Source organism: Candidatus Mycoplasma haematohominis (assembly GCF_902712995.1).
Taxonomy (GTDB): domain Bacteria; phylum Bacillota_I; class Bacilli_A; order Mycoplasmatales; family Mycoplasmoidaceae; genus Eperythrozoon_B; species Eperythrozoon_B haematohominis.
The window spans coordinates 57,672-106,535 of record NZ_CACTIB010000021.1; the positions used below are offsets into that span (position 1 = coordinate 57,672).

At 33.3% G+C, this 48,864-nt stretch carries 73 protein-coding genes and 3 pseudogenes; 54 read left to right on the forward strand and 22 right to left on the reverse strand.

What is annotated here, in order from left to right; genetic code table 4:
* Window positions 1-66 precede the first annotated feature (66 nt).
* From H6411_RS04065 to H6411_RS04075, 3 genes are read right to left on the reverse strand one after another with little or no spacing between them, the layout of a single operon-like run.
* On the reverse strand, window positions 67-765 hold the full coding sequence (locus H6411_RS04065; protein WP_216083367.1) for a hypothetical protein: 699 nt from the start codon (window positions 763-765) through the stop codon (window positions 67-69).
* Window positions 766-797: 32 nt separating this feature from the next.
* A complete protein-coding gene (locus H6411_RS04070; protein ID WP_216083368.1) occupies window positions 798-1,445 on the reverse strand; it encodes a hypothetical protein in 648 nt (215 codons plus the stop codon).
* Window positions 1,446-1,463: 18 nt separating this feature from the next.
* A complete protein-coding gene (locus H6411_RS04075) occupies window positions 1,464-2,180 on the reverse strand; it encodes a hypothetical protein (RefSeq protein WP_216083369.1) in 717 nt (238 codons plus the stop codon).
* 217 nt (window positions 2,181-2,397) lie between these two features.
* Here H6411_RS04075 and H6411_RS04080 point away from each other — a divergent pair, with 217 nt between their 5' ends.
* The 4 genes from H6411_RS04080 (at window position 2,398) to H6411_RS04095 (ending at window position 4,422) form a co-directional block, all read left to right on the forward strand.
* Window positions 2,398-2,811 (forward strand): hypothetical protein, encoded by a 414-nt coding sequence (locus tag H6411_RS04080; protein WP_216083370.1) that lies wholly within the window; start codon window positions 2,398-2,400, stop codon window positions 2,809-2,811.
* A gap of 333 nt (window positions 2,812-3,144) precedes the next feature.
* Entirely contained in the window at window positions 3,145-3,669 is a 525-nt protein-coding gene (locus H6411_RS04085) for a hypothetical protein (RefSeq protein ID WP_216083371.1), read from the forward strand.
* 54 nt (window positions 3,670-3,723) lie between these two features.
* A complete protein-coding gene (locus tag H6411_RS04090) occupies window positions 3,724-4,077 on the forward strand; it encodes a hypothetical protein (RefSeq protein WP_216083372.1) in 354 nt (117 codons plus the stop codon).
* A 48-nt stretch (window positions 4,078-4,125) separates the two neighbouring features.
* Window positions 4,126-4,422 carry a hypothetical protein gene (locus H6411_RS04095; RefSeq protein ID WP_216083373.1) on the forward strand — a complete coding sequence of 99 codons (297 nt, stop codon included), beginning with the start codon at window positions 4,126-4,128 and terminating at the stop codon, window positions 4,420-4,422.
* On the opposite strand, the gene H6411_RS04100 is transcribed toward H6411_RS04095, so the two are convergent.
* The 3 genes from H6411_RS04100 to H6411_RS04110 form a co-directional block, all read right to left on the reverse strand.
* A complete protein-coding gene (locus H6411_RS04100) occupies window positions 4,415-5,152 on the reverse strand; it encodes a ribonuclease H family protein (protein WP_216083374.1) in 738 nt (245 codons plus the stop codon). The two genes, H6411_RS04095 and H6411_RS04100, sit on opposite strands and share 8 nt — an antisense overlap.
* Window positions 5,153-5,157: 5 nt before the next feature.
* Complete coding sequence (locus tag H6411_RS04105) at window positions 5,158-5,481, reverse strand: hypothetical protein (RefSeq protein WP_216083375.1); 324 nt, start codon at window positions 5,479-5,481, stop codon at window positions 5,158-5,160.
* A 142-nt stretch (window positions 5,482-5,623) separates the two neighbouring features.
* The gene (locus H6411_RS04110) at window positions 5,624-7,564 is read right to left on the reverse strand and encodes a DUF2779 domain-containing protein (RefSeq protein ID WP_246307752.1); all 1,941 of its coding nucleotides are present in this window, start codon (window positions 7,562-7,564) and stop codon (window positions 5,624-5,626) included.
* A gap of 189 nt (window positions 7,565-7,753) precedes the next feature.
* On the opposite strand from H6411_RS04110, the gene H6411_RS04115 reads away from it, so the two are divergent.
* The 47 genes from H6411_RS04115 (at window position 7,754) to H6411_RS04345 (ending at window position 32,565) form a co-directional block, all read left to right on the forward strand.
* On the forward strand, window positions 7,754-8,164 hold the full coding sequence (locus tag H6411_RS04115) for a hypothetical protein (RefSeq protein ID WP_216083376.1): 411 nt from the start codon (window positions 7,754-7,756) through the stop codon (window positions 8,162-8,164).
* 9 nt (window positions 8,165-8,173) lie between these two features.
* Window positions 8,174-8,659, forward strand: a complete 486-nt coding sequence (locus H6411_RS04120; protein ID WP_216083377.1) for a hypothetical protein — start codon at window positions 8,174-8,176, stop codon at window positions 8,657-8,659.
* Window positions 8,660-8,706: 47 nt separating this feature from the next.
* Window positions 8,707-9,156 carry a hypothetical protein gene (locus H6411_RS04125; protein WP_216083378.1) on the forward strand — a complete coding sequence of 150 codons (450 nt, stop codon included), beginning with the start codon at window positions 8,707-8,709 and terminating at the stop codon, window positions 9,154-9,156.
* Window positions 9,157-9,310: 154 nt separating this feature from the next.
* Window positions 9,311-9,784, forward strand: a complete 474-nt coding sequence (locus H6411_RS04130) for a hypothetical protein (RefSeq protein ID WP_216083379.1) — start codon at window positions 9,311-9,313, stop codon at window positions 9,782-9,784.
* An 18-nt stretch (window positions 9,785-9,802) separates the two neighbouring features.
* Entirely contained in the window at window positions 9,803-10,312 is a 510-nt protein-coding gene (locus H6411_RS04135; protein ID WP_216083380.1) for a hypothetical protein, read from the forward strand.
* 7 nt (window positions 10,313-10,319) lie between these two features.
* Window positions 10,320-10,856 carry a hypothetical protein gene (locus tag H6411_RS04140; protein WP_216083381.1) on the forward strand — a complete coding sequence of 179 codons (537 nt, stop codon included), beginning with the start codon at window positions 10,320-10,322 and terminating at the stop codon, window positions 10,854-10,856.
* 3 nt (window positions 10,857-10,859) lie between these two features.
* Window positions 10,860-11,351, forward strand: a complete 492-nt coding sequence (locus H6411_RS04145) for a hypothetical protein (protein WP_216083382.1) — start codon at window positions 10,860-10,862, stop codon at window positions 11,349-11,351.
* Window positions 11,352-11,354: 3 nt separating this feature from the next.
* Window positions 11,355-11,879, forward strand: coding sequence for a hypothetical protein (locus tag H6411_RS04150; protein ID WP_216083383.1), 525 nt, complete (start codon window positions 11,355-11,357; stop codon window positions 11,877-11,879).
* A gap of 4 nt (window positions 11,880-11,883) precedes the next feature.
* On the forward strand, window positions 11,884-12,411 hold the full coding sequence (locus tag H6411_RS04155) for a hypothetical protein (protein WP_216083384.1): 528 nt from the start codon (window positions 11,884-11,886) through the stop codon (window positions 12,409-12,411).
* Window positions 12,393-12,890 (forward strand): hypothetical protein, encoded by a 498-nt coding sequence (locus H6411_RS04160; protein WP_216083385.1) that lies wholly within the window; start codon window positions 12,393-12,395, stop codon window positions 12,888-12,890. Before H6411_RS04155 ends, H6411_RS04160 begins: the two co-directional genes overlap by 19 nt.
* Before the next feature lie 3 nt (window positions 12,891-12,893).
* Window positions 12,894-13,430 (forward strand): hypothetical protein, encoded by a 537-nt coding sequence (locus H6411_RS04165; RefSeq protein ID WP_216083386.1) that lies wholly within the window; start codon window positions 12,894-12,896, stop codon window positions 13,428-13,430.
* Window positions 13,431-13,671: 241 nt separating this feature from the next.
* A complete protein-coding gene (locus H6411_RS04170) occupies window positions 13,672-14,142 on the forward strand; it encodes a hypothetical protein (protein WP_216083387.1) in 471 nt (156 codons plus the stop codon).
* A gap of 3 nt (window positions 14,143-14,145) precedes the next feature.
* The gene (locus H6411_RS04175; protein ID WP_216083388.1) at window positions 14,146-14,685 is read left to right on the forward strand and encodes a hypothetical protein; all 540 of its coding nucleotides are present in this window, start codon (window positions 14,146-14,148) and stop codon (window positions 14,683-14,685) included.
* Complete coding sequence (locus H6411_RS04180) at window positions 14,678-15,211, forward strand: hypothetical protein (RefSeq protein ID WP_216083389.1); 534 nt, start codon at window positions 14,678-14,680, stop codon at window positions 15,209-15,211. Before H6411_RS04175 ends, H6411_RS04180 begins: the two co-directional genes overlap by 8 nt.
* Complete coding sequence (locus H6411_RS04185) at window positions 15,211-15,684, forward strand: hypothetical protein (RefSeq protein WP_216083390.1); 474 nt, start codon at window positions 15,211-15,213, stop codon at window positions 15,682-15,684. The genes H6411_RS04180 and H6411_RS04185 overlap by 1 nt, the downstream gene beginning before the upstream one ends.
* Before the next feature lie 3 nt (window positions 15,685-15,687).
* The gene (locus H6411_RS04190) at window positions 15,688-16,161 is read left to right on the forward strand and encodes a hypothetical protein (protein WP_216083391.1); all 474 of its coding nucleotides are present in this window, start codon (window positions 15,688-15,690) and stop codon (window positions 16,159-16,161) included.
* Between the two features lie 2 nt (window positions 16,162-16,163).
* Window positions 16,164-16,700 carry a hypothetical protein gene (locus H6411_RS04195; protein ID WP_216083392.1) on the forward strand — a complete coding sequence of 179 codons (537 nt, stop codon included), beginning with the start codon at window positions 16,164-16,166 and terminating at the stop codon, window positions 16,698-16,700.
* On the forward strand, window positions 16,700-17,236 hold the full coding sequence (locus H6411_RS04200; RefSeq protein ID WP_216083393.1) for a hypothetical protein: 537 nt from the start codon (window positions 16,700-16,702) through the stop codon (window positions 17,234-17,236). Before H6411_RS04195 ends, H6411_RS04200 begins: the two co-directional genes overlap by 1 nt.
* Window positions 17,236-17,721, forward strand: coding sequence for a hypothetical protein (locus tag H6411_RS04205; protein ID WP_216083394.1), 486 nt, complete (start codon window positions 17,236-17,238; stop codon window positions 17,719-17,721). The genes H6411_RS04200 and H6411_RS04205 overlap by 1 nt, the downstream gene beginning before the upstream one ends.
* Before the next feature lie 3 nt (window positions 17,722-17,724).
* The gene (locus H6411_RS04210; protein WP_216083395.1) at window positions 17,725-18,222 is read left to right on the forward strand and encodes a hypothetical protein; all 498 of its coding nucleotides are present in this window, start codon (window positions 17,725-17,727) and stop codon (window positions 18,220-18,222) included.
* 4 nt (window positions 18,223-18,226) lie between these two features.
* Complete coding sequence (locus H6411_RS04215) at window positions 18,227-18,775, forward strand: hypothetical protein (protein ID WP_216083396.1); 549 nt, start codon at window positions 18,227-18,229, stop codon at window positions 18,773-18,775.
* 3 nt (window positions 18,776-18,778) lie between these two features.
* Window positions 18,779-19,270 carry a hypothetical protein gene (locus tag H6411_RS04220; protein WP_216083397.1) on the forward strand — a complete coding sequence of 164 codons (492 nt, stop codon included), beginning with the start codon at window positions 18,779-18,781 and terminating at the stop codon, window positions 19,268-19,270.
* 3 nt (window positions 19,271-19,273) lie between these two features.
* Entirely contained in the window at window positions 19,274-19,762 is a 489-nt protein-coding gene (locus H6411_RS04225; RefSeq protein ID WP_216083398.1) for a hypothetical protein, read from the forward strand.
* 7 nt (window positions 19,763-19,769) lie between these two features.
* Window positions 19,770-20,240 carry a hypothetical protein gene (locus tag H6411_RS04230; RefSeq protein WP_216083399.1) on the forward strand — a complete coding sequence of 157 codons (471 nt, stop codon included), beginning with the start codon at window positions 19,770-19,772 and terminating at the stop codon, window positions 20,238-20,240.
* Between the two features lie 251 nt (window positions 20,241-20,491).
* Entirely contained in the window at window positions 20,492-20,965 is a 474-nt protein-coding gene (locus H6411_RS04235; RefSeq protein ID WP_216083400.1) for a hypothetical protein, read from the forward strand.
* A gap of 10 nt (window positions 20,966-20,975) precedes the next feature.
* The gene (locus H6411_RS04240) at window positions 20,976-21,500 is read left to right on the forward strand and encodes a hypothetical protein (RefSeq protein ID WP_216083401.1); all 525 of its coding nucleotides are present in this window, start codon (window positions 20,976-20,978) and stop codon (window positions 21,498-21,500) included.
* Between the two features lie 8 nt (window positions 21,501-21,508).
* Window positions 21,509-21,952: a hypothetical protein gene (locus H6411_RS04245; protein ID WP_216083402.1), complete on the forward strand. Its 444-nt coding sequence runs from the start codon at window positions 21,509-21,511 to the stop codon at window positions 21,950-21,952.
* An 11-nt stretch (window positions 21,953-21,963) separates the two neighbouring features.
* A complete protein-coding gene (locus tag H6411_RS04250) occupies window positions 21,964-22,479 on the forward strand; it encodes a hypothetical protein (protein WP_216083403.1) in 516 nt (171 codons plus the stop codon).
* 6 nt (window positions 22,480-22,485) lie between these two features.
* A complete protein-coding gene (locus H6411_RS04255) occupies window positions 22,486-23,031 on the forward strand; it encodes a hypothetical protein (protein WP_216083404.1) in 546 nt (181 codons plus the stop codon).
* Window positions 23,031-23,495, forward strand: a complete 465-nt coding sequence (locus tag H6411_RS04260) for a hypothetical protein (RefSeq protein WP_216083405.1) — start codon at window positions 23,031-23,033, stop codon at window positions 23,493-23,495. The genes H6411_RS04255 and H6411_RS04260 overlap by 1 nt, the downstream gene beginning before the upstream one ends.
* A gap of 166 nt (window positions 23,496-23,661) precedes the next feature.
* Window positions 23,662-24,171, forward strand: a complete 510-nt coding sequence (locus tag H6411_RS04265; RefSeq protein WP_216083406.1) for a hypothetical protein — start codon at window positions 23,662-23,664, stop codon at window positions 24,169-24,171.
* 276 nt (window positions 24,172-24,447) lie between these two features.
* Complete coding sequence (locus H6411_RS04270; protein ID WP_216083407.1) at window positions 24,448-24,918, forward strand: hypothetical protein; 471 nt, start codon at window positions 24,448-24,450, stop codon at window positions 24,916-24,918.
* A gap of 15 nt (window positions 24,919-24,933) precedes the next feature.
* Window positions 24,934-25,470 carry a hypothetical protein gene (locus H6411_RS04275; protein WP_216083408.1) on the forward strand — a complete coding sequence of 179 codons (537 nt, stop codon included), beginning with the start codon at window positions 24,934-24,936 and terminating at the stop codon, window positions 25,468-25,470.
* The gene (locus H6411_RS04280) at window positions 25,470-25,955 is read left to right on the forward strand and encodes a hypothetical protein (protein WP_216083409.1); all 486 of its coding nucleotides are present in this window, start codon (window positions 25,470-25,472) and stop codon (window positions 25,953-25,955) included. Before H6411_RS04275 ends, H6411_RS04280 begins: the two co-directional genes overlap by 1 nt.
* A 3-nt stretch (window positions 25,956-25,958) precedes the next feature.
* Window positions 25,959-26,492 carry a hypothetical protein gene (locus H6411_RS04285; RefSeq protein ID WP_216083410.1) on the forward strand — a complete coding sequence of 178 codons (534 nt, stop codon included), beginning with the start codon at window positions 25,959-25,961 and terminating at the stop codon, window positions 26,490-26,492.
* Window positions 26,485-26,955: a hypothetical protein gene (locus H6411_RS04290; RefSeq protein ID WP_216083411.1), complete on the forward strand. Its 471-nt coding sequence runs from the start codon at window positions 26,485-26,487 to the stop codon at window positions 26,953-26,955. The genes H6411_RS04285 and H6411_RS04290 overlap by 8 nt, the downstream gene beginning before the upstream one ends.
* The gene (locus H6411_RS04295; protein ID WP_216083412.1) at window positions 26,955-27,482 is read left to right on the forward strand and encodes a hypothetical protein; all 528 of its coding nucleotides are present in this window, start codon (window positions 26,955-26,957) and stop codon (window positions 27,480-27,482) included. Before H6411_RS04290 ends, H6411_RS04295 begins: the two co-directional genes overlap by 1 nt.
* Window positions 27,483-27,495: 13 nt before the next feature.
* Window positions 27,496-27,999, forward strand: coding sequence for a hypothetical protein (locus H6411_RS04300; protein WP_216083413.1), 504 nt, complete (start codon window positions 27,496-27,498; stop codon window positions 27,997-27,999).
* A 3-nt stretch (window positions 28,000-28,002) separates the two neighbouring features.
* Window positions 28,003-28,554, forward strand: a complete 552-nt coding sequence (locus H6411_RS04305; protein ID WP_216083414.1) for a hypothetical protein — start codon at window positions 28,003-28,005, stop codon at window positions 28,552-28,554.
* A gap of 371 nt (window positions 28,555-28,925) precedes the next feature.
* Complete coding sequence (locus H6411_RS04310) at window positions 28,926-29,285, forward strand: hypothetical protein (RefSeq protein WP_216083415.1); 360 nt, start codon at window positions 28,926-28,928, stop codon at window positions 29,283-29,285.
* 2 nt (window positions 29,286-29,287) lie between these two features.
* The gene (locus H6411_RS04315) at window positions 29,288-29,761 is read left to right on the forward strand and encodes a hypothetical protein (protein WP_216083416.1); all 474 of its coding nucleotides are present in this window, start codon (window positions 29,288-29,290) and stop codon (window positions 29,759-29,761) included.
* A 7-nt stretch (window positions 29,762-29,768) separates the two neighbouring features.
* Window positions 29,769-30,155 (forward strand): hypothetical protein, encoded by a 387-nt coding sequence (locus H6411_RS04320; protein WP_216083417.1) that lies wholly within the window; start codon window positions 29,769-29,771, stop codon window positions 30,153-30,155.
* Between the two features lie 12 nt (window positions 30,156-30,167).
* The gene (locus tag H6411_RS04325; RefSeq protein WP_216083418.1) at window positions 30,168-30,677 is read left to right on the forward strand and encodes a hypothetical protein; all 510 of its coding nucleotides are present in this window, start codon (window positions 30,168-30,170) and stop codon (window positions 30,675-30,677) included.
* A gap of 2 nt (window positions 30,678-30,679) precedes the next feature.
* Complete coding sequence (locus H6411_RS04330; protein WP_216083419.1) at window positions 30,680-31,030, forward strand: hypothetical protein; 351 nt, start codon at window positions 30,680-30,682, stop codon at window positions 31,028-31,030.
* Between the two features lie 298 nt (window positions 31,031-31,328).
* Window positions 31,329-31,589 carry a hypothetical protein gene (locus H6411_RS04335; protein ID WP_216083420.1) on the forward strand — a complete coding sequence of 87 codons (261 nt, stop codon included), beginning with the start codon at window positions 31,329-31,331 and terminating at the stop codon, window positions 31,587-31,589.
* Window positions 31,589-32,071: a hypothetical protein gene (locus H6411_RS04340; RefSeq protein WP_216083421.1), complete on the forward strand. Its 483-nt coding sequence runs from the start codon at window positions 31,589-31,591 to the stop codon at window positions 32,069-32,071. Before H6411_RS04335 ends, H6411_RS04340 begins: the two co-directional genes overlap by 1 nt.
* Window positions 32,072-32,094: 23 nt before the next feature.
* Entirely contained in the window at window positions 32,095-32,565 is a 471-nt protein-coding gene (locus H6411_RS04345; protein ID WP_216083422.1) for a hypothetical protein, read from the forward strand.
* 17 nt (window positions 32,566-32,582) lie between these two features.
* Here H6411_RS04345 and H6411_RS04350 read toward each other — a convergent pair whose 3' ends face one another.
* From H6411_RS04350 to H6411_RS04360, 3 genes are all read right to left on the reverse strand, one after another.
* Entirely contained in the window at window positions 32,583-33,260 is a 678-nt protein-coding gene (locus tag H6411_RS04350; RefSeq protein ID WP_216083423.1) for a hypothetical protein, read from the reverse strand.
* A 174-nt stretch (window positions 33,261-33,434) separates the two neighbouring features.
* A complete protein-coding gene (locus H6411_RS04355) occupies window positions 33,435-34,103 on the reverse strand; it encodes a hypothetical protein (protein ID WP_216083424.1) in 669 nt (222 codons plus the stop codon).
* Between the two features lie 182 nt (window positions 34,104-34,285).
* Window positions 34,286-34,939, reverse strand: a complete 654-nt coding sequence (locus tag H6411_RS04360; protein ID WP_216083425.1) for a hypothetical protein — start codon at window positions 34,937-34,939, stop codon at window positions 34,286-34,288.
* Window positions 34,940-35,159: 220 nt separating this feature from the next.
* Here H6411_RS04360 and H6411_RS04365 point away from each other — a divergent pair, with 220 nt between their 5' ends.
* On the forward strand, window positions 35,160-37,301 hold the full coding sequence (locus H6411_RS04365) for an ATP-dependent helicase (protein WP_216083426.1): 2,142 nt from the start codon (window positions 35,160-35,162) through the stop codon (window positions 37,299-37,301).
* A gap of 12 nt (window positions 37,302-37,313) precedes the next feature.
* Here H6411_RS04365 and H6411_RS05940 read toward each other — a convergent pair whose 3' ends face one another.
* The 3 genes and pseudogenes from H6411_RS05940 to H6411_RS04375 form a co-directional block, all read right to left on the reverse strand.
* On the reverse strand, window positions 37,314-37,838 hold the full coding sequence (locus H6411_RS05940; protein WP_369408501.1) for a restriction endonuclease subunit S: 525 nt from the start codon (window positions 37,836-37,838) through the stop codon (window positions 37,314-37,316).
* Window positions 37,839-37,979: 141 nt separating this feature from the next.
* Window positions 37,980-38,480: pseudogene (locus tag H6411_RS05945) on the reverse strand (restriction endonuclease subunit S); the annotation flags it as partial.
* Between the two features lie 277 nt (window positions 38,481-38,757).
* Entirely contained in the window at window positions 38,758-39,990 is a 1,233-nt protein-coding gene (locus H6411_RS04375; RefSeq protein WP_216083428.1) for a restriction endonuclease subunit S, read from the reverse strand.
* A 185-nt stretch (window positions 39,991-40,175) separates the two neighbouring features.
* Here H6411_RS04375 and H6411_RS04380 point away from each other — a divergent pair, with 185 nt between their 5' ends.
* Window positions 40,176-40,574: a hypothetical protein gene (locus H6411_RS04380; protein ID WP_216083429.1), complete on the forward strand. Its 399-nt coding sequence runs from the start codon at window positions 40,176-40,178 to the stop codon at window positions 40,572-40,574.
* A 3-nt stretch (window positions 40,575-40,577) separates the two neighbouring features.
* Here the strand turns inward: H6411_RS04380 and H6411_RS04385 are convergent, their stop codons facing one another.
* The 10 genes and pseudogenes from H6411_RS04385 to H6411_RS04425 all read right to left on the reverse strand — a co-directional run bounded on the left by H6411_RS04385 (window position 40,578) and on the right by H6411_RS04425 (window position 47,774).
* On the reverse strand, window positions 40,578-40,949 hold the full coding sequence (locus H6411_RS04385; protein WP_216083430.1) for a hypothetical protein: 372 nt from the start codon (window positions 40,947-40,949) through the stop codon (window positions 40,578-40,580).
* Between the two features lie 145 nt (window positions 40,950-41,094).
* The gene (locus tag H6411_RS04390; protein WP_369408502.1) at window positions 41,095-42,270 is read right to left on the reverse strand and encodes a restriction endonuclease subunit S; all 1,176 of its coding nucleotides are present in this window, start codon (window positions 42,268-42,270) and stop codon (window positions 41,095-41,097) included.
* 112 nt (window positions 42,271-42,382) lie between these two features.
* Window positions 42,383-43,084 (reverse strand): hypothetical protein, encoded by a 702-nt coding sequence (locus H6411_RS04395; RefSeq protein ID WP_216083432.1) that lies wholly within the window; start codon window positions 43,082-43,084, stop codon window positions 42,383-42,385.
* A 51-nt stretch (window positions 43,085-43,135) separates the two neighbouring features.
* Window positions 43,136-43,522: a restriction endonuclease subunit S gene (locus H6411_RS04400; RefSeq protein ID WP_216083433.1), complete on the reverse strand. Its 387-nt coding sequence runs from the start codon at window positions 43,520-43,522 to the stop codon at window positions 43,136-43,138.
* Window positions 43,523-43,775: 253 nt separating this feature from the next.
* On the reverse strand, window positions 43,776-44,297 hold the full coding sequence (locus H6411_RS04405; protein ID WP_216083439.1) for a restriction endonuclease subunit S: 522 nt from the start codon (window positions 44,295-44,297) through the stop codon (window positions 43,776-43,778).
* A gap of 341 nt (window positions 44,298-44,638) precedes the next feature.
* Window positions 44,639-45,940 carry a restriction endonuclease subunit S gene (locus H6411_RS04410; protein WP_369408503.1) on the reverse strand — a complete coding sequence of 434 codons (1,302 nt, stop codon included), beginning with the start codon at window positions 45,938-45,940 and terminating at the stop codon, window positions 44,639-44,641.
* A pseudogene (locus H6411_RS05950) lies at window positions 45,914-46,405 on the reverse strand (restriction endonuclease subunit S); the annotation flags it as partial. The pseudogene H6411_RS05950 and the gene H6411_RS04410, both read right to left, overlap by 27 nt.
* 120 nt (window positions 46,406-46,525) lie before the next feature.
* Entirely contained in the window at window positions 46,526-46,921 is a 396-nt protein-coding gene (locus tag H6411_RS04415; RefSeq protein WP_216083435.1) for a hypothetical protein, read from the reverse strand.
* The gene (locus tag H6411_RS04420; protein WP_216083436.1) at window positions 46,867-47,223 is read right to left on the reverse strand and encodes a hypothetical protein; all 357 of its coding nucleotides are present in this window, start codon (window positions 47,221-47,223) and stop codon (window positions 46,867-46,869) included. Before H6411_RS04420 ends, H6411_RS04415 begins: the two co-directional genes overlap by 55 nt.
* Window positions 47,224-47,252: 29 nt before the next feature.
* Window positions 47,253-47,774 (reverse strand): restriction endonuclease subunit S, encoded by a 522-nt coding sequence (locus tag H6411_RS04425; protein ID WP_216083437.1) that lies wholly within the window; start codon window positions 47,772-47,774, stop codon window positions 47,253-47,255.
* 93 nt (window positions 47,775-47,867) lie between these two features.
* Between H6411_RS04425 and H6411_RS04430 the strand changes: the two are divergent.
* Window positions 47,868-48,864: pseudogene (locus H6411_RS04430) on the forward strand (hypothetical protein); the annotation flags it as partial.

A 48,864-nucleotide genomic window follows, 5' to 3' on the forward strand; every position in this document is an offset into this window, starting at 1 on the left:
AAAATATCTTGAAAGTTTAGTAAGAATACTTATTTATTTTTTGTTTTTTTAATCGTTGATATTTATTTAACCCTTTGCTTCTGAAGCTGTGCTTTTTTCAATACATTGTTGAAGGATGCCTGTATCTTTAATTAGTTTCATTATGTCGCCAAATTCACCTCCTTGAATAATTATTGCTCCTATCAATAGTGTTATGTTTAAACAAGGATCTGGATCGCATCCAGGTGTTGGGTCAGTTGTAGATTTACCAGGCTCTCCTTCTGTTATTTGTTGATTTTGTTGAGCGTCTTCTGGTTGACTTGATGAATCTGCTGGATCAAGTTTTTTTGCTTGTTCTTCACTATCAAAAGTTGATTCTTTTGATTTTTCATCAGATGTACTAGTAGAATCTTGATTTTCTTTTCTATCGCCTTCTGTGCTTGTTGCAGTACCTGAATTATCTTCTGTTTGAGGTCCTGCGTTTTTTTCTTCAGAAGCTTTTTGCCCTGTTGATGGAGAAGATGAACCTGATTGGTTAGATGTTCCAGGATCACCAAGGACTTCGCCTGTTCCATGCCCCCCCCCTAAACCTTCAGAAGGCTTTGTAATAATTTTTTCCTCTTCAAAAATCTTGTCTTCTTCTTCAATTTCCACCATTTCTAGTATTTTTAGGGTTTCATCAAAAGGATTAGGCGTTTTAGGCGCGTTTGTAAGGTACATAGTAGTCACAAAAGGACTACCTATACCTAAAACGCCTAATAGTAGTTTTCCTAAGTATTTTCACATGGTAGTTAATTTCTTTTAGTAACTTTTTTTGATTATTTCTCCTCAATACATTTTTTGATAGTTCCTATATTGTTGTGAAGGGTTGGAATATTAGAAAAAATAGTTCCCTCATTAGATAAGTTACCAACGGTCACGAATAATTCATTTAATTTTTCGCAGGGATCTATGCTCTCTCCTTTATTTGGAGAAGAGTCAGTTGATGGAGAATTATTATCTTCTGGTTTTTCTTTTTTTGTTTCAGATTCTGTTTCTTTAGTTTCAGGAGGTGATTTTTCTTCTTCAGGAGGAGAGCTTTCTGGATTTTTTTCTGTTTCTTGTGAAGGTTCTGAACCTTGACTTTTGCCACCGTCTCCTTCATTTTCCTTTTGTTCAGGACTTTCTGGTTTTTTAGATGTATCAGTATTTTCAGTAGGTGAATCAGTAACACCAGATGATTTATCTGATTGACTTCCGCCATTTGGCATAGGACTACCTTTGCCAGCTGCAAGACCAGTTCCTCCTGTTCCTTCACTATGAGGCACAAGTTCTTTTTCGTTTGCTTTAGGTCTTGGCAGAAAAGAAATATCTATTTCTGATTGCCTATTTAGAACTTTGTTTTTATTGGTTAATAAAACAGTGGTTGTTGCTGATGCAGGTACGGTAGCGCCACTTAGAAGCTTTAATAACTGGGATGCCTTCATGGGAAACCCAGTTATTTTTTAACTTGATGTGTCTTCTGAGTTTTCCATTTTTTCCATACAGTGTTTTAGTGTTTCTACTTGTTTATTTATTTGATGTACATTTTTAAAACTGTCTGTATCTACCTCTAAGTTACTGCTTAGCGCCTTTATCACATAATCTATATCATCGCAAACATTTTCATTTTCTTCGGAGCTGCTAGTCATTGAATTATTTTCTTGTGGAGCGTTTGATGATTCATTGCTGCTTTGAGGAGTTAGTATTTCGTCGACTGTATTTTCTACAGAGCTATTTTCATTATCATCTTCTTCTTCAGTAAATTCTTCTGTTTCTGATTCATTTTCCTCCGATGAGGCAAAAGAGTCTTCATCATTACTTGCGCTTGTCTGATCGTCACTTGATGATTCTTCTAATTGGGTTGTTTCTGTTTCAGAAGAATCGTTTTCTGATTCAAGCGCGTCGTCTTCAGCAATATCTATTTGAGTACTTGAAGTATCATCTTCAGATTTATTACTTGATTTATCTGCTTGTCCTTCCGATCCAGATCTTTTTCCTTTTCCATTGACATTAAATGGAATAATTTCAAGTTCTTCTATATCTGGTCTGTTAATAAATTCAACACTTATGTCTAATAATTTGGAAGCGCTTTTATTGGCATTAGTCAGTAATACAGTTGTAGCAAGAACAGAAGAAGCTGTGATAGATGCTGCTAACTTTAAAAATCAAGATATTTTCATTTAACTGCTGTGTAGTTAATTATTTTTTAATATAAATTTAGTTTATTGTTCCTTTATTTTTTGCAAACATACGTTCGCTACATTTAAGTTTTTATCTAGATGTTGGAGATCAACAAAGCCAGTTGAACTGTTTGTTAATTCAGTTATTAAGTTTTTTAAGTCTTCACATTTATCTTCTTCTGTTTTTGAGGCAGATCCTGAAGTCGATGATGCTTGATTGTTTGCATTTTCTGTTTGATCAGTAGTTTCTTGTGGACTTTCTGGTTCTGGAGATTGCGCTTCATTTTCTTTAGGAGGTTCAACAATTTCTGGCTCTTTTGTTTTTTCTTCAGCAGAACCGCCTTCTTCTCCTGTTGATTGTTTTTGAGTATCTTGTTTTTCTGTTTTGTCGTCAGATTGTCCTCCAGTAGAAGGAGGAGTTTCTGCAGTTCCATTTCCTCCGCCAGGTGTTCCTTCTTTACTCTTTTGTCCTCCATTACCGCCTATTTCAACATCATTCCCTGCAGCAGCACCCTTACCTCCTTTTCCATTACTTTTAGGAATCGGTTCAGGTTCTTTTACTATTGGTCTAATGTTGAAATTGATAGTTATGTCTTGTTATTTTTTGAGAAGTCTTATTTGTTCCTGTTAATAGTATTGTTGCTGATAAGGAAGAGAAGCTGGCTATTAGTATTAATAAATTAATTAATCCAGATAATTTCATTGATTATTGGATCTTTTAAGTGAGTTATTTCTTATTGGTTAGTTACAAATATCTGAATCTTTAGTTTTTTTGTTAAAAGTTTTGATTGTTTTTCAAAAGTTAGTAATGTGTTTTTGTGGTATTTGAATATTGTGGTTAATTTATTAAGCAAGTTGAGTTAATAATTTTGTTATATAAAGTTTCTAGTCTGTTTTATAAGTTAATATGGCGCTAGTTAGATTGGTATTTAAAAGAATAGGTGGTTAGTTTACTATTTAATTTATGTGGTATTCTTTATTTGGAGTAGTAATCATGGTTGTAGATAAGTTGATATTTAAGAGCAGTGCTCTTATTAGGTTGTGAGTGATACTTGTGATCATTCAAACTGCATTCTTTGCATTCACAGCAATAATTGCTGCAGCTATGAAACCTATATCTGCTACTTGGTTGTGAGAGTATTTAACACTTACTAAGTATTTCCGAAATGGGACTAGTGATAGAGTTCTATCTTTTGCTGTAGTTTGACTATGTGTTAATTTGATTATTACTTGTTTTGATTTCTGACTTAGCTATACAGTTCATGGAGAAGCTATTAGATCTTTAAATAGAACATGTAGTTTTAAGGAATCTAATATTCTGAATAAGATGAGAAAATATCTTACTTTTATACTTGTGGGATTATTGGTAGCTTTATTTATGCAAATACTACATGGAGTTCTTTGGTGAGTAACAGGAGGAGCAGTTCTTGTTTTCAAATACTTTTACTTTAGAGAATTAGAGCATCTTAAAAAATTGGTTAATTCTTAAATAGATAGTCTATTTATTCAGTTCTTTATTTAAAAGCAGGCAAAACTCTTTCGCGTGCATTTAAATAACATTTCAGGACTTGTGTATGGTCTACTTTTTGTTGCTACTGTTGGTGGAATAGCAACAGGAGTTCAACTTAGGACTAAGCACTCTACTATAAAGGAGAAGTTAATAAATACTGGGTATTTTGTTCCTAGTGATGATGACAAGATATGGGATGTTTTGTGAAAACAGTATGATCATGATCTGAATACTGCTCCTAAGATAAAGAGGTTGGAATTGTCTAGATATAGGAATAAAGATACATTTTTTAGATTTTGCAAGGAGATGTTGAATACCTATACTAGCTCTGTTAATGCAGGCGTTTATGAAAGAGATGTTAAGAATTGATGTGTGTTGTCTTATTAGTTGTTCGAATTTATAATTAGGGGAAGAATAAGTATTGGGGGAGTACTTATGAAAATTACTAGAGTTTCAGAGGAAGAGTTAGCAAAAATAATTTTTGACGAACTTTGTCCAAAAAAGTTTTTTAAAGGTGATGAACAGATTAAGGAGCGTTTTGTTGAGCACTTTGATAAGTTAAATAAAGTTCCAATTTTTGAGAAAGAAGTAGCAAAAATAGTTGTTTTAGAAATACTGGAGGATAGATTTTTAATTAAGAATGAGAAGAAAGTTAGATTGGATTTTTTTGAACCTTTATTCAGAGATTTATGTCCCTATGAAATAGAGATGAAGAGAATTAGATCTAAATAGCTTTTTGTTTTTTATGGTTTTTAAGATTTGACTCATGTTTTTTCCATTCGTTTGCCTTGCAGAAAGTAGTTGAAATATATTCTCTAGATTTACCCATTAGACTCAATTTTTCTAGTATCTCTTCTCTAGCTTTTATTTTCTTTTTATGACTGACTTCATTTGAAATCTCTATATTTAAAGCTTTGCTTATTTCTCTTAACTGATTTAGATAACTATCACTAGCTAATATTGAAGCTAGCGCAATTGATCAGAATTGATTTTCTCCTGCTACTTGACAGAAGTAATCTATTTTGAATTGTCCTGGAGCTTCATTCTGATTGAAGTATTTGTTTTGTCTATTCTTTTTAAAGAAGTTAGGAAGTATGTGAAATGTAAAACTGTTCTCTAACTTATAGTGAAGTAAGCTATGGATTTCTGCTAATGCTTTGCGTATATCTCCTCCATGTTTCTCTGTTAATTCATTACAACTCTTAACATCTACATTTGCAATAACGAAATCTTTTCCTTCTTCAAAGTGTTCTTTAATTTGTGAAGAAATATTCCTTATTTTTTCAGGATCTAGTTCTTTTGAATCTTTGATTTCCTTGCATCATTCATGTTTTTGTAGGGCTTTTATATTTTGTTTATTTAGGCAAAATGCAGCAACTGCAAATCCTCCAAATAAACCACCATGGCCTGATTCATCAGAACCAACAGAGGAGCATTGATTTCTAATATTTGGGCATCCCACATTTATTAAAGACCTCTTCTTGATTTTTCAAAAAAATTCATTCTCCTAAATAGACAATCGAAGGCTGAAAAGTTGAACTTTGTGCCTTCCTTTTTAAACAAATTATCCAATGAGTCGCTTTCTAATATTTCTAATATTTTTATTCTTGAAATTTGATAATCATATGCAGGCACTCTTAAGTTTGAGTCAAAGTGAGCGATAAATCTATCTTTCACAGTTAATTTATTGTTAAAAACGATTGTGTCAAAGCGAGATAAATCTTCGCTTGATAGACAGTCATCGAATATTAAATCTGCTAAGTCTAGAAGACTTAATCATGTGTCAAGCATTGTTTATTTAGGCGCGCAAAGAAAATAACCCTGAACGTTAATTTTATTTTTTTAAAGCTTTTTATTTATGGTTCTTTTTAGGGTATTTATTATTTTTTTATTGTTATTTTGATCTCTACTAACTTGTATATTTTTAAATAATTTAAGGTAATAACTTTAGCCTTTTGTATTGTAGTTTTTTGTCTACAAATTGTTTGGGATCAAATAGAGGATATTTATTTTCCTCTATTAATCTTTCTATGTATAGTTCTACGGCTAACATGCTTCTTACATCATTCTCACAATAGGTGTACATAAATTCTTTATTTTTATTTCAGTTGTATTCATCTGTTTTAGGATCAGTTACTAGTGCTCTGGAGAGTAGAAGAGATTGAGCCATTACACCATTTTGACACTTTGTGATATCTGAGTAGTTCTTAATCTCTGTTTTTATTGCTATATCCTGAGGAATTAAGGCATTTACTTTTTTGATACTGTGAAAACCTTTTAGTTTTTTATGGATTATGTGAGGATTGTTACCAAAGGTAAATCAGTTGGCTAAGTCAACAGTTCCGTCTATTATTGAGATAACTTTTTGTTTATATTCATCTTCTTGTATTAGTTCAGCCATTTCCTTTAGTCTTGTATTTTCAAAGGATTGGTTGTATACTATGTAGGCTACATTGGGTTCATCTACATATATGGCATCTATTATTTGTTTGAATGAATTTATTGATAGTTCTAGGGGATCAATTATTAAGTTTGTTGTTGGTTTTACTTCTACGTTATCTATTGTTTTTATGAGGGATAGTTGAAGCACTATTTGCATATAGGGTTTAGTGTTTTCTAGGTAGGGGAAAGGAAGAGAGACGCTTTCAAAATCGTAGTAGACCTTTATGCGTTTCTTTTTTAGGAATTCATATTTTTCTATTGCTGCTTCAAATACTATGTAGTCTTGGTCTTTAGGGAAGCCAGGTATGAACTTTAAGTTGGATGTGTACTCTAGAAAGAATTTTTGTTTTTCTGGATCTTCACTGTATCTATCTAAACATATAAGTGTTTTGTCGAAGGGTAGGATGTTGTGAGCTTGAACGAATTCTGGGAATATTTGTTTGACTATTGACTTGTAGTGGGCTGAGGATGGGGAAACTATTTTCTTTTGATTTCTTAAGAAGTTGTCTGATAGGGTGTTGAAGCATATATCTCTGTTTTCATGCTCTTTGAATTTAATTAGTCTTTCTATTGCTTTTTCTGGTTTAGTTATTGGATCATCTTCTATTTCTTCATCTCATGGCTCATTGTTTATGCATGCAAATTCTTGTTTAGTGAATATTTGTTCATAGAGGGAATCTTGGTATTCAATATCTAGGTTAAATAGGGTATTTATATTCTTTATCTTTTCATCTAAGGGATCTGTTGGAGCTCTTACTTTGGATGTATAAGGAAGCGAGTTTCCTATTTCTACTATTAGTTCTTTATCTGGAGAGGGTTTTCTGGATAGATAGGTTATTAGGTATTGGTCTATTTTTAGAGAAGTTAGGTGTTTAGTGAAGAAGTGGTTGTAGAAGATGAATGTTCCTAAGGATTCTTTTTTTAGGCTTGAGGATCAGAAGTGTTCTATTAGGTATATTTTGTTTTTGTATTTGAATAGGGCAGTAGGTTTGATTTTTAGTTTTCCTGATATTAGTGTTGGTTTATAGAAGAATACTGTTTCTCTTTTAGGGTCTAACAGTGTATTTACTATGTAGTCTGTTTGGTCATTTGCTATAGATGAGTGTGAGTAGAAGGAGAGAGTAGGTAATTTGAAGTATTTCTTGTAGAAGTCAGTTATTTTTTGATCCTTTAATTTATTTAGTTTGTTGGTGTTTTCTACGAATACTGAGTCTTTGGCTTCTACTATTTCTCTTAGCAATACCATTTGGTCTTGTAGAGCTAGGTTGTATAGTTCTTCCTGTTTTTCTTCTGATTCAAAGAAGTTTTCTATTTCTTCTGTTATTAAGAATCAGTATTGGCGGGGGTATTTAAAGTAGTTGATGAATTCATTTTTTGTGATGAATCACTCTTTCTTATTCTTTTTGGCTGAGATTAGATTTATTAGACCCAAGGCTTGTTTTGTGTTCTATAGAACTTGTTTAACAGATATATCTTTACATAGTTATTTGACTTATATTTAATTTTTGGATTTCCTAAATTTAAGTCTATATTTTTTGATTTTTTAGAACCTTCAAAAAGCCCATGAATAGCGGACTTTTTCGGTTTTCCTATAATCACTAAAAATCTTTAAGAAATTGATATGTCAAAACCAATGATAATTGCTTCTGTGGCATCTATAGCTACAGCTGGTTCATTTGCTACTGCATATGTTTTAGGTGTGTTTGATAGGGATACTTATTTGAGTTGAGCTCTTAAACAGAATGAGAATAAGAAATATGTTGGAAGGGACTTGAAAGAGATTGGGAAGATTGTTGCTGTGGACAATTTTGAAACTGATTATTGAAAAAATATGGAAATTTTGCCGGGAGAGAATCCTGCTAAGCCAACTTTTAAAAAAGACGGGGAAGAGACGCACGCATTAGTTTCTGCTTGGTGTGTATCTGTTGCTGATACGGATTTAAAGGTTGTTTCTATTGATAGTCTGAAAACTGAGGAAAAGAAAACTTGAGATGCCTTTAATGCTGCTTGCTTTAAGGACAAGACATCTTAATTCAGAAATATGACTATTCAACCGCAAACAGTTATAGGTGGGGTTGCTGCAGTAGCTTTAGTAACTGCAGGAGGTTTTGCAACCTGGCATTATTTATTGAACAAGCCTGGTGGTGATTACTATTTGTATGCTCTTGAAGAAGGAAGGGAGTATGTGAGTGATAGTAGGGAGAAAGTTAAGTTTATGTTTTTAGGAAATAGTGATTTTTTTAGTAATTTGGATGAAAATTTCGATGAAATGAAGAAGGTTAATGAAGTTTTTATTTCAGGAGATTTGACCAGGGAAGAGGCAAAGAAAGTACGCGACTCCGGAAATCCCAAGTTGAATGAATTTGCAGATTATGTCTATAGGTGATGCGCGCATGTAGCTAGAGAGAAGGTTGAAGGGGCAAGAAAAGGTGATGGGACTTGAGATGAAAGTAAGTTTCAGGATTCAGTTCTCAAGTGAAAAGCTTTTAAAGAACAGTGCACCGTTGAAAAAAACAAGACTAAGTAATAGATCTTGTTTATTTTTGATTGTTAGATTTAGAAATCAGTTAGCTTATGAAAAAGAAGTTGGTTGCAGGAACGATTGTGGTTGGTATAGGCAGTTTACTCGCTGCCCATGCAGCAGGCGCTTTTAGGAGTAATACTTATTTGAGCTTAGGTAGCAAACTAGAGGATCATGTATATGTTGGTGGCGATGTTGAGAAGATAAGAGGTTTGTTAGATTCAAATAGTGAGAATTCTTATAAGGCTTTTGTAAAAAAGACTCATTGAGAAAATATGAAAATCGAACATTTGATTGTTAATGCTGGTATTTCAAAAGAAGGAGATCCAACTACAAACGGAAAAGAGGAAGAGGTTTTTAAATTTATTTCTGCATGATGCACTTCTATTTCTAAAAGGAAGTTAGATGCTGTTCCGGTTGAAATTGACAGCGAAGAAAAGAAGGTATGGGACGCATTCGTTTTTGCTTGCTTTCTAATTAGGGATCCTGTTTTTGTTGCCTAAGGAATAGAAATCGTTTGTTTAAGATATTTTTCTAATTTTCTATGAGTTTAAAAATCTACTCTTCGTAGTTTGGAAATAATCCGGAAAAACAAAATTTAGCATCACTCTTAATAGTTCTTCACTCTTAAAATCGCTGTTTTAATTTCACTAAGATATGTCAACTCAAACAATAGGCGCCGCAGCAGCAGGAACAGCAGTAGTTGGAGGTGGCGGAGCATTAGCAGCTTATGCGGCTGGAGCTTTTAGTTCTAAAGTTGAAGAGCAGAAACAAGAGGAAAGCAGAGGCACTTATAGAACGTTAGTTGGGCTAGATGAATCTATGAAAGGGAAGGAATATATCGGTAATAGTGAAGATGAAATTAAAAAACTTTGAGCAAATGAAGATTACAGAGCCGAATTGAAAAAGACTCATTGAAAAAACATGGAAAAAAGAGATATTTCTGAGAAATCAGCTCCTATAAAAACACATGAAGATCAGTTTGTTTTCACAACTAAAAAAAATGAAGTTGCAAGGTACATATCTACTTGATGTCAATCAATTTCTGCGAAAGAGTTGAGTTCGATTCCTAAAACTGGGGAAGTAAATCAAAAAACTTGAGAAGCATTTAAATTTGCTTGTTTTAAATAAAAGGTAGCACAGTAATTTATGTCAATTCAAACAGTAGGAGCTGGAGTAGCGGGTACAGCAGCAATAGGCGGAGGAGGAGCTTTGACCGCTTACGCAGCCGGAGCTTTTAGTTCTAAAGTAGAAGAACAGGAACCAGAGAGAAGCAGAAGTACTTATAGAACGTTATCTGAATTAGATGAATCTATGAAAGATAAGGAATATATAGGAGACAAAGAGAACGAAATTAAAGAGCTTTTAAAAGATGACACATCCTATAAGACTCCCTTAAAAGAAAAACATTGGGACAATATGTCAAAAAAAGACATTCCTAGACATTTAGTTACAACACAAACAGCTACAGGTCAATTTGGTTTTGCAAATAAGCAAAATGAAATTGCGAAATATGTGTTTTCTTGATGTAAAGCAGTTGCAGAAAAAGAATTGAATTCAGTTCCTGTAAATGAAACAGGACAGGAGAATAAAGGTTACAAAAGGTGAGAAGCATTTAAATTCGCTTGCTTCAAAACAAAAGCTGGCGTAGTTACTTAGCTAGTTTATGCCAACACAAGCAGTAGCTGGAGCAGCTGCCGGAGCGGCATTGCTGGGCGGAGGCGGCACTCTTGCAGCTTATGCTGCAGGCGCTTTTAACACTAAATGAGAAGATACTACTTTCGAAGAATATGCGCAGTCTTTAGGGAAACTTAAATATTTAGGAGAAAGCAGCACAACTTTAAATACTCCACCTACAAAAACTAATATAGAGGCTAAGATTGGCAATGCCACTAGCGGCGGAGGTTATAGAGATGTTTTAAAGGGTAATTGAGATCATATGAAAAAAGAAGATGTTGCAGAAGAAGAAAAGAATAAGAGACCACAAGATTCAAAAGATGTGTTATTTCCTGCTAGCGCTCAATCGTTAGATAAAAAAAGCGAAATTGCTCAATGAACGGAGGCTTGATGTGGCGCTATTGGAAAAAAAAGAGTAAAAGCAAAGATTAAAGTAGGTGATGATACAAAATGAAACAAAGAATTTTTTAATAGAGATGATTCTTGAAAAGCATTTAAAGAAGTTTGCTTAACAGCTACTCCTTAATTTATGTCAACTCAAGCATTAGGTGCTGCAGCTGCTGGAACAGCAATACTGGGAGGCGGAGGAGCAACTATTGCATACGCAGCAGGTGCTTTTGATCCTAAAGCAGGGGAACAAAAACAGGAAAAGAGCACTTACAAAACTTTGGCTGAGACTGATCCATTTATTTTTAATAAAGAATATGTAGGAGGTGATGAGAATGCAATTAAGGCGCTTTTAGAAAAAAAAGATGACACTTCTTACAAGACAACTTTGAAGAGCACTCATTGAGAAAAAATGGAAGAAAAAGATATTCTTTTAGGTGATAAGCCTACAAAAACTAAAGCAAGTGAATTTGATAATGATAGTAAGAATGATGAAATTTCAAAATATGTATCTGTTTGATGTCAAGCAGTTTCTGCAAAAGAATTGAAAGCAATTCCTGAAAGCAGGGAGGAAGATCATGGTAAATGAGAAGCATTTAAATTTGTTTGTTTCAAGGAAAAAACCGGAAAGTAATTCATGTCAACTCAAGCATTAGGCGCTGCAGCTGCTGGAACAGCAATAGTTGGAGGCGGAGGAACTTTAGCTGCTTATGCAGCAGGTGCATTTGGATCTTCGAGCGAGCTTTATTATTGAATGAAATCTAAAAATTTATTGGATAAGTACATTGGAGGAGATTTAACGAGAATAGAAGAAAAGATAAAGAATGGAGGGAATAGTACTAATAGCGGCTATAAGAAGAATTTGAATGACAATTGAGATGAAATGAAAAAAGAGGATTTTCCAGAAGGATCTAGACCTGAAAGGCCAGATAAAAACAAAATAGCTAATGCTGGTCAAACATCAGATACTGATTCTAATGATCTAAAAGATATTGCTAATTTTGTAAATAAATGATGTGAATTAAGGCTTGGAAAAGGTACAGTTAAATTTAAGGAAAATACAAATCCTAAAGAATATGATGAAGGAAAATTAACAGATCCTAAAGATGATGTGGATAAGAAATGAAAAGCGTTTAGGGAGGTTTGTGTAGCTGATAGTTAATATTATGTCAACACAAGCTGTAGCAGGCGCAGCTGCCGGAGTAGCAGTTTTAGGAGGCGGAGGCACTCTTTCAGCCTATGCTGCAGGCGCATTCGATCCAAAAGTTAAAGAAAAGAAACAAGAGACAAACACTTATAAGTCATTGGTTGAATCAGATACATCTAAAGAATATATAGGGGATAATGAAGATGAAATTAAGACACTTTGGGACAATGCAGGAAGCAATTATAAAACCAATTTGAAAGTTACTCATTGAGACAATATGCAGAAAGAAGATATTTTGATAAGTGACAAACCGGAAAAAACAGACAAGAGTCAATTTGATGTTTCAAACAAAAAAGATGTAATCGCAAAATATGTCTCCGCTTGGTGTCAAGCAGTTTCTAAGAAAGAATTGCAAGCGGTTCCAGCAAGCGGTTCCAGCAAGCGGTTCCAGCAAGCGGTTCAGAAGGTCATGGCAAATGAGAGGCATTTAAATTTGCTTGTTTCAAACAAAAAACCGGAGGGTAATTTATGTCAACTCAAGCAATAGGAGCTGCAGCAGCAGGAACAGCAATAGTTGGAGGCGGAGGAGCAACTATTGCGTACGCTGCTGGCGCATTTGATCCTAAAGTTAAAGAAAGTAAACAAGAAGTAAGTACTTATAAAACATCAGCTGAGAAAGAACTTGAGACAGACAAGGAATATGTAGGGGAAAGTAAAGACAAGATTAAAGCTCTTTTACCAAAAGACACTCAAAAAACTTCTTATCAAACATCATTAGAAGGTGTTTGAGATAAGATGAAAAGTTCTGTAAAAGAACAAACTTCAATCGGAACTCAGCCTCAATCATCGGATATTTCAGATTCAAGTAAAGCGGATTCGGTTGCTGATTATGTAAATAAATGGTGTCTCCACGTATCTAATTTATCTTTATCTGTAGTCCCAACAGCAGCGCCTGATAAGGACAGATGAGATGCGTTTAAAGGAGCTTGTTTTGGAACCAAAGAAGTTGCACAAGCAACAGTTTAATTTATGTCAACTCAAGCAATAGGCTCCGCTATAGCTGGAACAGCAGTAGTAGGCGGAGGAGGAACTTTGGCTGCTTATGCTGCTGGAGCTTTTGATCCTTCTAAGCCAACTTTAAAAGAAGCTACTTTTGAAGATTATGCTAAACATAAATCCTTAAAGTATTTAGGAGAAACAAACAAAGTTCCAGGAATCGCTCCGGATTCAGCAAAAATAAAAAGTAGGTTGGATGATTCTACTAATGGTCAAGTTTACAGAGCTTCTTTTAATAAACATTGAGACAATATGAAAGATGCAGATGTTACTGTCACTCCTAAAAAAACCAGACCTTCTGATCTAAAAACTTCTTTATTTCCTACTTCAGGTTCAGGAAGCAAAGATCAGGAAGTTTCCAATTGAACAGCTGATTGATGTAAATCTATAGGAGTTAAAAAGGTTTTGATTAAAAAAGTTGAAAATGGCAAGGAAAGTTGGAAAGATGATCTTGATGAAGATTCTTCTTGAAAAGCGTTTAAAGATATTTGTTTGGCAGGAAATGCTTAGTAATCTATAAAAGAATTACGCTAGTAGCAAAAAGGGTAAGCATAGATCATAAGAAGTAGTTTTGAGTTTTTATTAAGTAGTTAATATCAGAAGAATTAATTACACCAGTTTGGAATAATCTGTTTAATTGAATATTAAAAAAGAGACTTCTTAGGAAGGTATATTAAGTAGTTTTAAGTTGTTAAAACTAAGTCTTTAAAGAAAAGTGGTTTTTGATTCTTATAATCCTGAGACTTAGATAATGACACCACAAGCAATAGGAGCTGGAGTAGCAGGTACAGCAGTAGTAGGCGGTGGCGGCACTTTAGCTGCTTATGCTGCTGGAGCTTTCGGCAAAGAAACTTATTTAACTCAGGCACAGAAAGATTCGGAGATTAAAGGAAAGAAAGATTACATAGGGGATAACAAAACTGAAATTCAAGCACTTTGAGATGATACAAATTACAAGACTAATTTGAAAAGCGCTCATTGAGATAATATGGATGCACAAGATATTTCAACAAGTAGTAAACCAGAAAAAACAGTTAAGAATCAGGTTGATGATACAAGCAAAAAATCGGAAGTTGCAACCTATGTATCTGCTTGATGTCAAGCAGTTTCTGTTAAAGAATTAGATTCAATTCCTAGAAATGCAACGGAAGACGAAAATAAAGATCACAAAAGATGAGAAGCATTTAAGTTTGCCTGTTTTAAAACGAAAACTGGACATTAATTCATGTCAACTCAAGCAATAGGAGCCGCAGCAGCCGGAACAGCAATATTAGGAGGTGGCGGGGCAACAATTGCATATGCTGCAGGCGCATTTAATGGAGAGATTAAATATAAAAACTTTGATGATTATGTAAGCAGAAGTGGAAAGTATGAATATATTGGTAAACTAGGAGGAGAAACTGAGGATGGCTCTATAAAGAAAAAAGTAGAAGTTTTCTTGAAAAACAGCGACAGTAGTAAGAAGACAGCGTATAAAGACAAATTGAAAAAAAATATAAAAGGGATTAATGAATCGGATGAAGCCAACAATCCAAAACCAACTGATGATGAAATAGATAGAACAATCAGTGGATCGGACAACACCAATGAATTAGAAAAAACTTCTAAGTTTGTTCATAATTGATGTAAGAAAAATAAGGATTTAAAGCCTACACAAAAAGAGGGACAAATTGATTTCAAAGAAACCGAGATAACAAGTCATGATAATTGAGATAGATTCAAAGAGCTGTGTTTAACTGAGGTCGTTAGAACAAACAATGTCTAATTCTTTAGCAGCTGCAGCAGCCGGAACAGCAATATTAGGAGGTGGAGGAGCAACGATTGCATATGCCGCAGGAGCATTTGATGGAAATAAATCATCTACTCCTAAAACTTATGTTGATTTTGATGACTATGTAAAAAATGGGGGCAAATATAAATATATAGGCCAAGGGAATAATGTTGTTGATGCAGATCCTACACAGGGAAAAATTAAGGAATTATTAAGCGATTCTAAGAAAGAAACGTATAAAGAAAATTTAAAGAGGCAATGGGAAGGTATGAATTTGGGTGCAGGTGATAGTACGTACAAACCTTCTGCAACAGAGTTGGAGGATTCTATAGAAGCAGGAAAAGATACTGAAAAAGATAAAGTTTCGCTATTTGTAAACAAGTGATGTATACAAAATAAGAAGCAAAAACCTACATCTACTGGTGCAGAAAAAAGATTTACTGAGCAAGAAATAAAAAATTATTCAGAGTGATCTAAGTTTGAGAAAGCTTGTTTAGAAATAGTTTCTTCAAATCAATAATGACACCACAAGCAGTAGGTTCCGGAATAGCAGGAGCAGCATTATTAGGAGGCGGAGGAACTTTAGCTGCTTATGCAGCTGGAGCATTTGATAAGCCAACATTTGGTAGCTGATCTAAAAAGGATGATTCCACAAAAGACAAAACTTATATAGGGAATAATGAGGCAAAGATTAAAGCACTTTTAGGTAGCACATCTACATATAAAAATTCTTTGAAAGGAGTTTGAGACAATATGGAGGATATACCGAATACAACTCCTGCAAAACCAACAGGAGCGGCAAATACATTATTTGTTGAATCAATGGATGATAACAAAAAGAATAGTGTTTCTGCTTATGTAAGAAAATGGTGTGAGCACACATATAGACAGGAATTAAAAGAGGTTCCTAAACAAGAAAGCGATCTAAATAAAAATAAGTGAGATGCTTTTAAGGACGCTTGTTTTGAGTTAAAACAAGCAAGTAACGCTTAATTCATGTCAACTCAAGCAATAGGAGCAGCAGCTGCCGGAACAGCAATACTAGGAGGCGGAGGCGCAACAATTGCATATGCTGCAGGTGCATTTGATCCAACAACCTATTTTTATAAAGCAAATGAGGATTCAGAATTTAAAAATACTAAGGAATATATAGGAGATAAACCTGATCAGGTCAAGGCTTGATTGATTGACAACACTAAAGAAAAGACTTATAAGGGAAATTTAAAGACTAAATTGGAGAGCGGCATGGATTTGCGTGGTATTAGGGATAAGCCTTCAACAGAAAGAATAAATAAACTTTCAACTCCAAATACTTTAGCTCAAGAGGAAGCAAAAGATATTTATGATTACACTAAAGAATGATGCGAGTTTAAAAAGGGTTTAGCTTACGATAAAGAAAAAAATAATGATGATTTTGAGAATTTCAAAACAGTTTGCTTTGTAAATAAGATACCTAAAGCAACTCAGTAGTTATGACACCACAAGCAATAGGGGCTGGAGTAGCAGGTACAGCAGTAGTTGGCGGAGGAGGCGCGTTGGCAGCTTATGCTGCTGGAGCATTTAATGCTAAATGACAAGAAGCAAGTTTCGAAGATTATGCTAAATATAAAAATTTAAAGTATTTGGGCGAAACAGCAAATGAGATGACAATTCCCCCTGTTGCTTCAAAGATAAAAGAAACATTAGAAAATACTACTAATGGAAAGGGATATAGAGCAAAGTTTAATAGTCATTGAAATAATATGAGAGAACAAGATGCGAAAAAAGAAGGAAATATAAGTAGACCGATTGAAGATAAAGAAGAATTATTTCCTGTTGATAAATCAGGAAGCAAGGATCAAGAGGTAGCTAATTGGACAGCGGTGTGATGTAAATCTGTCGGAAAGAAGAAGGTTCCAGCTAAACAAACACAAGAAGGAAAGGAATTATGAAATCCAGATTTAGATAAGAATCCTGTATGAAAAGCGTTTAAAGATATTTGTTTAGAGGAGAAAATTGTAGTAACGTAATGTCAACTCAAGCAATAGGAGCAGCAGCAGCCGGAACAGCAATATTAGGAGGTGGAGGCGCAACAATTGCATATGCCGCAGGAGCATTTGATGGAAATAAATCATCTACTCCTAAAACTTATGTTGATTTTGATGACTATGTAAAAAATGGAGGCAAATATAAATATATAGGTCAAGGAGATAATGTTGTTGATGCAGATCCTACACAGGAAAAAATTAAAGGATTATTAAGCGGCTCTGAGAAAGAAACTTATAAGGAAAATTTAAAGGGGCAATGGGAAGGTATGAATTTGGGTTCAGAAGATAACACTTCTAGACCTTCTAAAAAGGAATTGGAGGATTCTATACAAGCAGGAAAAGATACTGAAAAAGATAAAGTTTCGTTATTTGTAAACAAGTGATGTATACAAAACAAGAAGCAAAAACCTACATCTACTGGTGCAGAAAAAAGATTTACTGAACAAGAAATGGAAAATTATTCAGAATGATTTAAGTTCGAGAAAGCTTGTTTAGAAACAGTTTCTTCAAATCAATAATGACACCACAAGCAATAGGAGCTGGAGTAGTAGGCACAGCAGTAGTTGGCGGAGGAGGCGCGTTAGCAGCTTATGCCGCTGGAGCATTTGGAGTTAAATATGAAAATTTTTTGGATTATGCCAAGAAGAATGATTATTCCTATTTGATAGGAGATGCGGAAGAAAAACTTAAACAGAAAATAACTAATAGCCCTGACGTTTCAAAAGAAGGTTACAAGAAAATCTTGAAAGATAATTTATCTCTTATTGATGGATCCGAAGATGCACTTGTTGAATCAGATATAACAGACGCTGGAGATAGTACTAAAGATAGCAATAAAAGCAAGCTTAATAAGGTTGTAGGAAAAGTTAAAGCATGATGTGAAGTTAAGAAACTTGAAAGTCCAAGAAAAGACAATGAAATAAATTGATCAGAAGTAGAAGGAAATACGGATTGACAAAATTTCAGAAGTTTGTGCTTAGAATCGCTAACAAATAACAGTTAGTTTATGTCAACTCAAGCAATAGGAGCTGCAGCTGCCGGAACAGCAATACTAGGAGGCGGCGGAGTAACAATTGCATATGCAGCTGGAGCATTTGATCCTAAAGTTAAAGAGAGTAAACAAGTACAGAGCACTTATAAGACATTAGCTGAGGAAGAACTAAAAGAGAGCAAAGAATATGTAGGAGGGAATAAAGAAAAGATTCAAACCCTTCTAACAACAGAATCTAAGAAAACTGCTTATCAAGCAGCTTTGAAGAATGTTTGAGAAAAGATGAGGAACACCGTTACAGATACTTCAGTTGGAACACAACCTATAGAAGCAGATATCTCTGATGGGAATAAAGCAAGTTCGGTTGCTGATTATGTAAATAAGTGGTGTCAGCATGTGTCTAATTTATCTTTATCGGCAGTTCCAACAACAACTCCTGATTTGGATAAATGAAATGCTTTCAAAGAAGTTTGTTTTGTAGAAAAAGCGGCCGCGCCAAATGTTGAAGCTTAACATTATGTCAACTCAAGCAATAGGAGCTGCAGCTGCCGGAACAGCAGTGATCGGAGGCGGAGGAACTTTAGTTGCCTATGCAGCTGGAGCTTTTGATCTAAAGGAAAAAGATTGACAACAAGCGACTTTTGAAGAATATGCTCAGTCTTTAGGTCTTAAATATGTTGGAGTAACTGGAAATACTTCTTTAGGGGAGTTGCCAGATAAGGAGAAAATAAAGAAAAAGATAGAGGATAATTCTAAAGGAGCGCAATATAGAGCAATTCTCAAAAAGCATTGAGGTAATATGGAAAATAAGGATGTTATAGAAGTCAATAAACCAACAAGACCAGAAGAGGAAGAAGGTGTATTATTTCCTTCGGATTCTACAACAAGAACTAAGGATAGTGAGGTTGCGGATTGAACTAAGTCATGGTGTAAAGCGGCAAAAGATATTAGCAACAAAATAAAAAGAGCAAAAGGAGAAGGCTGAGAGTGAAATACTGATTTGTTAAATAAAAACAATAAGTGAAAAGCGTTTGAGGAAGTGTGTTTTGAAACTAAAGAGGGTTAATTTATGTCAACCCAAGCAATAGGAGCTGCAGCAGCAGGAACAGCAATACTAGGAGGTGGCGGAGCAACGATTGCATATGCTGCAGGAGCATTTGATCCTAAAGTTAAAGATCAGCAGCAGACAAGACATAATTACAGGACTTTGGCTGAATCTATGGTAGGTAAACAATACATAGGGGATAAAAAAACTGAAATTCAAACACTTTGAGATAATACAACAAACAATTACAAAACAACTTTAAAGAGCGCTTATTGAGACAATATGGTGATAGAAGATGTTACTGATGCTCAAAAACCAACAAAAACAGATAAGGGTAAATTTGATGACGCAGCCAAAAAAGACGAAATTTTGACTTATGTATCCGTTTGATGTCAGGCAGTTGCTGTTAAAGAATTAAATGCAATTCCTGAAAATGTAACTGGGGGAGAAAATAAAGATCATAAAAGATGGGAAGCATTTAAATTTGCTTGTTTTAAAGCGAAAACTGGACAGTAATTTATGTCAACTCAAGCAGTAGGAGCTGCAGCTGCCGGAACAGCTGTAATTGGAGGAGGAGGAACATTAGCAGCCTATGCTGCAGGTGCATTTGATCCTAAAGTTAAAGAGAGCAAACAAGTACAAAACACTTATAAGACATTAGCAGAAGAGGAGTTAAATGCTAGTAAGGAATATATTGGAGGGAGTAAAGAAAAAATAACTCCACTTTTGTCTGGAAATACTGTCGACGAAACCTATCGAGATACTTTAAGTGGAGTTTGAAGCAAAATGGATGATACTGAATTGAAAACTAAACAAAATCCTGTTTCGAGACCAGATGAAAGTTATGTAAAAGATACAAGTAAATCTGATGATGTTTCAGATTATGCAAATAAGTGATGCGAGCATATATCTGAAAAACAATTAACAAAAATTCCTACTGATGGAAGCGACAAAAATACTTGAGATGCGTTTAAAAGTGCTTGCTTTAACACAAAAAAAATAAGTTAATTAATTTATGTCAACTCAAGCGATAGGCGTCGCTGTAGCAGGAACAGCAGTGATCGGAGGCGGAGGAACTTTAGCTGCTTATGCAGCTGGAGCTTTTGATTCTAAGTATGAAAGTTTTGAGGATTATGTTGATAAAGCTCTTAAAGATAAAAGTCAATATTTAGGGGATTTGTTGAATAAAGATAAAGTTAAGGCAAAATTAAGTGAATCCAATAATGCAACTTATAAGAAAGAGCTTGAGAAAGTAGTTGTGAAGGGAGGGGACAGTAGCGCAATAAAGAAAACAGATATAGACACAGCGTCTAATGATGATGATAAATCAACAAAAATAGCAGCAGAAGCTAAATCTTGATGTGATGATAAGAAAACTAAAAAACCTTCTAATAAAGGAACATGAACAAAAGCAACTATTGAAAAAGATCTAGATTGAGCCCCCTTTTCTGCTGTGTGTTTAGAACCTGTAACTCCTAAAGCTTAATAATTAAAGATAAATTCAGGAGATAATCACTGTTTAAAAGAAGTAATCAATTTTTGAGAAATAAATAAAAGTATCAAAATCAACTCTTAAAAGATAATTATCATGAGGAAAAACTTGTCAATAATTTATTATCTACAGTAGAAGATATAAAAAACTTAATTTATTTTTAAGAAGTTTTATTTATTGAAAGTGATTAACATTTCACGCAAATTTCGAGTTATAAGTTCGATTTAAATAACTAAAGCATAAGTATGGCATCACCAGCAGCAATAGGAGCCGGAGTTGGCGGAGGAGCAGTAGCGGTTGCAGGTACTAGTTATGCTGCATATACTCAGTTAAGACCTTATGATAATTTTCTTGATTATGCCAATAGAAATGGATTGGTTTATATAGGTGAAAATGATGATGAAATAACAACAAAAGTAAAGGCAGATTCAGGAGATGTAAATGGCAATGGATACAGAAAAAATGTAAAAGATGCTTTAGCTTCTGAAACTGGTAGCAATAAACCTACTGATGATGAAATAAATAAAGCGGGAAAAACGGGAGATGAAAATGATAAAGACGGCACTAAATTAACTAAAGTATTATCAGAGGTTAAGAATTGATGCAAAAAAACCAAACTCCTTAAACCTACTAGAACAGAATCACAAGATGTTGATTGGTCATCAATAAATACAAATGCCAATTGAGATAATTTCAAGAAACTTTGTTTAAAGAAATAGTAATTTAGTTATGTCAACTCAGGCAATAGGAGCTGCAGCAGCCGGAACAGCAATACTAGGAGGTGGAGGAACTTTAGCTGCTTATGCAGCAGGAGCTTTTGAAGGAGAAGTTAAATATGCAGATTTTGATGATTATGTGAAAAGAGGAGGAAGGTATAAATACATAGGTCAAGGAGATGATGTAACTGATAATGACCCTACTGAAGGGAAAATTAGAGAATTTTTAAAGGGATCAGATACATCAAACAAGGCAACATATAAGGGAAATTTAAAGTCACAGTTAACAAAAATGAATTTGAACCCGGAGGATAGTCAAACCCCTCGACCTTCTGAGCAAGAAATAGATGACTCAGGAAATACAGAAAAAGATACTGAAACTGGTAAAGTTGCAAAATTTGTAAGCAAGTGATGCATACAAAACAAAAATAAAAAACCTACGTCTGATAATGGAAAGACGAAGTTTGCTGAAAAAGAAATAAAAGCTCATGAAAATTGATCTAAATTTGAAGTGGCTTGTTTGAAAGCAGTTACTTAAACTAAATAATGACACCACAAGCAATAGGAGGTGGAGGAACTTTGGCTGCTTATGCTGCAGGGGCATTCGATAAACCAACTTATTATTCTCAAGCTGTTAAGGATAATGAGACTAAAGATAAAGAATATATAGGGGGAGATATAGAGAAGATAAAAACTGCTTTAGGTGAAACTACAGAACCTAAATATTCAGATACTTTAAAAGGTGTTTGAGATCAAATAACAAGCACAGAAGAGAGTGCAACTCTAAGTAAGCCAACAGAAACTAAAGATACATTGTTTTCAACTTCAATATCTGCCGATAATAAGGAAAAGATAGTCAGTTACACTCTTGCATGATGTGGAAAAACATCTAAAAAAGAACTAGCTACTGTTCCTGAGGGAAACAATAACAACTCCACATGAAACTCCTTTAAAAAAGCTTGTTTTCATAAATCAACCGCAAGCGCTTAATAAATAAACTTATGTCAATTCAAACAATAGGAGCCGCAGTAGCTGGAACAGCAGTAGTGGGAGGAGGCGGAGCTTTAGCAGCTTATGCAGCTGGAGCTTTTGAATCTTATGGAGATTTATATGAGTGAATGGTTAAAAAAAATAAATGGAATGACTATAAAGGAAAAGATATCATCGCGATAAAGAAGAAAATAAAGGAGAGCGAGGGTGTAAGTCAAGAGAATAGTTATAAAAAGTCCTTGAGCGAAAATTGAGATTTAATTAAAGCTGATGGAAATACAGATGATACTCTTAAAAGCGAGATAGATAAAGCAGGAAAACAAGATCAAGATAGTAATTACGAAAAACTTAATCAGATAGTGAATGTTGTTAATGTTTGATGCGAAAAGAAATTAAGAAGTGAAATTAAGTTGCCAAGGAATGAAAATAGGGATTTTGATGAAACTAAGTTAGCTACTCCAAACGATGATTCAGTAGCGAAAACTTGAAAAGCATTTAATGAAATTTGTATTTTTGCAATTAATTAATTAAATATGTCAACACAAGCAATAGGAGCCGCAGCTGCGGGTGCAGCGGTAATAGGTGGTGGCGGTACATTAGCTGCTTATGCTGCAGGAGCATTCGATGCCAAATGAGAAGGAGCTACTTTCGAGGAATATGCAAAGTCTTTAGGAAATCTGAAATATATAGGAGAAACAGGGAATTCGTTTTTAGCAACTCCTCCAGATAAGACCAAAATAACTACAAGAATGCAAGATAGTGGCAAAGGAACAGAATACAAGAATTCTATTAAGAGTAATTGGAATTATATGAAGAAGGATGATGTAAATTCCGAGCAGGATAAAGCTAAGAGGCCAGAAGACCAAGATTTATTTCCATCTGGAACTTGGAGTAAGGAAAATGAAATTGCTGATTGAATTTCTGTTTGATGTGGAGCTATTAGAAATAAAAAAGTAAAAGTGAAAAGAACAAAAGACAATAAAGTGGAGTGAAGAACAGAATTTTTTGAAACCAACAATTCTTGAAAGGCTTTTGAAGCTGTTTGTTTAGAAGCAAAAGACCCTATTTCGGCAGGATAATGTCAACTCAGGCTATAGGAGCTGTAGCAGTAGGAACAGCGGTAGTTGGAGGAGGAGGCACATTAGCTGCTTATGCAGCGGGAGCTTTTAATGGAGAGGCAAAATATGAAAGTTTTGAGGATTATGTTAATAAAGCGCTTAAAAATAAAAAACAATATTCGGCTGATTCTTTAACTAATGAAAAAATAAAGCAAAAATTGAGCACTAATACTTATAAAGAAGAACTTAAAAAGGTAGTTGTAAAGACAGGAGATAGCGATCCAATTACAGCAGAAGATGTAGGGAAAAATCCTCCAGATGATAATAAATTAACAAAAATGGTAGAAAAAGCAAAGGCTTGATGTACTTCAAAAAAACCTAAAAAATCCATTGATGGCGGGAAATGAACAAAAGTAACTATTGAGAAAGATGCAGATTGAGCTCCTTTTGAGGCTGTTTGTTTGGAACCTGTACCTTCAAGCTAGGTGTAATCAGAGTCTCAGTTGTTTGTTAAGTCTTTATAGGAAATAATTTTTAATAACTCAGCAAAGAAGAGTAGATTGAGCAAAACTTTAGGGAATAAATATTTACAAGTTAGTTTAGTTTGCAGATGTATTGTTAGAGTCTTAGAAGGTTTCATATTTAAAAAGAATGTCGACGAAAAGAATAATTGGAGCAGCTGCAAGTGCAACAGCAGTAGTATCTGGAAGTACGGCAATTGCTGTTGTTAATAGCAATAAATATGGTGATTTTTATTGATATTCTGTAGATGATAAAGAGAAAGGAGGAAAAGGTAGAAAGTATATAGGTAATGATTTGAGCGAGATAAAGAAATTATTAAAGGAATTAACAGACATAAAACAGTATAGATCAGCTCTAAAAGCTAATTTAAAAACAATGAAGAAAACTCATCTTACTAATTTGACTGGAGCAGATGTTGATGCATCAAAAGAGGACAGCAATTCTAAGTTAGATGCATTTGCTAACTACATAAATAAATGATGTGAAACTTTAGCTTTAAAAAGTGTTGAAAATTCTAAGAAATCTGAAGATGGAAAGTGAGATGAATCTAAATTTGCGGATAATGAAGGAACAGAATGGAAAGCATTCAATGATCAATGCACGATAGGCGAAGAACAATTGCCAGCATTAAATGCTTAAAGACTTTAGATAAAAGATAAACAAAAATTATTCAGAATTAAAAAAGAAGATTTAACAGTTAAATTGAGGCTCTAAATAAAAACATATAGAGCATTTTTAGAAATTAATTTCTTTAGAAAAAATAAAAAATTTATCAATAATTTATCGTCTACAATAAGAAATATACATAATTTAGTTGACTTTCAAGAAATTTTGTTTATTGAAAATTACTAATATGCCACGCGAATTTCGAGTTTAGTTTTACATTCTCAAGATTTAAGTAAGTTTGAATCAAATATGGCATCACCAGCAGCAATAGGAGCCGGAGTTGGCGGAGGAGCAGTAGCTGTAGCAGGAACTAGTTATGCTGCGTATACTCAGTTGAGACCCTATGATAATTTTTTGGATTATGCTCAGAGGAATGGAAAAGTTTACATAGGAGGAGGAGAAGCTAGGAATATTAAGTCAGCAATAAAAAGCAGCTCTGATGTTTCAAGTGATGGTTATAAGAAGGATTTGAAAGATAATTGGACAACAATAAAAGGGGATGATGCTAGCGCTTCTCAAGAAGGAGATATTGATGGAGCAGGAAAAACAGGAGATACAGACGAAGCTAAATTAAATAAATTAGCGACAGAAGTAAATACTTGATGCGAAAGCAAAAAAGAAAAAACACCTACTAAGACAGGGGATAGTATAGATTGATTAAAAGTAGGTCAAGATGCTAATTGAGTATTGTTTGAAAAGGTTTGTTTAGAGAAAAGTTAGGGAAGTAAGAATCTTATGTCAACTCAAGCAATAGGCGCTGCAGCGGCTGGAACAGTAGTAATAGGCGGAGGAGGAGCAACCATTGCTTATGCAGCAGGTGCATTTAATGGAGAGATTAAATATAAAAACTTTGGCGATTATGTAAGAAGAAGTGGGAAGTATAGATATATAGGTCAAGGGGCAACTGTTTCCGAAAATGATCCTACTGCGGAAAATATAAAAAAACTTTTGGAAAAGGAAAGCAGAGAAAACAAAGAAGATTATAGGAATAAATTAAAGGAACAAGAACCAGATATGAATTTGAATCCAACAGATGCAAGCACTCCAAAACCTTCTAAAGAAGATATAAATTCTGCAGGACAAACAGAAAAAACAAATGAAACCGACAAAGTATCTAAGTTTGTAAGCAAATGATGTATACAAAATAAGACAAATAAACCAACACCTAGTGACGGAAAAGAGGAATTTACTGAGGAAAAAATAAAACAACATGCAAATTGGTCTAAGTTTGAAGCAGTTTGTTTAGAGCTAGTTTCAACAACAAATAAATAATGACATCACAAGCAGTAGGAGCAGGAGTTGTTGGAACAGCAGTAGTCGGAGGAGGCGGAACACTAGCTGCCTATGCAGCAGGCGCTTTCGGTAAAGATACTTATTTAACTCAAGCTAAGTCAGATTCAGAAATTAAGGAAAAAAAGGATTATATAGGAAACAATAAAAGCACTATTGAAGAGCGTTTGGGCGATACTTCTACACCTAAATATTGAGACATTGTAAAGGGAAAGTGAGACAATATGCTAGACGATACAAACACTTTAGGGAAGCCGTCTGGTGGTTCCAGCGCGTTGTTCGGAGACAACGATAAAGCAACAAACAAACTTAAGATAGCTACGTTTGTAAATAAATGATGCGAAAGCATTTCTAAAAAAGAGTTGAAAATAATTCCTAATTCTGAAGGAAATGAAAAAAATACATGAGAAGCTTTTAAAGAAGTTTGTTTTGTAGCAAAAGCAGTTTCATCAACCGTTGTATCTTAATTTATGTCAACTCAAGCAATAGGCGTTGCAGCGGTTGGTACAGCGGTAATAGGGGCAGGGGGTTCAGCCATAGCTTATGCAGCTGGAGCTTTTAATGGAGAGACTAAATATAGAAACTTTGATGATTATGTAAACAGAAGTGGAAAGTATGAATATATTGGTAAACTAGGAGAAGATACTGAGAGTGGTTCTATAAAGGAAAAAGTAAAAAGTTTTTTGCAGGACAGTAGTAAAAAAACAGCGTATAAGGGTAAGTTGAAAGACAGTATAAATGAGATTAGTGAGTCAGAAGTAGATAGCAGTGTCAAACCAACTCAGGACGAAATAGATAAAACAATCGATAGTACAGACAGCACTGGTGCATTAGAAAAAACTTCTAAGTTTGTTCATAGTTGATGTAAGAAAAATAAAGATTTGAAACCTACACCAAAAGGCGGACAAGTTGATTTCAAAGAAGATGAGATTACAAGTCATGCAAGTTGAAATAGATTCAAAGTTCTTTGTTTAAATGAGATAGTTAAAGCGGGTAATGTCTAATCCCTTAGTAGCAGCAGCTGCAGGAACAGCGGTATTAGGCGGCGGAGGAGTAACCATTGCTTATGTTGCTGGCGCTTTTGAAATTAGATATGAAAATTTTGATAGCTATGTAAATAACGCACTTAAAGATACACACATATATGCAACACTCGATGATGCAAAATTAAAAACAAAATCTTCAGATACAAATACAACTTACGTAAAAGCTTTAAAAAAAATAGTTAGTACAACTGGATTAAGCGGAGTGGATAATACTTTACAAGAGAGTGATGTAGGTAATATTTCTACTGATAGTGGCAAATTAACAAAAATTACAACAAAGACAAAAGCTTGATGTACGGACAGAAAAAGTAAAAAACCAAAAGAAAAAGACACCTGATGAACAGAATCTGCAATTAAATCAGATGAAGATTGAGCTACTTTTCAAACTGTTTGTTTAGAAGAGAAACCAAAACAACAATAATGTCTACACAAGCTATAGGAGCTGCAGCAGCTGGAACAGCAGTATTAGGTGGAGGTGGAGTAACCATTGCTTATGCAGCAGGTGCATTTAATGGAGAATCTAAGTATGTTGACTTTAATGATTATGTAATTAATGGTGGCGAGTTTCAATATTTCGGAAGCACTGAAAACGAAACAGATGATAACTCTATTAGTTCAAAAGTAAAAGCACTTTTAAAAGACGCAACTAAGAAAACAAAATACAAGGAAAAGTTAAAAAACAACATAAAAGGAATTAGTGTTTCTGGCGAGAATAGCAATACTAAGCCAAATGATGATGAAATAGATAAATCAGGCGAAGACTCTGATTCAGATAGTAGTAAGTTAAATAAAACCGCTAAATTTGTCCATGATTGATGCAAAAAAAATAAAATCACAAAGCCTATTGCAGGAAATGAAAAAACTAAATTTACTAAGCAAGAAATAAAAGAGCATAAGGATTGATCTAAATTTGAAGCTCTTTGCCTGGAAATAAAAGGAAACAATTAATAAAAGATACTCTATGTCTACACAAGCAATAGGAGCTGCAGCTGCCGGAACAGCAGTATTAGGTGGAGGTGGAGTAACCATTGCTTATGCAGCTGGAGCTTTCTCTGCATCAAAAACACAAGAGGAAGAAAGAGATACTTATTTAACTCAAGCTAAAAAAGAATTACAAGCAACTAAAGATTACATTGGAAATGACAAAACCAGGATTCAAGGATTATTGTCATCTACTTCTGACACACCTGCCTATAAAACTACTTTAAGTGGGGTTTGGGGCAATATGAGTGAAACAGAATTGAAAACAAAAGATAGTTCTTTAGAAAAACCAGCAGATTCGGAAATTCAAGATAGCACCAAAGCAAGTTCAGTTGCTGATTATGTAAATAAATGATGTACTCATATATCTAATAAACAATTGGATATTGTTCCGACAACATCAGATGCTAATAGAAATACTTGAGATGCTTTCAAAGCTGCTTGTTTTGCAGATAAAACTCCACCAACAGCCCCAGGAGCTTAGTTTATGTCAACACAAGCAGTAGCTGGAGCAGCTGCCGGGGCGGCATTATTAGGAGGAGGCGGGACACTAGCAGCTTATGCAGCTGGAGCATTTAATTCAAAGGATAAAGATTGACAAGATACAACTTTTAAAGACTATGCAGCCCATTTGAACTTTAAATATATAGGAGAAACGGGCACTACAGCACCTGGAACTTTACCAACTAAAGAAAAAATAAAAACTAAGATAGATGGAGACTCTACAGGAATAGGATACAAGAAGTCTTTAAAAGATAATTGGGAAAATATGAAAGTAGGAGATGTTGACGAATCTTCAAAAAGTAAAAGGCCAAATGGAAACTTAGCAACTTTATTTCCCGCAGATAATAATTGAAGCGAGAAAGAGAAAATTTCTGAATGAACGGAAGAATGATGTAAGGCTGTTGCCAATAAAACAGTTAAAGCTAAACTAACAAAAAACAATAAAACAGAATGAAATACTGGTTTGTTTGAAGGTAATGTTTCTTGAAAAGCTTTTAAGGAGGTTTGTTTGGAAACAACGGTTAATTTAGGTTAATAAAAAGTCATTTATATTGGCGAACTCATAGATTTTTCAATTCAGTATCTTAAATCGTTAAAGCAGTTAAAAAATAGATTGAAGGCTCTAATATAGAGAAATTAAATGAGTTATTTGATATTGTTGTTTGCGAAAATAAATATTTCAAACCCATATCTAAGTTAAGAATAGAAAAATATTTTTTATTTAATTTTAGGGTCTTTTGTTTTGGGGAAAATTTAAAAATTGCATAATATATATAAGACAAAAATTTGCAAATAATTAATTGTCTACGGTAGATAATACATAAAGTTAAGTTAATTTCTCTGACATTTATCTTACGGCTTTTGATTATCATGCTCCGAAAATTTTTTAGTTAATTTTGATAGTTTATGTCAACACAAACAATAGTTGCCGTGGTGGCAGGAACAGCAATTGCAGGAGGAACTGGAGCAAGTGTCGCTTATGCTGCAGGGGCTTTTTCAAGTGCAAAAAATGAAGCTAGTGAAACTCCATCAACGCCCGGAACAGTGGATCCTTCAGGAAGTAATGGGTCTGCTCAGGGTACTGGTGTTGAGCAATCTGGTTCATCACATCAAGCTTCTGGAAGTACATCAGGGCAAGGAGCTCAAACAGAAGTAGCATCTGGTTCTTCAAATGTGACAGAAACAAGGAGTGATAATGGGCAACAAGTTTCTGTCCCTTCACAACCTGCAAATACTTCTCCTGGCGCAGTAACACCATCAGCATAAATATGGCATCCCCAGCAGCAATTGGAGCAGGAATAGGTGGAGGAGCAGTAGCTGTAGCAGGCACTAGCTATGCAGCTTACACTCAATTAAGACCTTATGATGATTTTTCAGATTATGCAAGAAGGAATTGGTTTAGTTTTATATACGAGACAGATGAAAAGATTAAAGAGAAGATAAGAAATGGCGGAGATGGTACTGCCGAGGGCTATAGAAAGTATTTAAAAGATGAGTTGGAATCTATAAAAGGAACTGGAGATGGAATGCTTACGGATGAAGATGTTACAAACGCCGGAAAAGATAATGACACAGGAGGAGCTAAATTAACTAAAGTAGTTGAGAAGGTTAAAGCTTGATGTACAACCGAAGAAAAGAAAAAGCCTCAAGGTGAGAATGGAAAAGTTGATTGATCAAAAATAGAAGCAGATGTTAATTGAAAGAAATACGAGAAATTATGTCTAGAACCGCCCAAGAAATAGTCTTATTATGTCTTCGAAATTAGCTTTATCAGCAGCTGCAGGAACTATGATTGTTGGCGGCGGAGCTGCTGTAACTTATGGAGTTAGCAATTCTTTTAATAAAAATTCTGGATCTAAAACTTCCAAACCTAATGAAGGTTCAACCTCTGATCAAAATCAGATAGGAACTACTCTAGAAGGATCTAGTTCTGGTTCCGGAATATCTCAGGATTCTGGTTCAAGATCAGGATCAAATCCTTCTAGTACGGTTTCTTCAGGGCAAGATGCACAACAAACAGTGAACGGGGACAATACAGGACAGCCCTCTTCAACAGGAAATCAAGGTTCAGGAGTTCCTTCTACACATGAAACAGGTGGTCAGACTACTTCTCAAGCAGGATCTTCTGGAGGATAAATTAATAATCTTATGTCAACACAAACAATAGCTGCTGCAGTAGCAGGAACAGCGGTAATAGGAGGTGGCGGAGCAACTATTGCTTACGCAGCAGGAGCTTTTGATGCTAAGTATAGTGATTTTGATGACTATGTTAAGAATGGAGGCAAGTATAGATATATAGGTAGTTCTGGAACAGATAGAAGTCTTACAGAGGACAAAATAAAAGCTCATTTGAAAGATACAAATAAAGGAGATAGTTACAGAACCGCATTGACAGGAAAAATAGACAATATGAATTTGACTGGAACAAGCAACCCTTCTAAACCAAACGCAAGTGAAATAGGACAAGCAGGAAAAGAGGCAAGTGGAACCACAACAAATCTAGATAAAGTTGCTAAGTTTGTAAATCAGTGATGTGAGGTAACTAAGGTTAAAAAACCTGCAAATGCACAAGCAGGAGATAAGTTTAGAGTTAGTGATCTTGAAGCTGTGAGTGAATGAAATGCATTTGTTTCAGTTTGTGTAGAGGAAATTAATTAGATATGTCTAATCCTTTAGCAGCCGCTATAGCGGGAACAGCAATAGCCGGAACTGGAGGAGCAGCTATTGCCTATGCTGCTGGAGCTTTTGGTGGAAAGAAAGAAAGTTCAACTGTTAATGAACCTGCAACTAGACAAAGTGAACAATCTGGAGTTAGTCAAGATTCAGGTAATTCAGGTGGAGGAACAGTAAATGCTGATCAACAACCTCAACCTTTAGCAGCTCAAGCTGGCAGTTCAGGCACTTCTTCTAGTACAGCTAAGACAAATGAAAATGGCGGAGATACTGCTGTAACAACAACTTCTGGAGATACAACCCAAGCTCAAACTCAGCCTCAATCCTTGCAGAACTAGATAAAAATTAAGTTTGTCCGTCTATAAGTTTTTAAAAAGGTTGTAGTTTGATGGTTTTTAATGAATATGAAGAAGAAAAGGCTACTTAATCAACAAATAAAAAATGGATCTAAATGCAGTTAGATTTGAATAAAGATTGTAGAGAATTTAAAGTTTTTTGTGTACAGGTAATTTTTCAATAAGGTTGATTTGTAGACAATTATTTGTATAGGGTAGACTTTATAGTAATTAGATCTAGAAAGTGGTTTCATTTTTTTAAGAAATTGTTTATTAGATAGATTAATTTATATTTGACAACATGGCGCCTGGAGAAATAGTAGCTTTAATTATTGGTTTAATAGCTTTTTCTCTTCCTGCATACAATGGTTGTATGTGGTTGATCAAGTATAAGAATAGATCTAGAGATAAGGAAAATGAAAATCCGGATTATAGAGAAGGTTCAAAAGCTAAAGAGCCTGGAGCTATTAACAAAGTGATGGTTTATTGATTTAGTGGAAGATGATTGACAAATATTAAATATAAGTGGTCACAATTAATGAGAAAAATTCGTAGGTATTAATGACAACTCAAGCAATAGGAGCAGCTGCCGTTGGCGCAGCAGTAATAGGGGGCGGCGGAACATTGGCTGCTTATGCAGTAGGAGCTTTTAGTGAAGTTAAGTATTTAGACTTTAATGATTATTTTGTTAAGGTTTTTGTCAAGGAATATCAGCTTATAAACTTAGATGATCATTCTGCTATAGAGGGGAAAATAAAAAATACTACAAGCGGTAACCTATACAAAAAACTGCTAGGAAATCATTGAGATAATATGCAAGAAGGAGGTTTTACTGTTACTGATCCTTCAACTAAGCCATCTAAAGAGGATGTGGAAGGAACTGGTAAAGAAGCTGCAGTGGCTAAATGAACTAAAGAGTGATGTAAAGCAAGAAAAGACAAAAAGTCAACAGCAGAAGATAAGAAATGGACTAAGTCTATAATAGATGCTGATAAGGAGTGACAAGCATTTTTTGCAGTTTGCTTGGAGAAAAAATCAAGTTAATAATTTGGAATATTAAATAAGCTATGGCATCACCGGCAGCAATAGGAGCAGGAGTTGGAGGGGGAGTAGTCGCTTTAGCTGGGACTAGTTATGCTGCTTATACACAATTAAGACCCTATGATGATTTTTTAGATTATGCCAATAGAAATTGGTTGGTTTATATAGGAGATACCGCTAATGGTTTCAAGAATAAGATATCTGCTGATACGGGAGATGGAACTCAAAATGGTTATAGGAAGATTTTGAGTGAGAAATTGAATTTAATTAGTGGAACTGATAATCAAATCAATGCAGATGATATTCAAAAAGCAGGCAAAGATGCAGATGATTCAGATAAAGCAAAATTAAACAAGGTGGCAAAAAAAGTAAGAGATTGGTGTGAGAGTAATAAGACAAAAGGATCTAAGTCTACTGATAATGTGAATTGAGCTTCAATAAAAGAAAACGCTGATTGACAAAATTTCGAGCGATTGTGTTTAGAGACTTCTAAATAGTCTTAATTTTTAAAGGATTATTTTCTCCCGGTTCAGTTACTTTTTTTAGTTTTTATATCGTTGTAATAAGGCCAACTTGCCGGAACTTTTTCATCTTTTCCTTCTTCAGAACAGGCAACCCAAGCATCTCTAAAATATCTGCCTTTTTTCTCTTCATCATCAACAGTTGTGTCAGATTTATTCAAAAACTTTACTACATGTTTTTCTCAATAGTTAATATCTGAAGTTCTAGACAAGACAAAACGAGATAGATTTCTGCATTCTTGATAGAAGTTTTCCATGTATTTTTGATCTTCTCCTTTATTTAATTCTTTGATTTTTGCTTTGGCGGTCTCTTTATCGCTAGTTTCTGTTTTTAGCAATGTGCTTGGAATCAATAATCCAAATCTGTAACTTTTATTTTCATTTCTTTTTGCGTACATTTCCGCAAACCTATCTTCTCATAATCCTTTTTCAGTCGCATCCAAATTTTTATAACTGTCAGATTTTGTAACTCTTAAACCTTTTTGATTTCCACTAGTTACAAAGATTTCAGCAAAAGAAAAACCTATTTTTTGTTGTAATTTATCGGCGGATTTATCATTAAATTTTTCGTTTTGAAAACTCTTTTTAGCTTGTATAGTTCCGACTGAACTTGTTGCTAATATAGCTCCGCCTCCTAATCCTAGTTTGGCGTATGAAGGTATTAGTTCCATGATTATTTTTTTGGTTGTACGCTTTTATTTATTTAAGCAGAGAGCAAAAAAGTTTTTAAGATTAGAGAAAAAAATTTGATTTAAGTGTGACTATTTTTGATGGACTAAGTACTTTTTATAAGTAATACTTTTGTTGTTTGGGAAGGCTAGAAATTTACTTGAATTATTTACTTTCTATTTTTTATTACTGTTTCAAACTGATTTTTCTGCCTGTATTTTTGATTGATACGGCCAATTAGGATTTATATTATTGTCTGTTTCTTCGGTAGAACAAGATACTCATGCATCTCTGAAATATTTAGCTTCTTTTTCATCTTGTTGAGTTGTCGTGTCCTGATCATTTAAAAACTTCTTAACTAATTTTCTTCAATGATTATTATGGTCTAATTTACCAAAAACAAATTGAGACAAGTTTCTACATTCTTGATAGAAGTTTTTCATGAAATCTTGTACTTCAGTGCTTGTATCTAGTTTTTCTATTGCTTCTTTTGCTTTGCTTTCTTCTTTAGTAGGATTTTTTAATATGGTCTCTGCAACTAATAAATTGAATCTGTAACTTTTCAATTTATCTCTATCTTTGTAAACTTTAGCGAATTTATCTCTTCATGTTTTTTTTGTTTCTTCCTCTAACTCCTCATAACTTGTTTTAGGTGTAGCATTTAATTTGTCTCCAAAGATTTCTTTAAATGTATAACTAGTTTGTCTTCATGAACTTACTTTGAATTCTTGATCAAATCCTTCTGATTGTAATTTACTTTTTACTTGGGTTGTTGTTACTGCACTAGATGAAATTACAACCGCTGCCCCCCCTCCTAATTTTGCTGCTGGTGGTACTAGTTGCATTTTCTGTTATTAGAGAAGAATTGAGTGGAAGAAACTAGATGTCACAACTGCTCCTAAACTTTATTGGGGTTTGAATTGTACTAATCAAGTTATAAAAACTTTATTGAGTTACAAATTGTTGAAAATTAGATCTTATGTGCAGATCTTTTTAAATAATTATCTTTCTGATTTCAAGTGCTTGATTATTTGTTTTTCTCGTTTGTTTTCAATCTTTTGTAGTTTCATTTTTTTATTTTCTCTATTTCTCCAACTCCTAGCTTGTATTCGTTGTTTAAAGTACTCTTTCTCCCTACACAGATTTCTTTATATAAATCTTTAGGAGTTGCGTATTCTAAATTTCAAGAAGAACCTTCTGGATCTTTGTATTGCCCTTTTTCGAACTTAATACATCAATTTACCATATCAGGTATTCATTTTTCTACAGCATAGATGGTTACTCCGCCTGAATGTCCAGCTCAGAAAGGCTGATCCATAGAATTTTGATTTTCTGTCGCTATAGGATTTTTTGTTATTGTTTTATCCTCCCCTCAAATTCTTTTTCAGTCGTCGCGAGGATGATTGTTTAATGCTCCTGGAATATTTCCGGGACCTGGATTTTCAGTGCTACTAGCAATAATTGCAACTGCTCCTTCTTTGCCATGTAATTTTGTTATGGAAACTACTTCACTGTTATCTGAATCTTCTGTTGGAGGTTTTTCTTTACTTCATTCCTCAAGATAGCTTTTAACTTCAGGGCTTAATGTATGTTCTTGATCTTGAGTTCCAAGAATCCCTCCCGTGGTTGCTGCTGTCACTGTAATAGTTGCAGCGCTTGCAGATACTTTCAATTTATTCATCGAAAATCAGTTCTATAAAAATATTAATAACTGAAAATTACTTATGTTTAAATTTATCTACAGAGATGTTTTTTGTGAAACATCAGGAAATTTATTTTTGACTTAATCGAAAAACAGAATCGCCAATTCTGAAAAGTTTGAATAAAGGGAAATCAGGAGTATTCGACTTCATAGAATGCGGACTTTTCTTAATTGATAACATTAGACTTTAGATCATCTTATGTCGGACAATGACCCAGTTTTATTTTCTAAAGTTAAATTAAATTCTCAACAACAAAAAGTTGTCGAATCCGGGCTAGGCTTTCGTTTAATAATTGCTGGAGCTGGTGCTGGAAAAACGAAAACTTTAGTTGAAACTGCTGCTTATTTAGTAGAAAAATGTGAGATAAAACCAGAGGAACTTTTAATACTCACGTTTACTAGATTAGCAATAAATGAATTTAAAGAACGTTTGCATGCAAAGTTTAATTTGTCTCCAGAGGATGTTGTTTCTAGAGAAATAACAGATTCAGTCGCCCCAACTATAAATACTTTTCATGGCTTTTGTTTGCAATTGTTGAAATGAATCAAATACAAACCAAACCCTGATTCTCATTTTGAAATCAGGATAATTAGTGATAGAAATTCAAAAGTTTTGTTAGTTTCTTCTTACTTTAGACTCTCTGGTTATTACAGAAATTTAATTTTTGGGCATCTTTGCAGTAGTCATAGAAAGGAACAGTCTTCAGAAGATGATGCGCATGAATATCTTAGCTTTAGACTTGCAGATGCTTTGTGGCATGATTTTGAAGAATTTAGGTTAGATGCTAGATCTAACGAGAATCATAGAATTTCGTCCGAAAAATATTTTTTTGATAATGATCCTAAAGAGAAAGAAGATAATGGCTCTATTAGATCTGCTTTTTTGCAATTGTGAACGTTTTATGAGGAAGAGCTTAAAAAGCTAAATTCCGTTGATTATTCATCTCTAGAGCATTTAGCAGATGAGCATGTTTTTAAAGTACCAGAACGTCTGGAAATTTTGAAAAATAAATTTAAAGTGATTATGCTGGATGAATTGCAAGATACCTCTGAGAAAGAATGGGAAATGTTAAACAAATTAAATCCAGTTGCTGGTTATTACGTTGGAGATCCGGATCAAAGGATTTATGAATTTAGAAATGCGGATCGTTATATTTTTGAGAAAGTTGCTCGTAAATGTAATTCAACACCCCACCAACTAACCATCAATTATAGATCTAGTCCAAATATCATTTCTGTTTCCAAAATATATGCTTCCAAGTTGAATGTATCTGAGGACGATAGATGATTACATAAGAACACAATACCAAATCCTGATTATTCTGGCTTTAATTTAAAAATTAAGGTTTTCAAAAAAGATAAAGATCAATTTTTGGAGTTGGTAGTCAATAAAGCTAATGAATATTTGGAAAGAAATAAGCAATTAGAAGGAGAAGAGCAAAAGAAATTAGCAATTCTAGTTAGGAGTAATTTTAGGTTGGAACAGGTTAGGAATACTCTGGGGGCATCTGGAATAGATTATGAATATGCAAACCCTTCTGATTTCTTCTCTAGAGAATGAATTGAATATGTTTTATGTTTTTTGAAGATTATTTTTTTAGATGAATTAAGTATTTTTACTTTATTTCCTTTGAAATGAATTCATACCTCATTACTTCCCTGATGCGGACAAAAGACTATAAAGGATGTGTTAGCAAAAATTAAATCTCAGCAAGAATCCCCTAAAAAAGTTATTGTTAGGATTTTTCAGGATAAAGAATATTTTTTTGAGGTTGTAAAAGATGTTTATGGTTTTAAGACTAAGAAAACAGATAAAAAAGATGCTTTTTCTAGGTTTATAGATTTAATAGTTCAATTTAAGAGATATGAAAATTGCAGATTAGATCAGCTTGACGAATTAATAAAAAGAATTTTGAGTGATACAGGATTATTAAGAGATAGATTTGTAGAGAATCAGAGTCTTATTAAGTCAGATATAGAGAAATTAATTAGGATGTTTTTAGGTTATTCTAATGGCAATGAAAATGTACCTGTCAGAGACTTGATTAATACTTTAGATAAATTTGAATATGTGTTTTATGAACATATAGATAAAAACAATTCCGGTATTTTTATTGGAACTATTCATTCATCTAAAGGACTTGAATTTGATGGAGTTTGTTTAGGTTTTGTAAATGAAAGTGAATTTCCATCTAGAAGAGCAAAGTATGAAGAAGACGAAAGAAGGTTAATTTATGTTGCAACCTCAAGAGCCAAAGAAGAATTAATAATTTCTTATGAATCTGCTTCGCCTTTTATATATGAATTGAGAGGGGCAGATGAAGTGGAATTTTTTGAATAGATGCAATAGTTTTTATTGGTTTCCGTTTATTAACAATTCTTTATAGTACTCATATCTTTTTTTAGCTAGCTCTATTTCTTTAGGCAATCCTTTTTCTAAGTCTTCATATAGAGCTCTTAGTGGTTCTAGTTGGTTAACTATTTTTTCTTGGATTTCTAGTGGAGGTAAAGGAATTTTTAGATTTTGAACATCTTTTTTCTTTATATGAGTTGCTACTCCAGAAGTTGCAAATTTTTTTATTTGTTTTCTTGTTTTTCAAGTGGAAAGGGCATAAGAGAGATACTTAGGATTTTGATTGTGTCTTACGATAAATAAATCAGTTCCTATTAGACATTTATTGCTGTTTACGTAAGCACAAACTGAACCTATCGACTCTGCGTTTAAAGCGCCATTAGTAATCAATAAATCTCTAGGAAAACATCATTTCTTGGATTTAATTAATTCTCCATCTACTGATGAAAAACATTTTTCTATGCAGTATTTATAGGTTGTTCCTATTTCATGACATAATACGCAAGCATCTTTTCCTGTGTTCAAATGTTTCTTTCCAATGTCTCCCCCGCTATCTATTTCTCCAATAAATTCGCCAAATTTTTTGAATTCTGATTTATCGATATCAGAAATTAATTTCTCTTTATAGTATTCAAATTGTTGTTTTCTGAGTTTGAGTTCGGTTTCTAATTCCCTAACTAATTCCCGAAACGCATCCAAGACTTCAACTATTTGTTCTTGTATTTCTAGAGGGGGTAGAGGGATTTTTATTTTTTTGATATCTTTTCTTCTTACATGTACAACAATTCCTGAAGTGGCTATTTTTTTAATTTGATTTCTTATTTTTTGAGTAGACCAGGCATATGACAAATATTTAGGATTTTGATTATGACTAAAACAAAAAATGTGTCTTTCAAATAAACATGGTTCATCTTGCCAATAAACAGAAGCAGATCCTATTTTTTCGATTGTATAACTAGATTCAGTTATTAATAAATCTCCTTTTTGGCAATATTTCTTCTCTATTAGTTCTTTTTTATCTGCAAAGGAGATTATTTTGTCTATGCACTCATCATATTTTTCATTTATTTCTGAGTAAGTTATACAAGGAAAACCATTTGCTTTTAATTGATCTTTAGATATTTTTATGCCTGTTTGAACATTTAAAGTTATTTCTCCTAAAGTCTTAGATTCCCAACCCCCCCTCTAATTAATTGATCTAATAGAAAAGTAATTGATTTCATGTATTAATTAGAGTCTAATGAATAGGTTTATTTAGTTCTTCACACCATTTTCTGCGCGATTTTTCATTATTTTCAATTTCTTTTAAATAGGGTTATTTTTTATTTATTTTTTCTTCAAAGTAGTATCGAAGCTTGCAATAATTGTTACCGCTTCATTACTGCTTGGGCTAAAGATGTATTCACATGATTTTAGAAGCCGCCCTTACAGCAAGGCTTGTTTTCTAATTCTCTCCAGTAATTAATAGATCTCTGTAATATTCATATCGCTTATTAGCTAATTCAATTTCTTTTGGTATTCCTTTTTCCAGATCTTCACATAGTTCTCTTAGATGATCTAAAGCATTAGCTATTTGTTCTTGTATTTCTAGGGGAGGCAAAGGGATTTTTAGTTTTTTAATGTTGGGTAAATTTATGTTTGTGATTGTTCCTGTGCTGGAATATTTCTCTTTTTGAAATTGAGCGTTTTGAGTCGATAAAGCATAAGCCAAATATTTTGGATTCTGTTTATGTTTTATTACTATAGTTTTGTCGCCAGCAATTCCTTTTTCAGATCCTAAATAAGCACAACAATCCCCTACTTTTCCATTTATTGTGCTAGCGCTAGCAATTAATAAGTCCCCTTGCTCAAAATATTTTGGGCTTTTTATTAATTTGGCATCAGTATAAGAAATGCATCTATTGAATCAAATTTTGAAAGTAGTGTATATTTCTCCGTAATGTATACAAGGATAATTTCCTTTATTTATTTGAAGTTTAGTTACTTCCTTTCCCAAGTATATTTCTTTAGCTATTTCTCCTAAAGTCTTGTATTCTCCCCATCCTTTTTCAATTACATCGGAGATGAGCTTGTTCAAATAATACCTATATTGTTTTTTTCTGAGCTTGAGTTCGACTTCTAACTCCCTCACTAACTCCCGAAGTACATCCAGGATTTCAGAGATTTGTTCTTGTATTTCTAAGGGAGGAAGAGGGATTTTTATTTTTTTAATACTGGAAGAATATAGATGAATGACCGCCTCTCCTGTTGCAAATTTTGTTTTTTGTTTTTTAGCTTCGTGAGTTGAAAGCGCATAAGATAAATACTTAGGATTCTGATTGTGTTTTAGAACTAGAATATCCGATCCGGCAATTGCTTTTGCTGAACCTAAATAAGCACAACAATCTCCTATTGTTCTCGCTATTTGACTAGATGTTACGAATAACAAATCTCCATGTTCAAAATATTTAGGATTTTTTATTAAAGATGGATTAATTTTGAAATTGCAACAATCGAATCAAATAGAAAAAGCATTTGATATGGATCCTGGAGTTGTACATGGATAATCTCCACTTCCTATTTGTGAATTAGTTACTCCATTTCCGCTATAAATTTCTGTCGCTATTTCGCCTAAAGACTTCCATTCTTTATCTCACTTTCCAACTTTGTTCTTGAATAAGATTTCTAGTGATTTCATGCATTAATTAGAGTTTAAATTAGGAGAAATATTTAAATTTGATTGTTGAATTTGTAATCAGAAATAAAAAACAAAAATTAAAAAAAGACACTGAATTAGTTTGTAGTTAACTCTTGCAATCAGTCTTTTATTTATTAGATAAGGGAAGACTATATGCTATAAATCTACTGAATTATAGAAGAGAGATGTTTTTCAAATCAAAGAGAAAGGAAATAATAAGGTCGATTCTTTCTCTTTTAACTAAAGAAGAAATCGAGAGTTTAACTTGACGTTACGACAATATTGTTCTTACTTTCGAAGATTTATTGAATGGCTTTTTCAATAATTTGATTCCTGTTCATAGTCTGAAAAAATCAAGAGAAATAATAGAAAATGAAGTTTTATTTTTCAGAACTTACAATTCAGTTTCTAAAAGCGATCACATAACTAAAGGGAATAAATTTATAGAAGATTTGAAAAAGGCTCTATTCAGAAAAAGTTTGGATCAGAAGTTCTTAGAGTTTTTAAATAGAGGGTGACATAAAAAGATAAATGAAATAACAAGAAAACTGGATGAAACAAATTCAACTTATACGAAGGAATAACCTTTATAGATATTTTTGAAATACGAATAAAAATATTGGAAGTATAAAGGTAGACAATATAAAGATTCCTCTTCTAATAAAAATAGTTCTTTTGGGCACGAAAAGATTTCCGAACAGAAAAATAGATATATCTTTTTCCCAGTAATCTAAGTTTCTGTCTAGAAAATATTTTTTATGGGTAAAGATTATTTTTGTCACTTCGCATAGAGTTTGATTTATAGGAAAAACAGGATAAAGAGAGCCGAATGCTTGAATTAGTTGTTCTTCAAAACTTACTTTTTTGCCATCTTTGGTTGTTCTTGCAAGTAAATTTAGTGTTTCTTCTGAGAAGATTCCTACTATTGCTTTTATTGTCTTTTCGGTCTTTTTGTGCACAAATTAGATAGAAAAGATTTGAGGCAGCGTGAAAATTAAAGGTTCTATGTTTTGGTTGTTTTAGATGAATGTAAAAGTAATTTAATTAATTAAAAAATGAATTATTTATGTATTTTGAGTTCGGGTTATTCTCTGTAAGAGAAATTTATTTTTTGTTCCCAATAATTAATAATTCTTTGTAGTACTCATATCTCTTATTAGCTAATTCGATTTCTTTTGGGATTCCTTTTTCTAGATCTTCGCATAGTTCTCTTAGATGATCTAAAGCATTAGCTATTTGTTCTTGTATTTCTAGGGGAGGAAGAGGGATTTTGATTCTTTTTAATCCATTAGTTGCTAAGTTAGTTAAAGTTCCTTTTTTTGCATGTTTTTGTTTTTGTTGTTTAGCGTTGTTTGTGGATAAAGCATATGCGAGATATTTAGGATTTTGTTCGTGTTTCAACACAAACATCGCTGCTCCTGCAATTATTTTTTCATTTCCCAAATAAGTACAAGCTTTGCCTATATTTTCAGACATATTACTTGCAGCGGTTATTAATAAATCTCCGTATGAGCAATATTTAAGATTTTTTATTAATTTTTCGTCAGTGTACGAAATACATTTTTTAAATCAAATTCCGTAGTCGGTATATATTTCTGTGTACTGTATGCATGGGCAATTTCCAGTACCGATTTGACTGTTATCAACTTCATTACCTCTGTAGATATCTGTTGCAATTTCTCCTAAAGTTTTTCATTCGACCCATCTTTTTTCAATTACATTTGAAATAATGCTGTTTAAATAGTATTCGTACTGTTTTTTTCTGAGTTTCAGTTCAGCTTTTAATCCATTGATTAATTTTCTAACTAACTCTCTAAATGCATCCAAGACTTCAACTATTTGTTCCTGTATTTCTAAAGGAGGTAGAGGTATTTTTATTTTTTGTAAATCGTTTTTTCTTATATGTAATGCTATTCCTTTTTTGTAGTACTTTTGTTTTTGAAATAGGATTTGTCTAGTTGTCAAACAATAAGCTAAATATTTTGTATTTTGGCAGTGTTTTATGCAAAAGACATGAATTCCTAGCAAACATGGATTTTTCCCGAGATAAGCTGCAGCAGTTGCCAATTTATCTAATGTATGGCTAACCTCTGTAATTAAAAGATCTCCTTCATTGCAGTATTTCTTTATTTTTATTTTTGAATCATCTGTGAAGGAAATAGTTTGTTTTATGCATTCATCATATATTTCATTTATTTCTGGATAAGTTATGCAAGGAAATTTTCCTGTTCCTAATTTTTCTTTAGGTATTCCTGCTCCACTGTATATTTCAGTAGAAATTTCTCCTAGAGTTTTTCTGTCTCAACCCCCCCCTTAGTTAATTTATTCAGCAGGGATGTAATTGACTCCATGTATTAATTAGAGTCTAATGAATAGAACCTATTTATTATTTCTAAATTGGTTTGTCGCGTTCTTCATATCACCCTCCTCCTCATTTCTCATTGTTTTCAATTTCGTTTCAATAAGGTCAATTTTTATCTATTTTTCCAACCATTGCGCTTCCATTTTCTGAGCAACTAACCCATGCATCTCTGAAGAATCTTTTTAATTTTTCTTCTAACTGTGTGTCAGAATTGCTTATGAAATTAAGAGCGGCAGTTTCATAATAATTTGAATCAGATTTCTTTCCTTTCACGAACCTAGATACTTTTCAACAAATGCCATAGAATTTCTTTAATTTATCTTTTACTTTCTCATTTTCTTTTAACTGCTCTACTTCCTTTTCTGCTTTTTCTTTCCTAATTCCTACTGCGTCAATTTTGTGTTCTTTGGCTTCTGGAAATAAATCTTCAGGAAACAAAGAGTAGAAACTAGCACTTCTTAGTTTGCTTTTGTAGGCGTAAGTTCCTGCAAATCTTTTTCGTCATTCTTTTTTCGCTTCTTTTCCTAGTAGTTCATAATTGGAAGCATCAGTGCTAATTAGATTTGTTGCAAGGATATTTTTTAGACTGTAACCTATTTTGTTTCATCCATAATCATGGGATTCAGAAGTAAATGTTTTTTCTGTTGAAGCGCTCTTAATTCCGTAAGTAATCGCAGAGCTCGCAATAATTGTTGCCGCTCCTACTCCTGCTTGGGTTGAAGTTATGCTCATAAGATCTCTAAGTAAAAGTTCTAGCACTCGTCTTTATAACTCTGGGATTAACTAATTTTTTCCAATAATTAATAAATCTCTGTAATATTCATATCGCTTATTAGCTAATTCGATTTCTTTTGGGATTCCTGTCTCCAAATCTTCGCATAGCCCTCTTAGTTGATCTAAAGCATTAGCTATTTGTTCCTGGATTTCTAGAGGAGGAAGGGGGATTTTTAGTTTTTTAATTGCTGTAGAAGTTAGATCAAAAACTTTTACTCCTTGTGTTAGCTGAATTTTTTGTTTTTTGATTTCTTTCGTAGATAGAGCGTAAGCCAAATATTTTGGATTTTGGTTGTGCTTAAAGATAGCTGTATGACCTCCAACAATTGCTTTTTCTTTACTTAAATAAGCGCAAGTTTTACCAATATCCTTTAAGTTTTCACTGGTGATAGCCATGATTAAATCTCCGTATTCACAATATTTAGGGCTTTTTATTAGCTTCTCGTCTATCAGTGAGGAACACTTGTTAAATCAAATGTTATGTTTTGTATGTATTTCTCCATAAAGAATGCAAGGACATTTTCCACTGCCTACCTGAGATTTAGTAATTCCATTACCTCTATAAATTTCTATTGCTATTTCTCCTAAAGTCTTATATTCTCCTCATCCTTTCTCAATTACATCGGAAATGAGCTTGTTCAGATAATACCTATATTGTTTTTTTTCTGAGCCTGAGTTCGATTTCTAACTCCCTCACTAACTCCCGAAACGAATCCAGAATTTCGGAAATTTGTTCTTGTATTTTTAGAGGAGGAAGAGGAATTTTTATTTTTTTAAGTCCGTTTGTTGAAATACTTACTATTGCTCCTTCTTTTGCGTATTTTTGTTTTTGTAGCTTTGCATTGTGTGTTGATAAAGCGTATGATAGATATTTTGGATTTTGATTATGCGTAAGCAAAAACATGTTTCCACCTGCTATTGCCTTTTCTTTTCCTAAATAAGCACAGCAATCTCCAATACATCTAATAACTTGGCTAGCTGCAACTATTAAGAGATCTCCACATTCAAAATATTTAGGGTTTTTTATTAAAGATGGATTAACTGTGAAGTTGCATTTGTCAAATCAAACCGAAAATGCATTAGATATCGAACCATAAGTGGTACAAGGATAACTTCCAGTACCAATTTGACTGTTATCTACTTCATTTCCTTTATAGATATCGGTAGCAATTTCTCCAAGAGATTTTCATTCCCAACCCCCCCCTTAGTTAATTGATTTGTTAGGGTTGTAATTGACTCCATGTATTAATTAGAAGTCTAATGAATAGAACTTATTTAGTAGTCTTAGTTAAAAAATAAGATTTTTTCTAAGGGGGATTGTCTAATTCTTCGTATCATTTTCTGCCCTACTTTTCATTACTTTCTACTTCTTTTCCATAAGGTTATTTTTTTATCTATTCGTCTTTCAAAGTAGTAGTGGAGCTTGCAATAATTGTTACCGTTCCCTAACGGCTTGAACTAAAGATGTGTTCATGTAATTTTAGAATCTATTCTTACAGAAAGGGCTGTTCTCTAATTCTCTCCAGTAATTAATAGATCTCTGTAATATTCATATCGCTTATTAGCTAATTCGATTTCTTTTGGTATTCCTTTTTCTAGATCTTCACATAGTTCTCTTAGATGATCTAAAGCATTAGCTATTTGTTCTTGGATTTCTAGAGGCGGAAGTGGGATTTTTAGTTTTTTTATTGCCTTGGTTGATATGTGCGAAACGGTTCCTTCGGTTGAGTATTTTATTTTTTGATTTAGTGCATGATTTGTAGATAGAGCATAAGATATGTATTTAGAATTTTGGGAATGTTTAAGAACAACGATATCGCTGCCCACAATTATTTTTTCTTTCCCTAGATAAGTACAGGATTTAGATATATTTTCTGCCATCACACTAGAGATGGCAAACAATAAATCCCCATGTTCACAATATTTAGGATTTTTGATTAATTGTTTTTCTACGGAAGAAATGCATTTATCGAATCAAATTTCGTAATTTGTATATATTTCGCTGTAATGAATGCATGGATATTGATTTGTTTTTATTTCTTCTTTTTTAATTCCATTACCTCTGTAAATATCTATCGCTATTTCCCCTAAAGTCTTATATTCTCCCCATCCTTTTTCAATTACATCCGATATGAGCTTGTTCAAATAATACCTATATTGTTTTTTTCTGAGCTTGAGTTCGTTTTCTAACTCCCTCTCTAACTCCCTCTCTAACTCCCGAAACGAATCCAGAATTTCGGAAATTTGTTCTTGGATTTCTAAAGGAGGAAGAGGGATTTTTAGTTTTTTTATGCTTGCAATAGTTATTCCCGTAACGGTACCTGTTACGGCGAATTTCTCTTTTTGATTTATAGATTTAGTTGTTGCAAGAGCATAGGATAAGTATTTTCCGTTTTGATTATGGCGGATTAAAGTTATGTTCTTTCCAATAATTATTTTTTCTTGGCTTAAATAAGCACAGCACTTTCCAATTCCCGTTTTTGCTGTACTAGCATTTGCAATTAGTAAATCTCCATAATTGCCATATTTAACTCCTTTTATTAATTTTTCGTCTGTTTTGGAAATGCATTCATCGAATCAAATTTCAAATTTAGTATATATCTCGCCATAATGAACGCAAGGATAATTTCCTTGCCCTATTTGAGACTTAATGGCTCCGACCCCTATACAAATTTCTGTTGTAATTTCCCCTAAAGTCTTATATTCCCCTCATCCTTTCTCAATTACATCGGAAATGAGCTTGTTCAAATAATACTCATATTGTTTTTTTCTGAGCTTGAGTTCGGTTTCTAATTCCCTCACTAATTCCCTCACTAATTCCCGAAGTATATCAAGGATTTCAGAGATTTGTTCCTGGATTTCTAAGGGAGGAAGTGGGATTTTTAGTTTTTTAAGTTGTTCTATGGGAAGACCTTTTACTGCTCCGCCACGAACAATGTTATGTATTTCTTTTTGAAAACACAGAAGAGAATAGTAAAGATATTTAGGGTTTACTTCAGATTTAGTTTGTAATTTACAAACAGTTGAACTTAAATAAAAGTCTTGTTCGTGATTATTAAAAGCTATTTTTCCTGAACTAGCTCCAGAAGTTGTGATGCAAACTTCTCCGGGCTTTAAAAGAAATTTATTTAGATCTCTTGAATAGTCTTCTTTTGAAAAATAAACTAGTTTTTCCGTATCTATTTTTCCTTTTTGTACGTTTAGAACCTTTATTATCGGCAATCCTGATTTTTTATATTTTTTTTCGTCGAAACTGAAGCCTCTTTGAATATCTATAACATCTGCAAGTGATTTTCATTTTCAACCCCCCCCTTAGTTAATTGATTTAGTAGAGTTGTAATTGACTCCATGTATTAATTAGAGTCTAAATAAGAAAATTTATGTTGACGAGTATTAGTTTTATTTGAATTTATTCGTTGAAAATATTCATTGCACAATTGTTCCAATTGACGATATTATTCCTGCAATTAAACCGAATAAGTTTAAAAATTTAAGAAATTTTGCAAAAAATAAATTTTTCGAATCCGAGAACAAGATTCTAAATTTCGAAATAAATTTTTTGATTTTATTTTTTTCTAAAAGATAAATTTCTTTCGTCTTTACATTTAGCGCAATAACTCTTGTTTTTCTTAAATTAAATTTAGGTTCTAATTTTCCAAATTTTTTTAGGAATTCTTGCCAAGGAGTAGTTTTCTTTAATTTAGATTTAAATTTTTCTAATTCTTTTTTAGTAAAGACACTTATGATCACTTTAATAGCCCTTTTAGTCTTTCTCTTTCCTGCTTTTCTTTTCAATCTAAATATCTTTCAGATCAGCTTTTTTTAAAGAGTAATATGCTTAGATTTTCAATAAGAACAACGTCTTTGTATTCAAGAGAAGAGTGTCTGAATTTTTTTAACTCTTTTCTTACAATTTCTTCGGTTCTTTTTAAGCCATAGATAGGAATTAAGTCTTCGAACATTCCTGATAATCTCTTCTCAAAATTAAGTATTTTTCCATCAGCGCATTCTCTTGATAGAGAATCTATTTCTTCTGGAGTAAGGAGGGAGAATATTAGTTTTATTATTTTCCTTTTTCTGATCAAATTTAGGAACATGTTTATTTTTTTAAGGGATAATAATATTTTTAACTTACATTGATTAGTAGTTCTTTATAGCACTTATATCTTTTCTTAGCTAACTCTATTTCTTTAGGTAATCCTTTTTCTAAGTTTTCATATAGTTCTCTTAGTGGTTCTAGTTGGTTAACTATTTTTTCTTGGATTTCTAGGGGAGGTAAAGGAATTTTTAGATTTTGAACATCTTTTTTCTTTATGTGAGTTGCTACTCCAGAAGTTGCAAATTTTTTTATTTGTTTCCTTATTTTTCAAGTGGAAAGGGCATAAGAGAGATACTTAGGATTTTGATTGTGTCTTACGATAAATAAATCAGTTCCTATTAGACATTTATTGCTGTTTACGTAAGCACAAACTGAACCTATTGACTCTGCGTTTAAAGCGCCATTAGTAATCAACAAATCTCCAGGAAAACATCATTTCTTGGATTTAATTAATGTTCTATCTACTGATGAAAAACATTTTTCTATGCAGTATTTATAGGTTGTTCCTATTTCATGACATAATACGCAAGCATCTTTTCCTGTGTTCAAATGTTTCTTTCCAATGTCTCCCCCGCTATCTATTTCTACAGTCCTATTTCTCCTGCGATAACTAAGACAAGTGACTATTATGAGCAGACAAGAATGGCTGCAGGATGGAAAGCTTTAGATGTTAAGGTTGTGCATGATATGAGCAATTTCCATGAATTTGTTCATAGTGTTTATTCCAAGATTGATTCCTATAAGGATAAAAGTGGATTGAATATTACTGATTCTTGAGCAACCGGTCAAGCAGCTATTGGAATTTTGACAGATCCTAAAAAGAAACAAGAGATAATGGATAACCTCGTTTCTTTTGGGGTTCATATCATAAATCAGTCATTTGATCCTAATTATTTCAAAGATAAATCAACTCCAGAGAATCAAAGACCATGGCCAGTCTTTTTTAAAACTTTATTGCAACAACCTTTCAAAATAGACAGTACTCAAGTTTTTGCAGGATACAGTAGAGCTATATTTGATGTAGATGAATTTGTTTTAAAGAATACTAAAGAACAACAGTCAAAATCAGGGGTAACAAGTAATGTTTACAAGATTTCAAAAGATTGACAAGATAAGGAAGTAAACGAAAATAAAATTACCACAATTAAAGAATGAGATTATCCAGCTAAATATAAGAGCGAAAGTATAAAAAACATAGTTCAGAATTATGAAAACACCTATTCAAGTAACTTCCCTAAATCACCTATGATCTTTGATTTCCCTTCAAATGAAAAATGAAATCTATTCTTGCAACAGGAAGGGGCAACCTCTACAGGGTTTATGAGGTATAGGGATAATTTGAAAAATATTATGTTGGAGGCTTTACATAATAAGCATATTCCTGGATCTAATCCTCCAACTGCCTTAAAACACTTTCCAGATCAGAAATTTATTAATTGAAATAGGGTAAAAATTAGCGCCACTCCTATAGATTTGGAAAAGGCATTGAAATCAGTTTTGGCTTTAACTAATCAGTGAAGTATGATATTTAATGCTTATGCTAAGGTAAAACTCCACTCTAGGTTAGGTGAGATGATACAAAGAGATCCAATGCTTATTACTGTGAATATGATGATGGAGGATGGTACTTTTAGATTTA